Origin of the sequence: Pseudocitrobacter sp. RIT415 (genome assembly GCF_003057695.2) — a bacterium.
GTDB lineage: Bacteria > Pseudomonadota > Gammaproteobacteria > Enterobacterales > Enterobacteriaceae > Pseudocitrobacter > Pseudocitrobacter faecalis.
Genome location: NZ_QBJC02000016.1, coordinates 57,672 through 102,619 on the forward strand (window position 1 = coordinate 57,672; position 44,948 = coordinate 102,619).

General features: G+C 54.9%; 50 protein-coding genes (1 of these 50 only partly in view). 37 read left to right on the forward strand and 13 right to left on the reverse strand.

The genetic code is table 11. The features are described 5' to 3' along the window. The 8 genes from hofQ to trpS form a co-directional block, all read left to right on the forward strand. Window positions 1-762 carry the 3' portion of a DNA uptake porin HofQ gene (hofQ, locus tag DBY68_RS15840; RefSeq protein WP_108476602.1) on the forward strand. The gene continues 471 nt to the left of window position 1, outside the view, so 762 of the gene's 1,233 nt are visible here — the last part of the coding sequence; its start codon lies off the left edge, out of view; its stop codon occupies window positions 760-762. A 269-nt stretch (window positions 763-1,031) separates the two neighbouring features. Next, window positions 1,032-1,553 carry a shikimate kinase AroK gene (gene aroK, locus DBY68_RS15850; RefSeq protein ID WP_108476603.1) on the forward strand — a complete coding sequence of 174 codons (522 nt, stop codon included), beginning with the start codon at window positions 1,032-1,034 and terminating at the stop codon, window positions 1,551-1,553. Window positions 1,554-1,625: 72 nt separating this feature from the next. After that, window positions 1,626-2,714 carry a 3-dehydroquinate synthase gene (aroB, locus tag DBY68_RS15855; protein ID WP_108476604.1) on the forward strand — a complete coding sequence of 363 codons (1,089 nt, stop codon included), beginning with the start codon at window positions 1,626-1,628 and terminating at the stop codon, window positions 2,712-2,714. A 91-nt stretch (window positions 2,715-2,805) separates the two neighbouring features. Continuing rightward, window positions 2,806-4,128 carry a cell division protein DamX gene (gene damX, locus DBY68_RS15860; RefSeq protein ID WP_108476605.1) on the forward strand — a complete coding sequence of 441 codons (1,323 nt, stop codon included), beginning with the start codon at window positions 2,806-2,808 and terminating at the stop codon, window positions 4,126-4,128. A gap of 74 nt (window positions 4,129-4,202) precedes the next feature. Beyond that, window positions 4,203-5,033 (forward strand): adenine-specific DNA-methyltransferase, encoded by an 831-nt coding sequence (dam, locus tag DBY68_RS15865; RefSeq protein WP_108476606.1) that lies wholly within the window; start codon window positions 4,203-4,205, stop codon window positions 5,031-5,033. Window positions 5,034-5,049: 16 nt separating this feature from the next. Beyond that, window positions 5,050-5,727 carry a ribulose-phosphate 3-epimerase gene (gene rpe, locus DBY68_RS15870; RefSeq protein ID WP_108476607.1) on the forward strand — a complete coding sequence of 226 codons (678 nt, stop codon included), beginning with the start codon at window positions 5,050-5,052 and terminating at the stop codon, window positions 5,725-5,727. Continuing rightward, the gene (gene gph, locus DBY68_RS15875; RefSeq protein WP_108476608.1) at window positions 5,720-6,481 is read left to right on the forward strand and encodes a phosphoglycolate phosphatase; all 762 of its coding nucleotides are present in this window, start codon (window positions 5,720-5,722) and stop codon (window positions 6,479-6,481) included. The genes rpe and gph overlap by 8 nt, the downstream gene beginning before the upstream one ends. Further along, the gene (trpS, locus tag DBY68_RS15880) at window positions 6,474-7,484 is read left to right on the forward strand and encodes a tryptophan--tRNA ligase (RefSeq protein ID WP_108476609.1); all 1,011 of its coding nucleotides are present in this window, start codon (window positions 6,474-6,476) and stop codon (window positions 7,482-7,484) included. The genes gph and trpS overlap by 8 nt, the downstream gene beginning before the upstream one ends. Window positions 7,485-7,528: 44 nt before the next feature. On the opposite strand, the gene DBY68_RS15885 is transcribed toward trpS, so the two are convergent. The 4 genes from DBY68_RS15885 to nirB form a co-directional block, all read right to left on the reverse strand. Beyond that, complete coding sequence (locus DBY68_RS15885) at window positions 7,529-7,699, reverse strand: YhfL family protein (RefSeq protein ID WP_108476610.1); 171 nt, start codon at window positions 7,697-7,699, stop codon at window positions 7,529-7,531. 207 nt (window positions 7,700-7,906) lie between these two features. Then, on the reverse strand, window positions 7,907-9,280 hold the full coding sequence (gene cysG / locus DBY68_RS15890; RefSeq protein WP_108476611.1) for a siroheme synthase CysG: 1,374 nt from the start codon (window positions 9,278-9,280) through the stop codon (window positions 7,907-7,909). Window positions 9,281-9,411: 131 nt separating this feature from the next. Further along, window positions 9,412-9,738 (reverse strand): nitrite reductase small subunit NirD, encoded by a 327-nt coding sequence (gene nirD / locus DBY68_RS15895; protein WP_108476612.1) that lies wholly within the window; start codon window positions 9,736-9,738, stop codon window positions 9,412-9,414. Then, window positions 9,735-12,278 carry a nitrite reductase large subunit NirB gene (gene nirB, locus DBY68_RS15900; RefSeq protein ID WP_108476613.1) on the reverse strand — a complete coding sequence of 848 codons (2,544 nt, stop codon included), beginning with the start codon at window positions 12,276-12,278 and terminating at the stop codon, window positions 9,735-9,737. Before nirB ends, nirD begins: the two co-directional genes overlap by 4 nt. A gap of 238 nt (window positions 12,279-12,516) precedes the next feature. Between nirB and DBY68_RS15910 the strand changes: the two genes are divergently transcribed. Both DBY68_RS15910 and DBY68_RS23185 read left to right on the forward strand, forming a co-directional pair. Beyond that, window positions 12,517-13,800 carry a cytosine deaminase gene (locus tag DBY68_RS15910; RefSeq protein WP_108476614.1) on the forward strand — a complete coding sequence of 428 codons (1,284 nt, stop codon included), beginning with the start codon at window positions 12,517-12,519 and terminating at the stop codon, window positions 13,798-13,800. A 6-nt stretch (window positions 13,801-13,806) separates the two neighbouring features. After that, a complete protein-coding gene (locus DBY68_RS23185; protein WP_255415257.1) occupies window positions 13,807-13,935 on the forward strand; it encodes a hypothetical protein in 129 nt (42 codons plus the stop codon). Here DBY68_RS23185 and tsgA read toward each other — a convergent pair. Then, on the reverse strand, window positions 13,898-15,076 hold the full coding sequence (tsgA, locus tag DBY68_RS15915) for an MFS transporter TsgA (protein ID WP_108476615.1): 1,179 nt from the start codon (window positions 15,074-15,076) through the stop codon (window positions 13,898-13,900). The two genes, DBY68_RS23185 and tsgA, sit on opposite strands and share 38 nt — an antisense overlap. A 279-nt stretch (window positions 15,077-15,355) precedes the next feature. Between tsgA and ppiA the strand changes: the two genes are divergently transcribed. From ppiA to DBY68_RS15940, 5 genes are all read left to right on the forward strand, one after another. Then, window positions 15,356-15,928 (forward strand): peptidylprolyl isomerase A, encoded by a 573-nt coding sequence (gene ppiA / locus DBY68_RS15920; RefSeq protein ID WP_108476616.1) that lies wholly within the window; start codon window positions 15,356-15,358, stop codon window positions 15,926-15,928. Between the two features lie 104 nt (window positions 15,929-16,032). After that, the gene (locus tag DBY68_RS15925) at window positions 16,033-16,200 is read left to right on the forward strand and encodes a YhfG family protein (protein WP_108476617.1); all 168 of its coding nucleotides are present in this window, start codon (window positions 16,033-16,035) and stop codon (window positions 16,198-16,200) included. After that, window positions 16,190-16,783: a putative adenosine monophosphate-protein transferase Fic gene (locus DBY68_RS15930; RefSeq protein ID WP_108476618.1), complete on the forward strand. Its 594-nt coding sequence runs from the start codon at window positions 16,190-16,192 to the stop codon at window positions 16,781-16,783. Before DBY68_RS15925 ends, DBY68_RS15930 begins: the two co-directional genes overlap by 11 nt. Window positions 16,784-16,822: 39 nt before the next feature. Then, the gene (pabA, locus tag DBY68_RS15935) at window positions 16,823-17,386 is read left to right on the forward strand and encodes an aminodeoxychorismate synthase component 2 (RefSeq protein ID WP_108476619.1); all 564 of its coding nucleotides are present in this window, start codon (window positions 16,823-16,825) and stop codon (window positions 17,384-17,386) included. 88 nt (window positions 17,387-17,474) lie between these two features. Beyond that, window positions 17,475-18,692: an aspartate aminotransferase family protein gene (locus DBY68_RS15940; RefSeq protein ID WP_108476620.1), complete on the forward strand. Its 1,218-nt coding sequence runs from the start codon at window positions 17,475-17,477 to the stop codon at window positions 18,690-18,692. Here the strand turns inward: DBY68_RS15940 and DBY68_RS15945 are convergent. Both DBY68_RS15945 and crp read right to left on the reverse strand, forming a co-directional pair. Next, on the reverse strand, window positions 18,685-20,760 hold the full coding sequence (locus tag DBY68_RS15945; RefSeq protein ID WP_108476621.1) for a YccS/YhfK family putative transporter: 2,076 nt from the start codon (window positions 20,758-20,760) through the stop codon (window positions 18,685-18,687). The genes DBY68_RS15940 and DBY68_RS15945 overlap by 8 nt on opposite strands. A 48-nt stretch (window positions 20,761-20,808) precedes the next feature. Further along, complete coding sequence (gene crp, locus DBY68_RS15950) at window positions 20,809-21,441, reverse strand: cAMP-activated global transcriptional regulator CRP (protein ID WP_000242758.1); 633 nt, start codon at window positions 21,439-21,441, stop codon at window positions 20,809-20,811. A gap of 302 nt (window positions 21,442-21,743) precedes the next feature. Between crp and DBY68_RS15965 the strand changes: the two genes are divergently transcribed. Next, the gene (locus DBY68_RS15965; RefSeq protein ID WP_108476622.1) at window positions 21,744-22,148 is read left to right on the forward strand and encodes an OsmC family protein; all 405 of its coding nucleotides are present in this window, start codon (window positions 21,744-21,746) and stop codon (window positions 22,146-22,148) included. A 114-nt stretch (window positions 22,149-22,262) separates the two neighbouring features. Here DBY68_RS15965 and DBY68_RS15970 read toward each other — a convergent pair whose 3' ends face one another. Genes DBY68_RS15970 through DBY68_RS15980 form a run of 3 tightly spaced genes read right to left on the reverse strand, consistent with a single transcriptional unit; the run spans window position 22,263 to window position 24,396 of the window. Further along, window positions 22,263-23,132, reverse strand: coding sequence for a phosphoribulokinase (locus DBY68_RS15970; RefSeq protein ID WP_108476623.1), 870 nt, complete (start codon window positions 23,130-23,132; stop codon window positions 22,263-22,265). A 26-nt stretch (window positions 23,133-23,158) separates the two neighbouring features. Continuing rightward, window positions 23,159-23,377, reverse strand: coding sequence for a YheU family protein (locus tag DBY68_RS15975; protein ID WP_108476624.1), 219 nt, complete (start codon window positions 23,375-23,377; stop codon window positions 23,159-23,161). Next, on the reverse strand, window positions 23,374-24,396 hold the full coding sequence (locus tag DBY68_RS15980; protein WP_108476625.1) for a hydrolase: 1,023 nt from the start codon (window positions 24,394-24,396) through the stop codon (window positions 23,374-23,376). The genes DBY68_RS15975 and DBY68_RS15980 overlap by 4 nt, the downstream gene beginning before the upstream one ends. Window positions 24,397-24,645: 249 nt before the next feature. Between DBY68_RS15980 and mdcA the strand changes: the two genes are divergently transcribed. The 8 genes from mdcA (at window position 24,646) to mdcH (ending at window position 31,705) form a co-directional block, all read left to right on the forward strand. Next, the gene (mdcA, locus tag DBY68_RS15985) at window positions 24,646-26,301 is read left to right on the forward strand and encodes a malonate decarboxylase subunit alpha (RefSeq protein ID WP_108476626.1); all 1,656 of its coding nucleotides are present in this window, start codon (window positions 24,646-24,648) and stop codon (window positions 26,299-26,301) included. Further along, on the forward strand, window positions 26,301-27,167 hold the full coding sequence (locus tag DBY68_RS15990; RefSeq protein WP_108476627.1) for a triphosphoribosyl-dephospho-CoA synthase: 867 nt from the start codon (window positions 26,301-26,303) through the stop codon (window positions 27,165-27,167). Before mdcA ends, DBY68_RS15990 begins: the two co-directional genes overlap by 1 nt. A gap of 9 nt (window positions 27,168-27,176) precedes the next feature. Then, window positions 27,177-27,476: a malonate decarboxylase acyl carrier protein gene (gene mdcC / locus DBY68_RS15995; protein ID WP_015962716.1), complete on the forward strand. Its 300-nt coding sequence runs from the start codon at window positions 27,177-27,179 to the stop codon at window positions 27,474-27,476. Continuing rightward, complete coding sequence (locus tag DBY68_RS16000; RefSeq protein WP_108476628.1) at window positions 27,469-28,302, forward strand: biotin-independent malonate decarboxylase subunit beta; 834 nt, start codon at window positions 27,469-27,471, stop codon at window positions 28,300-28,302. Before mdcC ends, DBY68_RS16000 begins: the two co-directional genes overlap by 8 nt. Then, entirely contained in the window at window positions 28,302-29,102 is an 801-nt protein-coding gene (gene mdcE, locus DBY68_RS16005; protein ID WP_108476629.1) for a biotin-independent malonate decarboxylase subunit gamma, read from the forward strand. Before DBY68_RS16000 ends, mdcE begins: the two co-directional genes overlap by 1 nt. 120 nt (window positions 29,103-29,222) lie before the next feature. Next, window positions 29,223-30,182 carry an AEC family transporter gene (locus DBY68_RS16010; protein ID WP_108476630.1) on the forward strand — a complete coding sequence of 320 codons (960 nt, stop codon included), beginning with the start codon at window positions 29,223-29,225 and terminating at the stop codon, window positions 30,180-30,182. Window positions 30,183-30,185: 3 nt separating this feature from the next. Next, on the forward strand, window positions 30,186-30,803 hold the full coding sequence (locus DBY68_RS16015) for a malonate decarboxylase holo-ACP synthase (RefSeq protein WP_108476631.1): 618 nt from the start codon (window positions 30,186-30,188) through the stop codon (window positions 30,801-30,803). Next, on the forward strand, window positions 30,803-31,705 hold the full coding sequence (gene mdcH / locus DBY68_RS16020) for a malonate decarboxylase subunit epsilon (protein ID WP_108476632.1): 903 nt from the start codon (window positions 30,803-30,805) through the stop codon (window positions 31,703-31,705). Before DBY68_RS16015 ends, mdcH begins: the two co-directional genes overlap by 1 nt. Window positions 31,706-31,731: 26 nt before the next feature. Here the strand turns inward: mdcH and DBY68_RS16025 are convergent, their stop codons facing one another. Next, a complete protein-coding gene (locus tag DBY68_RS16025; protein WP_108476633.1) occupies window positions 31,732-32,682 on the reverse strand; it encodes a LysR family transcriptional regulator in 951 nt (316 codons plus the stop codon). Between the two features lie 12 nt (window positions 32,683-32,694). After that, complete coding sequence (locus DBY68_RS16030) at window positions 32,695-34,599, reverse strand: ABC transporter ATP-binding protein (RefSeq protein ID WP_108476634.1); 1,905 nt, start codon at window positions 34,597-34,599, stop codon at window positions 32,695-32,697. 159 nt (window positions 34,600-34,758) lie between these two features. On the opposite strand from DBY68_RS16030, the gene kefG reads away from it, so the two are divergent. The 4 genes from kefG to slyD all read left to right on the forward strand — a co-directional run bounded on the left by kefG (window position 34,759) and on the right by slyD (window position 38,005). Beyond that, on the forward strand, window positions 34,759-35,310 hold the full coding sequence (gene kefG / locus DBY68_RS16040) for a glutathione-regulated potassium-efflux system ancillary protein KefG (RefSeq protein WP_146745469.1): 552 nt from the start codon (window positions 34,759-34,761) through the stop codon (window positions 35,308-35,310). Further along, entirely contained in the window at window positions 35,310-37,115 is a 1,806-nt protein-coding gene (kefB, locus tag DBY68_RS16045) for a glutathione-regulated potassium-efflux system protein KefB (RefSeq protein ID WP_108476636.1), read from the forward strand. Before kefG ends, kefB begins: the two co-directional genes overlap by 1 nt. A gap of 10 nt (window positions 37,116-37,125) precedes the next feature. Beyond that, window positions 37,126-37,326, forward strand: coding sequence for a YheV family putative zinc ribbon protein (locus DBY68_RS16050; protein WP_108476637.1), 201 nt, complete (start codon window positions 37,126-37,128; stop codon window positions 37,324-37,326). A 94-nt stretch (window positions 37,327-37,420) separates the two neighbouring features. Continuing rightward, window positions 37,421-38,005 carry a peptidylprolyl isomerase gene (gene slyD / locus DBY68_RS16055; RefSeq protein ID WP_108476638.1) on the forward strand — a complete coding sequence of 195 codons (585 nt, stop codon included), beginning with the start codon at window positions 37,421-37,423 and terminating at the stop codon, window positions 38,003-38,005. A 78-nt stretch (window positions 38,006-38,083) separates the two neighbouring features. On the opposite strand, the gene DBY68_RS16060 is transcribed toward slyD, so the two are convergent. Beyond that, on the reverse strand, window positions 38,084-38,302 hold the full coding sequence (locus DBY68_RS16060) for a protein SlyX (RefSeq protein ID WP_108476639.1): 219 nt from the start codon (window positions 38,300-38,302) through the stop codon (window positions 38,084-38,086). A 233-nt stretch (window positions 38,303-38,535) separates the two neighbouring features. On the opposite strand from DBY68_RS16060, the gene fkpA reads away from it, so the two are divergent. From fkpA to DBY68_RS16105, 9 genes are all read left to right on the forward strand, one after another. After that, window positions 38,536-39,354: an FKBP-type peptidyl-prolyl cis-trans isomerase gene (gene fkpA / locus DBY68_RS16065; protein ID WP_108476640.1), complete on the forward strand. Its 819-nt coding sequence runs from the start codon at window positions 38,536-38,538 to the stop codon at window positions 39,352-39,354. 164 nt (window positions 39,355-39,518) lie between these two features. After that, entirely contained in the window at window positions 39,519-40,241 is a 723-nt protein-coding gene (locus DBY68_RS16070) for a transcriptional regulator (protein WP_015962730.1), read from the forward strand. Beyond that, the gene (gene tusD, locus DBY68_RS16075) at window positions 40,241-40,627 is read left to right on the forward strand and encodes a sulfurtransferase complex subunit TusD (RefSeq protein WP_108476641.1); all 387 of its coding nucleotides are present in this window, start codon (window positions 40,241-40,243) and stop codon (window positions 40,625-40,627) included. Before DBY68_RS16070 ends, tusD begins: the two co-directional genes overlap by 1 nt. Then, window positions 40,627-40,986 carry a sulfurtransferase complex subunit TusC gene (tusC, locus tag DBY68_RS16080; RefSeq protein WP_108476642.1) on the forward strand — a complete coding sequence of 120 codons (360 nt, stop codon included), beginning with the start codon at window positions 40,627-40,629 and terminating at the stop codon, window positions 40,984-40,986. The genes tusD and tusC overlap by 1 nt, the downstream gene beginning before the upstream one ends. A 7-nt stretch (window positions 40,987-40,993) precedes the next feature. Further along, entirely contained in the window at window positions 40,994-41,281 is a 288-nt protein-coding gene (gene tusB, locus DBY68_RS16085) for a sulfurtransferase complex subunit TusB (RefSeq protein ID WP_108476643.1), read from the forward strand. Between the two features lie 124 nt (window positions 41,282-41,405). Further along, a complete protein-coding gene (rpsL, locus tag DBY68_RS16090; RefSeq protein ID WP_000246815.1) occupies window positions 41,406-41,780 on the forward strand; it encodes a 30S ribosomal protein S12 in 375 nt (124 codons plus the stop codon). Window positions 41,781-41,875: 95 nt separating this feature from the next. Beyond that, entirely contained in the window at window positions 41,876-42,346 is a 471-nt protein-coding gene (gene rpsG / locus DBY68_RS16095; RefSeq protein WP_108476644.1) for a 30S ribosomal protein S7, read from the forward strand. A 96-nt stretch (window positions 42,347-42,442) separates the two neighbouring features. Then, window positions 42,443-44,557 (forward strand): elongation factor G, encoded by a 2,115-nt coding sequence (gene fusA / locus DBY68_RS16100; RefSeq protein WP_108476645.1) that lies wholly within the window; start codon window positions 42,443-42,445, stop codon window positions 44,555-44,557. A 70-nt stretch (window positions 44,558-44,627) separates the two neighbouring features. Continuing rightward, window positions 44,628-44,948 (forward strand): GTP-binding protein (locus DBY68_RS16105; RefSeq protein WP_000031694.1); only part of this gene is annotated, 321 nt, incomplete at its 3' end.

Below are 44,948 nucleotides of genomic sequence, written 5' to 3' on the forward strand. Positions count from 1 at the left end.
GATGAAAACCATCTGCCGCTGTTTGATAGCTGGGCCAGCGAAATGGATATTCCCGTGGGCCAGGTTGAGCTGGCGGCCCACATCGTGACTATTAATGAAAAGAGCCTGCGCGAGCTTGGCGTGAAGTGGACGCTGGCGGATGCAGCCAATCCGCCGGGATTGGGCAAAGTGACGACCCTCAGTAGCGATTTATCGGTAACGGATGCGACAACCCGCGCCGGGTTTAACATTGGCCGTATTAATGGTCGCCTGCTGGAGCTGGAACTTTCGGCACTGGAACAAAAGCAGCAACTGGAAATTATCGCCAGCCCGCGTTTACTGGCTTCGCACCTGCAACCTGCCAGCATCAAGCAGGGGAGCGAAATTCCCTATCAGGTTTCCAGCGGCGAAAGTGGCGCGACCTCGGTAGAATTTAAAGAGGCGGTGCTGGGGATGGAAGTGACCCCTACAGTGCTACAGAAAAACCGCGTTCGTCTGAAACTGCACATCAGTGAAAATATGCCGGGGCAGGTACTGCAGCAGGCCGATGGTGAAGTGCTGGCTATCGATAAGCAGGAAATTGAAACCCAGGTGGAAGTACAGAGCGGCGAGACGCTGGCGTTGGGCGGAATATTCTCGCAAAAAAACAAAACCGCGCGGGATGGTGTACCTTTATTGGGCGATATCCCGCTATTGGGCCAACTTTTCCGCCATGATGGCAAAGATAACGAGCGACGAGAGCTGGTGGTGTTTATCACGCCACGGATCATTTCCGCCCGCTAATCGCTGAAATTTCTTTACGAACTGGCGTCAGGTGTTTGACGTGAGACAGGATTTAGCATACAAGGAGTACCGATTTGAGCGTCGGCGCCTCTTTCCCGTCTCCTTTAAGACGGCAATTTATTCTGTTGCCAAACCAGCCGGAGTATTGAGATAATTTTCAGTCTGACTCTCGCAGTATCGCACAAGAGGTTTCAGTTCATGTCCGGCGACGCCAGAATGTTTGCGGCGCGGATTTATCATTAACGAATAGTCTTAGTAGTACCAAAAAAATGGCAGAGAAACGCAATATCTTTCTGGTTGGACCTATGGGTGCCGGCAAAAGCACTATTGGGCGCCAGTTAGCCCAACAGCTCAATATGGAATTTTACGATTCTGATCAAGAGATTGAGAAACGGACAGGCGCTGACGTGGGCTGGGTCTTTGATGTCGAAGGCGAAGAAGGTTTCCGTGACCGCGAAGAAAAGATCATCAACGAGCTGACCGAAAAACAGGGCATTGTTCTGGCGACAGGTGGTGGCTCTGTTAAATCTCGCGAAACGCGCAATCGTCTCTCCGCCCGCGGCGTGGTGGTTTATCTCGAAACAACCATCGAAAAACAGCTGGCACGTACGCAGCGCGATAAAAAACGTCCGCTGTTGCAGGTGGATGCACCGCAGCGCGATGTCTTCGTGGCGTTGGCCGATGAGCGCAACCCGTTGTATGAAGAGATTGCCGACATCACTATCCGTACTGACGATCAGAGTGCAAAAGTGGTCGCAAACCAGATCATCCATATGCTGGAAAGCAACTGATACTGGGCAGCGAACACCGCGTCAGCGTAAAGCGTTTAAGCGAATATAAGTAACCAAGGTGGACGTCGCGTTATGGAGAGGCTTACTGTAACCCTCGGGGAACGTAGTTACCCGATAACCATCGCGGCTGGTTTGTTTAACGATCCAGCTTCCTTCTTACCGCTCAAGTCTGGCTGCCAGGTTATGCTGGTCACCAACGAAACGTTGGCGCCGCTCTATCTTGATAACGTCCGCTCTGTGTTAGAACAGGCTGGCGTCAAGGTCGATAGCGTGATCCTTCCCGACGGCGAGAAGTATAAAAGCCTGGCCGTGATGGACACCGTCTTCACTGCACTTCTGCAAAAACCGCACGGTCGCGATACGACCCTGGTGGCCCTTGGCGGTGGCGTCATTGGCGATTTAACCGGGTTTGCGGCGGCGAGCTATCAGCGCGGCGTGCGCTTTATTCAGGTTCCTACCACGCTGCTTTCGCAGGTAGATTCCTCGGTTGGCGGCAAAACAGCCGTAAACCATCCCCTTGGCAAGAATATGATTGGCGCGTTCTGGCAACCGGCTTCCGTGGTGGTCGATTTGAACTGCCTGAAAACCCTGCCCGCGCGTGAACTCTCTTCCGGGCTCGCTGAAGTGATCAAATATGGCATCATCCTCGACGCGCCGTTCTTTGAGTGGCTGGAAGAGAATATTGATGCCCTGATGGCCCTTGATGAGAAAGCCATGGCGTACTGCATTCGTCGTTGCTGCGAATTAAAAGCAGAAGTTGTGGCTGCGGACGAGCGCGAAACGGGCTTACGTGCTTTACTCAATCTTGGACATACATTTGGACATGCGATTGAAGCCGAGATGGGGTACGGTAACTGGCTCCACGGTGAAGCGGTTGCCGCAGGCATGGTTATGGCGGCGCATACCTCTGAACGCTTAGGTCAGTTTAAGCCGGAAGAGACGCAACGTATTATTACGCTGCTCAAGCGCACAAACCTGCCGGTCACAGGCCCGCAGGAGATGTCGGCGGAAGCCTATCTGCCGCACATGATGCGCGACAAAAAAGTTTTAGCCGGTGAGATGCGACTCGTCCTCCCGCTGGCAATCGGTAAAAGTGAAGTGCGCGGCGGTGTGCCGCATGATGTGGTTCTTGGCGCTATCGCTGATACTCAGCGAGCGTAACAATAAGAAAGGTCAAGCCGCGTTCGCGCGGCGTTTTATCTTCAGGTGAAGTGCAATAGTTGTGGGCGTGAGCCTTTTAGTGGGGTGTTAAATGGATGAATTTAAACCAGAAGACGAGCTGAAACCCGATCCCAGCGATCGTCGTACTGGTCGCTCTCGTCAATCTTCCGATCGTGACAATGAGCCGCAGATCAATTTTGATGATGTGGAGCTGGAAGCGGATGAGCGCCGTCCGGCACGTAGCCGCAAGGCACGTGAAGATGTCGAGCCCGAAGATGAGCTGTATGACGACGAAGATGATGTCGAGGCGGAAGAGGTCGTCGAACGTCGTCCGCGTAAACGTAAATCCCCACCGCGTAAACCGGCTTCCCGCCAGTACATTATGATGGGCGTCGGGATTCTGGTGCTGCTGCTGCTGATCGTTGGCATCGGTTCGGCGCTGAAATCACCGTCTTCCTCTTCCAGCGACCAGAGCGCGTCGGCGGAAAAAAATATCGATCTCTCCGGTGATGCTGCCGATCAGGCAAATGGCACTCAGCCAGCGCCAGGCACCACCTCCGCAGAGCAGACCGCAGGGGCTAATCCGCAGCAGGACGTCTCTCTGCCGCCAATCTCTTCTACACCGACTCAGGGTCAGCCAGCCGCAACGGCTGAAGGCCAGCAGCGTGTGGAAGTACAGGGCGATCTGAACAACGCACTGACTCAGCAGCAGGGGCAGGTTGATAACGTGGTGGTTAACTCCACGCTGCCAACCGAACCGGCGACCGTGGCACCTGTCCGTCACGGCGCGGCTTCTCGTCCGGCGGCAACGGAAACCGCACCGCGTCAGCAGGCCGCGGCAACGCGTCCTGAACGTAAACAAGCTGTGATTGAACCGAAACCGCAGAGCAAACCGCAAAGCACCGCGGCAGCAAAACCGGCGCCGGTGACAACGCCTAAACCTGTTGCTCAGCCGCCGAAACACACCGAAACCGCAACCACGAGCACGCCGGCGAAAACGCCTGCCACCTCGACAGCTCCGGCGAAACCGGCTGCAACGGCAACCACGACGGCACCTGCGGCAACAACCGCTCCGGCTGCCACTGCGGCAACCAGCGCCCCGGCAGCCAGCAGCGCGGCGAAATCCTCAGGCGATGTGAACTCACTGAAATCTGCGCCTGGCGGCCATTACACGCTGCAGCTCAGTTCCTCTTCCAACTACGACAACCTGAATGGTTGGGCGAAGAAAGAGAATCTGAAAAACTACGTGGTTTATCAAACCACGCGTAACGGTCAGCCGTGGTATGTGCTGGTAACGGGTGTTTACGCCTCGAAAGATGATGCGAAACGCGCGGTCACCACGCTGCCTGCCGATGTACAGGCAAAAAATCCGTGGGCGAAACCGTTGCATCAGGTGCAATCTGACCTGAAGTAATGTGACGTGCTACAAGCGCAGGATGCTGTCGGAGCTTTCTCCACAGCCGGAGAGAGTGTAATTAGTTAGGCAGCATGAAGAAAAATCGCGCTTTTTTGAAATGGGCAGGGGGTAAGTACCCCCTGCTCGAAGATATTGACCGACACCTGCCCAAGGGCGAATGCCTGGTAGAGCCTTTCGTCGGTGCCGGGTCGGTATTTCTTAATACCGACTTTTCTCGTTATATCCTTGCTGATATCAACAGCGATCTTATCGATCTCTACAACATCGTAAAAACCCAGCCTGAAGACTACGTTGCTGAGGCGCGTAAGGTTTTCACGCCAGAAACGAATGATGCCGAACGCTACTACGCGTTTCGCACAGAATTCAACGCCAGCACGGATAAAATGCGCCGTGCGGTTCTCTTCTTGTATTTGAATCGCCATGGATACAATGGCCTGTGCCGTTACAATTTGCGCGGCGAGTTCAATGTGCCTTTTGGCCGATACAAAAAGCCTTACTTCCCGGAAGCCGAACTGTATCACTTCGCTGAAAAAGCGCAGAACGCAGAGTTTTATTGCGAGTCATATGAAGTGTGTATGGATCGCGCCCATCAGGCAAATAAAGCGGTTGTCTACTGCGATCCGCCCTATGCGCCACTCTCAGCGACGGCCAATTTTACCGCCTATCACACTAACAGCTTCAGCAGCGAACAGCAGAAACAGTTGGCCAATAAAGCCGAAGAGCTGGTGGCAAAGCGTATTCCGGTACTGATTTCAAACCATCGCACACCCGAGACGGTGGCGTGGTATAACAACGCAGTACAGCACGTCGTAAAAGTGCGACGCAGTATTAGCCGCAATGGCGGCACGCGTAATAAGGTGGATGAGCTGCTGGCGTTGTATCGCCCGGCAGATAAAAAATAGTTTTTAGGAGATGCGGATGAAACAGTTTTTGATTGCCCCTTCAATTCTGTCGGCTGATTTTGCCCGCCTGGGTGAAGACACCGCCAACGCACTGGCAGCCGGTGCGGATGTGGTTCATTTCGATGTTATGGATAACCACTATGTACCGAACCTGACCATCGGCCCGATGGTGCTGAAGGCCCTGCGCAAATACGGCATTACCGCGCCTATCGACGTTCACCTGATGGTGAAACCGGTTGACCGCATTGTTCCCGATTTCGCGGCGGCAGGCGCCAGCATTATTACCTTCCATCCTGAAGCGTCTGAGCACGTTGACCGCACGCTGCAACTGATTAAAGAGCACGGCTGTAAAGCGGGGCTGGTGTTTAACCCGGCGACGCCGCTGAGCTATCTCGATTATGTTATGGATAAGCTGGACGTGATCCTGCTGATGTCGGTAAACCCAGGCTTTGGCGGCCAGTCCTTTATTCCCCATACCCTCGATAAGCTGCGTGAAGTGCGTCGTCGTATTGATGAATCTGGCTACGACATCCGCCTGGAAGTGGACGGCGGCGTGAAGGTGAACAACATTGGCGAAATCGCCGCCGCCGGGGCAGATATGTTTGTTGCAGGCTCCGCGATTTTCGACCAGCCGGATTACAAAAAAGTGATTGATGAAATGCGCAGTGAACTGGCAAAGGTAAGTCATGGATAAATTGCATAACCTCCGCGGCGTCGCTTTCGATCTCGACGGCACGCTGGTGGATAGCGCGCCGGGGCTGACCGCGGCGGTAGATAGCGCGCTCTACGCGCTGGAGCTCCCGGTCGCTGGCGAAGAACGCGTGGTGACCTGGATTGGCAACGGTGCCGATGTTTTGATGGAGCGGGCGCTGGCCTGGTCTCGTCAGGAGCGTGCAACGCAACGTGCGGCGCAGGGAAAACCTTCCGTTGACCATGCGGATATCCCGCAGGATGAACAGTTGCGCGTGCTGCGTCGCCTGTTTGATCGCTACTACGCCGAGTTTGCCGAAGAGGGCAGTTTTCTCTTCCCGCATGTTGAACAAACGCTGGCGGCGCTGCATGAAAAAGGCCTGCCGCTGGCGCTGGTGACCAACAAGCCGACGCCGTTTGTCGCGCCACTGCTTGAGTCGCTCGGGATCGCGCGCTTCTTTAGCGTGGTGATTGGCGGCGATGATGTGCAGAACAAAAAGCCGCATCCGGAGCCGCTGTTGCTGGTGGCGAAGCGCCTCGAAATCGAACCGGCTGATCTGCTGTTTGTGGGCGATTCACGCAACGACATTCAGGCGGCACAGGCGGCGGGCTGCTGCTCTGTGGGGCTGACCTACGGCTACAACTATGGCGAATCCATCGCGCTCAGCTCGCCCGATTATATCTTCGACCAGTTTAATGAACTCTTGCCCGCGCTCGGGCTTCCGCACAGTGAAAATCAGGAATTAGAAAATGACTAAGCCCATCGTTTTTAGTGGCGCACAGCCGTCAGGTGAATTGACCATTGGCAACTACATGGGTGCGCTGCGTCAGTGGGTTAACATGCAGGATGACTACCATTGCATCTACTGCATCGTTGACCAGCACGCGATCACCGTGCGTCAGGATCCGCAGGCGCTGCGCAAAGCGACGTTAGATACCCTGGCGCTCTATCTGGCCTGCGGCATCGATCCGGAGAAAAGCACCATCTTCGTTCAGTCTCACGTGCCGGAGCACGCGCAACTGAGCTGGGTACTGAACTGCTATACCTATTTTGGCGAACTGAGCCGCATGACCCAGTTCAAAGATAAATCCGCACGTTATGCGGAAAACATTAATGCCGGTCTGTTCGACTACCCGGTGCTGATGGCGGCAGATATCCTGCTGTATCAAACCAACCAGGTACCGGTTGGGGAAGATCAGAAACAGCATCTGGAACTGAGCCGCGATATCGCCCAGCGTTTTAACGCCATTTACGGCGATATCTTTAAAGTGCCTGAGCCGTTCATTCCGAAATCCGGCGCGCGCGTAATGTCGCTGCTGGAGCCGACCAAGAAGATGTCCAAATCGGACGACAACCGTAATAACGTTATCGGCCTGCTGGAAGATCCGAAATCCGTCGTGAAAAAAATCAAACGCGCGATGACCGATTCGGAAGAGCCGCCGGTGGTGCGTTACGACGTCAAAGAAAAAGCGGGTGTTTCCAACCTGCTGGATATTCTCTCTGCCGTTACCGGCCAGAGCATTCCTGAGCTGGAAAAACACTTCGAAGGTAAAATGTATGGTCACCTGAAAGGCGAAGTGGCAGAAGCGGTTTCTGGCATGCTGACCGAGCTTCAGGAACGTTACCATCGTTTCCGTAACGATGAAGCGCTGCTCAACAAAATTATGCAAGAGGGTGCCGATAAAGCCAGTGCACGCGCGGGGCAAACCCTGAAAGCGGTGTATGAGGCGATTGGATTTGTCGGTAAGCCAGCGCTGTAAATCATTAAGCCGGGATATATCCCGGCTTTTTTATATTCTCTAAATTATTGCTCAGCAGCAGGGCCGCAACCGCCAATGATTTTAGAAACAGAAATTGCCGGATGCAGCAAATAATCGTAAGAGCAGTTTTTGCTTTTATTCTCGATGTGACCCGTACATGCAGTCAAAGTGGAGAGTGCCAGCACAACGGCTGCTGCTTTTAACATCTTCTTCATAAAATATCCCTGGTATTAATACAATTCAATAAATCCCTGTACTGAGCTATGGTAATTTCGGTCTCAGCGGCATTCATTTAACGGCATGAATTAAGAAATTAATAATTCGATTAACTTAAAGGGGTTTTAAGAATTAATAATACGTGCCTGGCTTAAAGACGGCTTGACAGTATATGGGCGCGGCAGATGTACCGCGCCCGAAAGGTATTAGTGATGTGAAAACCAGTTGAGTTTCTCGCGAAGCGCAACCACCTTGCCTACTATAATCAGCGCCGGGCTTGCCATTTGCTGCGCAAGAACACCCAGTTCTGCCAGCGTGCCGTCAACGACGCGCTGTGTAATCGCCGTACCGTTTTCCACAATGGCGACCGGCATTGACGCGGTCATGCCGTGCTCAATCAGTTTTTGCTGGATGGTTGCCGCCTGATTCAGGCCCATATAGAACACCAGCGTCTGTTTTTCTGCCGCCAGATTTTCCCAGTCCAGCTCACTGCCAGTCTTCAGGTGACCGGTGACCAGGCGCACGCTTTGCGCGTAATCGCGGTGAGTCAGTGGGATCCCGGAATACGCCGAGCAACCGGATGCCGCCGTAATACCCGGTACAACAGAGAAAGGAATACCGGCGTCGCACAGCGTTTCAAGCTCCTCTCCCCCACGCCCAAAGATAAACGGATCGCCACCTTTCAGCCGCACCACGCGTTTCCCTTTCTGCGCTTCACGCAGCAGGATTTGGTTGATCTCATCCTGCGGCACACAGTGATAACCCGCGCGTTTACCCACGAAGACGCGGTCGGCATCGCGGCGCACCAGATTCATAATGCCATCTGAGACCAGTCGGTCATAAACCACCACATCCGCCTGCTGGATTTGTTGTAGCCCTTTAAGCGTCAGCAAACCCGCATCGCCCGGCCCGGCGCCCACCAGCACGACCTCACCACGATGATCCAGCGGTTCGGTAAGCAGGTGTTCGGTGACCTGTTCAATGGCGATCTTATCCTGATTTGCCAGTGACTGGGCTAAACGGTCATGGCTGAACAGTTTTTCCCAGAAACGGCGGCGTTCCGCGATAGTGGCAAACTGTTTTTTCACCCGTGAACGTAGCTGGCCTGCGTAGTGTGCCACCTGTCCAAGATGCAGCGGCAGCAGCGATTCCAGTTTTTCGCGCAGCAGACGCGCCAGCACCGGGGACGTACCGCCGGAAGAGACCGCAACCATCAGCGGCGAGCGGTCAATAATTGACGGCATGATAAAACTTGCGGCTTTCGGCGCATCCACCACGTTGCAGAAGATGCGTCGTGCTTCGGCCGCTTCACTGACCTGCTGATTCACCACATCGTTATCCGTCGCGGCAATCGCCAGCCAGCAGGTATCAAGGAGCGACGGAGTAAACTCTCCCTCAACCAGGGTCAGCATGCCCGCGTCTTCCCATATTCTGAACTGAGGAACATACTCCAGCGCGTTGACCGTCAGACGGGCGCCAGCATCAAGCAGCAAGCGGGCCTTACGTTCAGCAACATCACCGCCGCCAACCAATAAACAGTCACGGTCGTGTAACTGGCAGAAGATAGGTAAGTGATCCACGGAGTAGCCTCTTAAATGGACAGAACAGGGTGAACAGGGCGGGTAGGATAACAGCAGAAGCCGTATGAAACATACGACTTTTCCTGCTGTTACCTCTAAGAGGTCATAGGAGGAACCTATGACCCGTAACGTCAGGCTTTGAGCTGCACCTGGCCGTCTTTGACACGAACTTCAAAATGGGCGACAGAGTGACTTTCATCTTCCATGCATAATCCATCGCTTAAGCGGAAACGCTGCTTTTTCAGCGGGCTGGCGACCCACAAATCGCCCTGATGTTCTGCAATCAGGCCGCGCGACAGTACGCTGGACTCAAAGAACGGATCGATGTTGCTGATAGCGAAAACCTGGTCGTCAGCATACGGGCGGAAAATCGCCACCTGCTGGTTGCCCAGTAGCGCGCAGACGCCGGTTGCCGGCAAAATTGCATCGATTTTGCAGATATTTACCCACTGGCTCATGCTTTTTCCTCCACCATAGTGACCGGGATGCGTTCGTACGGCGTTGCCGGGCGATGTTGTTCACGTTCAGGCACAACCTGCACGTTCGGGTCACGCTGCTCGCTGTTGATAAAGTGTTGGAAACGAACCTGCGCCGCCGGGTTGTTAACGGTTTCTGTCCACTCGCAGGCGAAGGCCGCACGCAGACGCGCAATTTCTGATTCCAGATGTTCGTTCAGACCCAGTTTGTCGTCGATGATCACGGCGCGCAGGTAGTCGATCCCGCCTTCCAGGTTATCCAGCCACGGCGCGGTACGCGTCAGCTTGTCGGCGGTACGGATGTAGAACATCATAAAGCGGTCAAGATATTTCACCAGCGTGTCGCGATCGAGGTCAGCCGCCAGCAGGTCAGCGTGACGCGGTTTCATCCCGCCGTTACCGCAGACGTACAGGTTCCAGCCTTTCTCGGTGGCGATGATGCCCACATCTTTACCCTGCGCTTCCGCACATTCGCGGGTACAGCCGGAGACGCCAAACTTCATTTTGTGCGGCGTGCGGATGCCTTTGTAGCGGTTTTCCAGTTCAACGCCGAAGCCCACGCTATCGCCCACACCATAGCGGCACCAGGTGCTGCCCACGCAGGTTTTGGCCATACGCAGCGCTTTCGCATACGCGTGGCCAGTTTCGAAGCCCGCTTCAATCAGTTGACGCCAGATTTCCGGCAGGTCGTCTTTCTGTGCACCGAACAGGCCGATACGCTGGGAACCGGTGATTTTGGTGTACAGGTTAAATTCACGCGCGATACGGCCTACAGCCAACAACCCTTCCGGCGTGATTTCACCGCCCGCGGAGCGTGGAATAACGGAGTAGGTACCGTCTTTCTGGATGTTTGCCAGGAAGTTATCGTTGGTATCCTGTAACGGCGTGTGTTCTGGTTTGAGGATGTACTCATTCCAGCAGGAGGCCAGCAGCGAACCGACAGTGGGTTTACACACTTCGCAGCCGTAGCCTTTACCGTATTTTTTCAGCAGTTCGTCGAAGGTTTTGATGCCTTCCACACGGATGAGGTGATACAGCTCCTGGCGGGTGAAGGCGAAATGTTCACACAGATTATTGTTGACTTCGATACCCTGTTTCGACAGCTCCGCGTTCAACACTTGCGTCACCAGCGGGATACAACCGCCGCAGCCGGTACCGGCTTTGGTTTCCGCTTTCAGCGCCGCAACGGTGTGACAGCCACGGTTAATCGCCGCAACAAGGTCGCCTTTGGTGACGTCGAAGCAGGAGCAGATTTGTGCGCTATCCGGCAGTTTATCAACGCCGATAGAGGGTTTCCCGCTGCCCGCGTGCGCAGGAAGAATCAAGGAGTCCGGGTTTTCCGGCAACTCAATCTTGTTCATCTCCAGTTGCAGCAGGTTGCCGTAGTCGCTGGTATCACCCACCAGTACCGCGCCAAGCAGGTATTTGTTGTCTTCGCTGACGATCAGGCGTTTATAGACTTCTTTGCTTTCGTCGAGGTAAACGTAGCTGCGCGCGCCCGGCGTGCGACCGTGCGCATCGCCGATGCCGCCGACGTCAACGCCCAGCAGCTTCAGTTTGGCGCTAAGGTCTGCACCCTGGAACGCATTCTGCGTACCGAGAATATGGTCAACGGCGACCTGCGCCATTTTGTAGCCAGGAGCAACCAGGCCGTAGACACGGTTGTTCCAGCTCGCACATTCGCCAATCGCATAGATATCCGGGTCGGAGGTCTGGCAGGTATCATTAATCACGATACCGCCGCGCTGCGCCACGGCAAGACCGCACTGGGTTGCCAGTTTGTCGCGTGGGCGAATACCGGTAGAGAAGACGATAAAGTCGACTTCTAAATCGCTACCGTCGGCAAAGCGCATGGTTTTACGCGCCTCTTTACCTTCCTGAACGATCTCTTTGGTATTTTTGCTGGTGTGCACGCGCACGCCCATGCTTTCAATCTTACGACGTAACTGCTCGCCGCCCATCTGATCAAGCTGTTCAGCCATCAGCATCGGTGCGAACTCGATGACGTGGGTTTCTACACCTAAACTTTTTAGTGCGCCGGCCGCTTCCAGGCCGAGCAACCCGCCGCCAACCACTGCGCCGCGCTTGCTGCGACGCGCGCAGGATTCAATCGCGTTGAGATCTTCGATGGTACGATAAACAAAGCAGTCCTGCGTTTCAGAGCCCTTGATTGGCGGTACCCACGGATATGAACCCGTCGCCATGATCAATTTGTCATAAAAAACGGTACGACCGGCGCTGGAGTGGATCACCTTTTCCTGACGGTTAATGGTAATGGCGCGTTCGCCAACCAGTACTTTAACGCCATGCTTCTCATAGTAACCTTCGCGCACCAGCGACAGCTCTTCCGCTGTATGATGAGAGAAGTAGGAAGAAAGGTGCACGCGGTCATAGGCTTTACGCGGTTCTTCACAGAAGACGGTGATGTCGTAAAGGCTGGCGTCGGACTTATCGAGAAGATCCTCGATGAAGCGGTGGCCGACCATGCCGTTACCGATAATTGCGAGTCTGACTTTGCTCATTATTGCCTCGATTTCTTTTCTATTACTGCCTACCTTAACGATTCAGCTATGGCGATTATTGATACAAATCAAATACACCTTTGCCTACCACTTAATGGGTATATCACTGATTTGTCAGTATTTTTATAAGTTGCGGAAAAGACACGCTTTTCCTGGTTGCTCTTTTTATGTACAAAACAGGGGTAGGTAAACATTTCGTGCTGATGAAAAAAACAGCGACTACTACGGGGAGAAAGGAATGACAACGGTACCGCTTCGCTTAATCCAGAATGCGCGTTTGCCAGACCAGGAAGGGCGATGGCAAATCACGATAGAAAATGGCCGGTTTGGTGCCATTACTCCTATGGAGGAGGGGCTGGCGGACGATCCGCAGGTTCTCGACGCGGAGGGCGGTTTAGCGCTACCGCCATTTATTGAGCCGCATATTCATCTCGACACCACGCAAACGGCGGGTGAGCCAAACTGGAATCAGTCTGGCACGTTGTTTGAAGGTATTGAACGCTGGGCCGAGCGCAAAGCGCTGCTGAGTCATGATGATGTGAAAGCCCGGGCGTGGAAAACCCTGAAGTGGCAGATGGCGAATGGCATTCAGTATGTGCGCACCCACGTGGATGTCTCCGATCCATCGCTCACGGCATTGAAAGCCATGCTTGAGGTGAAGCAGGAAGTTGCGCCGTGGGTTGACCTGCAAATTGTGGCCTTCCCGCAGGAAGGGATTATGTCTTATCCCAACGGCGAAGCGTTGCTGGAAGAGGCATTAAAGCTCGGCGCGGATGTGGTTGGCGCGATCCCACACTTTGAATTTACTCGCGAGTATGGCGTGGAATCACTGCATATCGCATTTCGTCTGGCGCAAAAATATGACCGCCCGCTGGATATCCATTGTGACGAAATCGACGACGAGCAGTCGCGCTTTGTTGAAACCGTGGCGGCGCTGGCGCTGAAAGAGGGCATTGGCGCGCGGGTGACGGCGAGCCATACCACGGCGATGCATTCCTATAACGGTGCCTATACCTCCCGACTGTTCCGCTTGCTGAAGATGTCAGGTATTAACTTTGTCGCCAACCCGCTGGTGAATATTCATCTGCAAGGCCGCTTTGATGACTATCCCAAACGTCGCGGCATTACCCGCGTAAAAGAGATGCTGGCAGCTGAGATTAATGTCTGCTTCGGGCATGATGATGTTTTTGATCCGTGGTATCCGCTCGGCACCGGGAATATGTTGCAGGTGCTGCATATGGGGCTGCATGTGTGTCAGTTGATGGGGTATCAGCAAATCCATGATGGGCTGAAGCTGATTACGCACCATAGCGCGCGGACGTTTGGCGTGACGGATTACGGCATCGCCGCGGGGAATAGGGCTAACCTGATTATTTTGCCAGCGGAGAATGGCTTTGAGGCGGTGCGTCGTCAGGTGCCGGTTCGCTGGTCGATTCGGGAAGGAAAGGTGATTGCCGAAACGCAGCCAGCACAGACCTGGGTTCGGGGAGAGAGCGTGAGTTTCACGCGAAATGCCGGATGATAAGAAATGCCGGATGGCGCTGGCGCTTATCCGGCCTACAACGCGACACACCTTGTAGGCCCGGTGAGCGCCAGCGCCACCGGGCACAACAATCACCTTAGTGAGACGCCGCGCCGTGCTGGCGGTGGCGGCTAACGAAGCCGAGGATCGCACACATCACGAAGACTACGGCATAAAGCGCGTTAGCGGTAATCAGTGCAGCCTGCGGGCCGCTGTGGGCCACAATCGGGCCGGTCACCACGAAGGTCAGCATGGTGCCGATAGTGCCGCAGGTCAGCACGAAGTTAACCAGCTTCGGCGAGGCCACTTTGGTTTGCAGCGAACCCAGGGTAATGATTGAGGTGTAAATCGCGCTGGAGAAGAAGCCCAGCGTCAGAATAAACCATGCCAGATGCTGCGGTTCGCCGTGGATGAAGAAGTACATCAGCACGGTCGCCAGGCCCGCCAGCACGGTCAGAATACGTTGCAGGTCAAAGAAGCGCAGAATGAAGCTGAATGCCCACATCCCGAACATATAAGACATCCAGAAATCACTGACCAGTTTACCCGCGTCGTTCAGGCTCATGCCCAGGCCTTTGGCATATTCCGGCACCCAGGAGATGAAGCCGAGCTGGCCGAGGATATAACACAGTGCGGCAATCGACAGGAACAATACGCCGATACCCCATTTTTCTTTCACCACTGGCTGTGCATCCGGCGCGGCTTTCTTGCCGAGAACCGGGAAGTCGCAGCCGAAGGTCAGAATAAAGATTGCCACGTAGACCAGACCAATACAGGCATATACCCAGTACCACTCGATACTGCGCGCCAGCAGAACCGCGGCGACCATCGGGAAGATCATTCCGGCCATGCTAAAGAAGGAGTCGGTGAACAGCAGACGCGCGCCACGCTGGCGGCCTTCATACATGTGGGTAATCAGGAACGTCCCGATGGACATGGTGATCCCGCTAACCAGCCCAAGTACGAACATCGCAGCAGAGAACAGCGCCAGGCTGTGCGTGGTCATCAGACCGGCAACCGCCAGCACCATCAGCACAAAGCCGAAGCGAAGCTGCGTTTTCAGCGGCACAATTTCCATCAGCCACGCGTTCAGGAAGATTGAAATCAGGATCCCGGCGTTCAGGAAGGTGAAGGTGTTACTCATGCTGGAAACGGGCAGATTAAAGTAATCGGCGATATTTCCCATCACCATCCCGGTGACAATCACCAACGCACCGGTAAGGGCGTAGGAGAAGAAGCTGATCCATGTGAGCTTGATACGGTTGCTGTTAGTCATGACTGGCCTGTGTGAATAGAAACGTAAAACGCGTTGACACCCCGCCGGGTGCGCAGATTTTATTCATTTAAGTGATGCATTCCTAGTTTTATTGCACTGATGTTATTTATTGCATTAACTAACGTGACCTGTATCACATTAAAAATACGTCGATCTCCGCGCCGCGCTGGTTACATCTGTTTCAACTAAGTAAACTTAAGTAAAAGTCTGGCCTGGGGTGCAAACCCTCTTTAGAATCAAGCCACTTGCCTTTGTTACTGCACCCGTTAAGGAATTCTCATGCTCAAATCAACTCTGGCGGCCATGACGGCTGTTTTTGCACTCTCCGCGATCTCCCCGGCTGCCCTGGCTGCGACTGGCGATCCGCATGTGCTGCTGACGACCTCCGCAGGGAATATTGAGCTGGAGCTGAATATCCAGAAAGCGCCGGTTTCCGTGGAAAACTTCGTGAACTACGTTAACAGCGGTTTCTATAACAACACGACCTTCCACCGTGTGATCCCCGGGTTTATGGTGCAGGGCGGTGGTTTTAACGAGCAGATGCAGCAGAAACAGCCGAACCCGCCCATCAAGAACGAAGCGGACAATGGCCTGCGTAACACCCGCGGAACCATCGCAATGGCGCGTACTGCAGATAAAGATAGCGCAACCAGCCAGTTCTTCATCAACGTGGCGGATAATGCCTTCCTTGATCACGGCCAGCGTGATTTTGGTTACGCGGTATTTGGTAAGGTTGTCAAAGGGATGGATGTCGCCGATAAGATTTCACAGGTGCAGACTCACAATGTCGGGCCGTACCAGAATGTGCCGTCTAAACCGGTTGTTATCCTCTCCGCGAAAGTCCTGCCGTAAATTCTTCTTCGCGCGGGCATATCGTCCGCGCGTTCTTGCCTTCCTGCATAACATTCATTTGCTGCTTATACTTGTGGCAAACGGGAACGATTCAGGGAGGCTGCATGAAAAAACTCACCGACAAGCAAAAAGCTCAGCTCTGGGAAAAAACACGCAACGAGAATTTTCAGGCCAGTCGCCGCCTGGAAGGTGTTGATATCCCGTTAGTCACCCTTAGCGCTGAAGACGCGCTGACACGTATTGAAGAACTGAGGGGGCACTATGAGCGATAAATTCGGTAACGACCGCGACCCCTATCTGTTCCCCGGTTTAAACGTGATGCGTAATAAACTGGGCATTCACGAAGCCACTCGTCTTGAACAGGCCGCGTGGGAACTCACCTCTCTGCGTGCCGCCACCCTCGAACTGGGCCCGCAGGTGCGCGGGCTTCCCTGGCTGTGCGCCATTCATTATCAGCTCTATCAGGATATATTTGACTGGGCGGGGAAGTATCGGGAAATCAATATCTATCACGGCGACACGCCGTTCTGCCATTTCACGCGCATCGAGAAAGAGGGCAATGCGCTGATGCAGGAACTGGAAGATGAGGATTGGTTAGCGGGGCTGGAAAAGGAGGCGTTTATTGAACGCCTGACCTGGTATTACTGCGAAATCAACGTGCTGCATCCGTTTCGCATTGGCAGTGGTCTGGCGCAGCGTATTTTCTTCGAACAATTGGCGATTCACGCGGGCTACGCGCTGGACTGGCGGGATATTGAACCGCTGCGCTGGAATGATGCAAATCAGCAGGGAGCGATGGGCGATTTGAAGCCGCTGCTGGCGTTGTTTACGAAAGTGGTGAGAGTAGCTGCCTGACCCGGTAGAATGCTCCGGTTTGCTGTAACCGGAGCCGCCATGATCCTGCTAATTGATAACTACGATTCCTTTACCTGGAACCTTTACCAGTATTTTTGCGAGCTGGGTGCTGAAGTGTTGGTGAAGCGCAACGATGACATCACCCTCGCGCAAATCGATGTACTCAACCCGGCGAAAATCGTGATCTCTCCCGGCCCCTGCACGCCGGATGAGGCGGGGATTTCACTGGCTGTCATTCGCCATTACGCCGGGAAAACACCGCTGCTGGGCGTGTGCCTGGGGCATCAGGCGATTGCGCAGGCGTTTGGCGCGCGCATTGTGCGGGCGCAAAAGGTCATGCACGGCAAAACCTCGCCCATCACGCATAACGGGCAGGGCGTTTTTCAGGGGCTGAATAACCCTTTGACCGTCACCCGCTACCATTCCCTGCTGATCGAGCCGGCTACGCTACCGGAAAACTTCCAGGTGACCGCGCGCAGTGAAAGCGGCGAGATCATGGGCATTCGCCATCGCCAGTGGGATCTCGAGGGCGTGCAGTTCCACCCGGAAAGTATTCTCAGCGAACAAGGGCATGCGCTGCTGGCAAACTTCCTTAATCGCTAATTTAGTCATTGCTATCAAGTGATTTTTTATGCATATTTTGTGATTATAATTTCATAATCATTGCTGCATAATCACAGAAGGGCATGACATGACAACCAAACAACCTGCAATTACCCGCGCGACATTCGATCAGGTGATCCTGCCAATTTATGCACCGGCGGAGTTTATCCCGGTAAAAGGCAAAGGTAGCCGCGTGTGGGATCAGCAGGGGAAAGAGTACGTCGATTTCGCGGGCGGGATTGCGGTAACGGCGCTGGGGCATTGCCATCCGGCGCTGGTTGAGGCGCTGAAATCGCAGGGCGAAACCTTGTGGCACACCAGTAACGTGTTCACCAACGAACCGGCGCTACGTCTGGGTCAGAAGCTGGTGGACGCTACCTTTGCCGAGCGCGTGGTGTTCATGAACTCCGGTACAGAAGCCAACGAAACCGCGTTTAAACTGGCGCGTTACTACGCCTCCACGCGTCATAGCCCGTACAAAAGCAAAATTATTGCTTTCCACAACGCTTTCCATGGTCGCTCGCTGTTTACGGTTTCCGTCGGCGGTCAGCCAAAATATTCCGATGGCTTTGGCCCGAAACCGGCGGATATCGTCCACGTACCGTTTAACGATTTGCACGCGGTTGAAGCGGTGATTGACGACCATACTTGCGCTATTGTGGTGGAACCTGTTCAGGGTGAAGGTGGCGTGCTGGCCGCTACGCCGGAATTTTTACAGGGGCTGCGGGATCTGTGCGATAAGCATCAGGCGCTGTTAGTGTTTGATGAAGTGCAGAGCGGCATGGGGCGTACTGGTTCGCTGTTCGCGTACATGCACTATGGCGTGACGCCGGATATCCTCACCAGCGCGAAAGCATTGGGCGGCGGTTTCCCGATTAGCGCCATGCTCACCACCGAAGAGATTGCCAGCGCATTCCACGTCGGCTCCCACGGCTCGACCTACGGTGGTAACCCACTGGCGTGCGCCGTGGCAGGGGCGGCATTCGATATTATCAATACGCCTGACGTACTCGATGGCGTTCATACCAAACGCGAACGTTTCGTGAAGCATTTGCAGGATATCGACGCGAAGTATGATGTCTTCAGCGATATTCGCGGAATGGGCCTGCTGATTGGCGCGGAGTTGAAAGAACCGTATAAAGGCCGCGCGCGTGAATTCCTTTATGCGGCCGCTGATGCCGGTGTCATGGTGCTGAACGCCGGGCCGGACGTGATGCGTTTCGCGCCGTCGCTGGTGGTGGAAGAGAAAGATATCGACGAGGGTATGACGCGCTTTGCACAGGCGGTGGCGAAAGTCGTCAGTTGATATGCCGGTTTAGCCAGATACCGTGCCGTGGCCGCTGACGCCATGCCACCGACGAAATGGTGTGCATGGTGTTGAGGTGGCCCAGAACACGCTGGAGATGCTGTTCCATGGTGCTGAGTGGCCCGTGGGACAGCGTATCCGGTGACTCCATGATGTTCACATCCCCGCTACTGCCCGATTCATCATACTCCAGCCGCTGCTGACAGCGTTGCAGGGCGACTTCACACGATTCCAGATAACGCTGCATCAGCTCCGGTGAGAGCGTATCGTGCTCACGCGCCAGCGTGGTCATGGCGTTGATATGTTCAACGATGAACTGGCTGTGCGTCACCCAAAGTTTCATATCTTCCAGATAGTGCGTATTAAAGCCCGGCTCCTGCATTGCCTGATTGAGTGAGTTAAACAGGGCGTTATGCGCCTGATTGACGCGCATACGTTGATACGCCAGTTTTTCGGCAGGAGGGTCGTCACTCAAAATTAACTGTATTGCTTCCTGATCCGCTTCCAGCGCGGAGTGTGCATTTTTGCGCAGCAGGCCGCTTTGCCACTGCGGCCACAGCCACAGCATGCCGCCAAAAGCAATCAGGCAGCCGATGATGGTGTCGGCGAAACGCGCCACGATAAACTGCTCGCCGTTGAGCGTCAGCAATTGCAGGGTGTACACCGCCGTAATGGTGAAACCGACCGTCGCCCAGCCGTAGCTTTTACGAATAATCAGATAGCTTATCAGGGTGATCACCAGCATTGCGGTCAGCGCAAACCCTTCCGGGAAATGGTAGTGCAACGTTACGGCGGCTATCACCAGCCCCGCCAGTGTGCCTGCCGCTCGGTGGAAGATACGCACGCGTGTCGCGCCGTAGCCATTTTGTGTCACCAACAGCACGGTCATTAAAATCCAGTAGGGTTTTGGCAGATGCAGCGCCGCCCCCATCAGACTGGCGATGCTCAACATGACGCTTAGACGTGCGGCATTCCGCAGCGCGGGCGATTTCAGCGACAGATAGCTTTTCAGCGCGGGGAACAGGGGCAGTCGGCGTTCTTTGTCAGCCATCAGGTTTCGCGGATAAAGGGGACGCTGCGCGCGCAACACTTTGGCGATGCGGCTGAAGTGCCAGGCGCAGAACTGCCCGACCGGGTTATCCGGATGCTGACGGGCAATTTTCTCCAGCGCGCCAATTTGTTTATCCATGTTGAAGCGCGTCGGGAAGCGGTGATAGAGAATATCATCGGCCATGACCCGCAGGCGTGCGGCGACGGTCTGCGCGTTCCAGCGAATCACCGCTTCGGCGTGGCTACGCTCAACCAGCTTTTGCACCTCTTCCGGCTGATGCAGGCTCACTGATATGTGCTCCTGCAAATCCAGCCCCATCTGGAAGGCGCGCAGCAGACGCTTGTAATCATTGTGTTGATTGGCTGCCAGCATATGCATTTGCTGGTAACACTGGGAAATCAGATCGACCACTTTCTGCTGACGGTTAAGCAACGGCGGCAGGGCGGTATTGGGATCGGTATGTTGCGTCAGCAAGCTATATTTGGCTTCGCAGTACTCGGCCAGTTGGCGATAGAGCAGACTCAACGACTCGCGCAGCGGTTGTTCACGCCACAACCAGAACCAAAACCAGTTAAACAGCCCGTACCACAACGTGCCGAGCGCGTAGATAAGTAGCGGCTCCCAGATGGGCATATTGCCCGCCAGGCTCAGGGTAAAAATGGCGGCTATCAGTGAGGCCGGAAGTAATCGCCCGTGCAGCGCGCTGATTTCGGCGGTAACGCCCAGCACCATCGCCAGCCCGGTGAGGATAAACGGTAGCGGGATATCATCGGCCAGCAGCAGTTGCACAATCAGGCTGCAACCAGCGAACAGCGACCCACCGATAATCAGGCGTTTGAAGAAGCGTTTATGAGGAGTATCCAGCCCGGCGATGTTGCAGCAGGCAGGCACCAAAGAAAACAGTAAACCGTGTTGAAGTTGGCCGAGGATCAGGCCGACGGCGACCGGCAAACATAACACCAGCGTTTGCCGCAGTGCATAGTTGACTTCCGGGTGGTAAATCAGCCTGCGCCACATAAGAGACAAAAACGGCGTATTGTGCGAACAATACGCCGTCAGACGAGATTAACGCGTGCCGTAAACGACGATCGTTTTACCGTGTGCAGAGATCAGGTTCTGATCTTCCAGCATCTTCAGGATGCGGCCCACTGTTTCGCGGGAGCAGCCGACGATCTGACCGATTTCCTGACGGGTGATTTTGATCTGCATACCGTCCGGGTGGGTCATGGCATCCGGCTGTTTCGCCAGATTCAGCAGCGTCTGCGCGATACGACCGGTTACGTCGAGGAACGCCAGGTTACCGACTTTCTCAGAGGTCACCTGCAGACGGCGCGCCATCTGAGAGGAGAGACGCATCAGGATATCCGGGTTAACCTGGATAAGCTGACGGAATTTTTTGTAGGAGATTTCAGCCACTTCACAGGCGGTTTTCGCCCGAACCCAGGCGCTACGTTCCTGACCTTCTTCAAACAGGCCCAGTTCGCCGATGAAATCGCCCTGGTTGAGGTAGGAAAGGATCATCTCTTTGCCTTCCTCATCCTTGATGAGTACTGCCACGGAGCCTTTAACGATGTAATACAGCGTTTCCGCTTTTTCACCCTGGTGAATCAGCGTGCTCTTCGATGGGTACTTATGAATGTGGCAATGAGACAAGAACCATTCGAGTGTCGGGTCTGTTTGCGGTTTGCCAAGCACCATGCGCGGTTATCCTCTGTTATAAGCTATCGCCAGCGGCATAAATCAGGCCGCCACTGGTTGAAATAATATCCTTCCCTCTACCTGGGAAGTTGGCCGTCAAAGATTGTCGCGACCAGTAAGTGATGTCCTCTGCATACATGCAGTACGTTTATGTATCTCTGTAGCATCCCGACTGTTTTAGCATAGCTTTCGCCGTGTGTCTCCTGGTGTCTCGCTTCAGCATGACCCAGGTCTACTTCCGTTGCGAGATTTGTTATGTGCGCGTAATCTGACAATAAATTTGCAACTCTGGAGTGACAATTATGCAAGCGCGTGTGAAATGGGTGGAAGGGTTAACCTTCCTGGGTGAGTCGGCTTCCGGGCACCAGATTTTGATGGATGGCAACTCAGGTGATAAAGCGCCAAGCCCCATGGAAGTCGTGCTGATGGCGGCGGGTGGCTGTAGCGCCATCGACGTGGTGTCTATTTTGCAAAAGGGTCGCTATGACGTGACCGATTGTGAAGTCAAATTGACGTCTGAACGCCGTGAAGAAGCGCCGCGTCTGTTCACGCATATTAATCTGCACTTCATAGTGACCGGCAAAGAGCTGAAAGATGCGGCGGTGTCCCGTGCCGTAGATTTGTCGGCTGAGAAATATTGTTCAGTGGCGCTGATGCTGGGCAAAGCGGTGAACATTACCCATTCTTATGAGGTGGTGGAGGGGTAAGTTGACGGCCCCCCTCACCCCGGCCCTCTCCCAGAGGGAGAGGGAGAAAACCGCACAATCGGTCCCCTCTCCCTCTGGGAGAGGGTTAGGGTGAGGGGCCCCAGCCCGCACCCTTCACCCAATCTTCTTCCCTTCCATCAATCGCTGCACCAGCGGCGTCATGATCAATTCCATCGCCAGCCCCATCTTGCCGCCGGGTACGACCAGCGTATTCATATGCGAGATGAACGATCCCTGCAACATCGCCAGCAGCCAGGGGAAATCGATATTGTCGAGATTGCGGAAGTGGATCACCACAAAGCTCTCATCCAGCGACGGAATGCCTTTGGCGGCGAACGGGTCAGAGGTGTCGACCGTCGGCACGCGCTGGAAGTTGAGATGCGTGCGTGAGAACTGCGGCGTGATGAAGTTGATGTAATCTTCCATTGAGCGCACGACGGAATCCATCACCGCTTCGCGGGAGTGACCGCGCTCGCTGGTGTCGCGGATCATCTTCTGGATCCACTCCAGGTTAACGATTGGCACTACGCCGACCAGTAAATCCACATGTTTCGCCACATCGTGATGCGGTGTCACTACGCCACCGTGTAGCCCTTCATAAAACAGCACGTCGGTCGGCTCAGGCAGAGGTTGCCACGGGGTGAAGGTTCCCGGCACCTGATTCCACGGCACCGCTTCATCGTAGGTATGCAGATATTTTCGCGACTGTCCGGTGCCGCTGTGCCCGTACTCGCGGAACGTCTGTTCCAGCAGGCTGAAGTCGTTGGCATCCGGGCCGAAGTAGCTGATATGGCGCCCCATATCGCGCGCCTTACGGATGGCTAAGTCCATTTCCGGACGCGTGTAGCGGTGAAAACTGTCGCCTTCCACCTCTGCGGCGTGAAGCTTAAGCTGGGCGAAAATTTTGCGGAACGCGAGGCTGGTGGTGGTGGTTCCCGCCCCGCTGGAACCCGTGACGGCGATAACCGGATGTTTGGCAGACATAGCGAACAACTCCCGAGTCGGTAAGATTAACCGCGAAACTGGCTGCGGGGCATGATGTTGACGGTTTCATGAAGTTCCGACCACACCAGAACCGCTTCGCCGCGTTGTAGTTGCTGTTTTACGTCGGCGACCTTTTGCGCAAGTGAACGTTCATATTCACCATAATCGGTGCCTTCACGCAACACAAAGCTTTCAATCAGGTTATCGAGCGTTTCAGGGTCGATATCTTGCCAGGGAATGATCATCTTTCACCTCCAAGCCACGGCATCAGCCAGTCAGGAATACGTCTCTCCAGCCACATTTGCGGTCGCCGGAAGGTACCGCCGATAAAGCCAACGTGGCCGCCATGTTCCGTTAACTGGTATTCGACGCAGGCAGGAAGTGTGTCAGCGTCAGGGATAACGTGGTGATCCATAAACGGATCATCCTTCGCGTGAATAATCAGCGTCGGAATCGCTATCTGATTGAGCAACGGCATGGCGCTACATTGACGATAATAGTCGATAGCGTCGGCGAAACCGTGAATTTTGGCGGTGATCAGGTCATCAAATTCACGAATTTTGCGCACGCGCTTAAGCTGGCGTAAATCGACCGGCAGCGTGCCGGGATACGCCGCCAGTTTGCGCGACGCGTTGCCTTTTAGCAGGTTGAGCAAATAGCGCTGATACACCCGCGAAAAGCCTTTTTCCATATGGTAACTACAGGCTTCCAGCACGAACGGCGCGGAGACGATCACCGCTGCATCCAGCGGTACCGCGTGGCCTTCTTTCGCCAGCAGACAGGCGAGCATATTGCCGCCGAGTGAATACCCGACCGCCGCCGTGGGCGCCTCACCCAGTTCCTGCTTCAGCCAGTTTAAAAACCAGGTGCCATCTTCTGTTTCACCGGAGTGATAAATACGGTTAAGGCGATTCGGTTCGCCACTGCAGCCGCGAAAATGCATCACCACGCCGAGCCAGCCGCGTTCTTTCGCCGCCTGAATCAGGCCGTGCGCATAGGGGCTGTGCAGGCTGCCTTCCAGACCGTGGAACACCACCAGACGCGGTTTGTGCTTCGCCTGCATCGGGTCTTCGCTCCAGGCAATATCCAGAAAGTCGCCGTCAGGTAAATCGAGGCGCTGCCAGTGCGGCGTAAAGTGTAGCCGACGGCGGATAAGCCTCGGCAGCATAGTTTGCAGATGTGGGTTGCTGATGCCAGGCATCGGACGAAAGGATGAGGAGTCGTCCTGCGGGACATCAAACTCTGCGGGAGTAATTTGGGCCATAACGTTGCGATGTTCTCTTTTAATCTGCTGACTACTATACCGTCACTTTTTGATTGTGTTTAAAAAAATGGGCGGTGGTAGCCTCTTTTACTCCTTTTAGGGTTGACCTGCGTCACAAATTTTTCATGTGATTATTACTCTCAAGCTAATGATTCCTTCCTAAGCTTAATTGATGACTTTCTCACCAGGGTTCAGACTCTTCTCAGTGTTAAGCAAATCAAAATGATTCGCTGAATCAGGAGGTTAATAATGTTATCTGGGCAAACACCCGCACGGGTATGGAACACGCGACGCACCGAGAAACAGCGCCGCCTGGCGTCTGTACCGGTGCAGGGCAAGGTGCTACCGACGGCAGACCTTGTCGCAATGCTGGAAAAACTGATCGCGCCGGGCGACAGAGTGGTATTAGAAGGGAATAACCAAAAACAGGCAGATTTCCTGTCTCGTTCCCTTGCTGAAGTCAACCCGCAGATTGTTCACGACCTGCATATGATCATGCCAAGCGTCGGTCGTAGTGAACACCTCGACATCTTCGAGAAAGGTATCGCTCACAAGCTGGACTTCTCTTTCTCCGGTACGCAAAGCCTGCGTATTTCGCAGCTGCTGGAAGATGGCCTGCTGGAAATCGGTGCAATTCACACCTACATCGAACTCTACTCTCGCCTCTATGTTGACCTGGCCCCGAACGTGGCGCTGATTGCTGGTTTTAAAGCCGACAGCAAAGGCAACCTTTACACCGGCGCCAGCACCGAAGATACGCCAGCGCTGGTTGAAGCGGCCGCCTTCCATGACGGTATCGTCATCGCACAGGTGAACGAACTGGTGGACGACGAATGCGACCTGCCGCGTGTGGATATTCCCGGTTCGTGGATTGATTTCGTGGTCGTTGCGGACAAACCGTTCTTTATCGAACCGCTGTTTACTCGTGACCCGCGTCTGATTAAACAAGAACACATCCTGATGGCGATGATGGCGATTAAAGGCATCTACGCAGAGCATCAGGTGCAGTCACTCAACCACGGTATCGGTTTTAACACCGCCGCGATTGAACTGCTGCTGCCAACCTACGGCGAACAGCTCGGCCTGAAAGGCAAAATCTGTAAACACTGGACGCTTAACCCGCATCCGACGCTGATCCCGGCGATTGAGAGCGGTTGGGTGGAAAGTGTGCACTGCTTCGGTGGTGAACTGGGGATGGAAGAGTACATCCGCGCCCGTCCTGACGTGTTCTTTACCGGTGCCGATGGTTCAATGCGTTCTAACCGCGCGTTCTGCCAGTTAGCTGGTCAGTACGCGGTGGATATGTTTATCGGTTCAACGTTACAGGTTGATGGTCTCGCCAACTCCTCGACTGTCACCCGTGGTCGTCTCTCCGGTTTCGGCGGCGCGCCAAACATGGGCCATGACCCGCACGGTCGTCGTCATGCAACGCCTGCCTGGCTGAACATGATCACCGAACCAGACCCAATGCAGCGCGGTAAAAAACTCGTCGTTCAGATGGTGGAAACCTTCCAGGCGGGTGTGAAACCGACCTTCGTCGAAACGCTGGATGCCGTTGAAGTGGCGAAATCCTCCGGGATGCCGCTGGCGCCGGTCATGATTTACGGCGATGACGTGACCCACGTGCTGACCGAAGAAGGTATCGCTTACCTCTACCGTGCGGAAAGCCTGGAAGAGCGTCGCGCGATGGTCGCCGCCGTTGCCGGTATTACCGATATTGGCCTGGGCGTTGATGCCAAACGTGTTGCTGAGCTGCGTAAGAGCGGCAAAGTGGTTTACCCGGAAGATATGGGCATTCGCCGTACCGACGCCACCCGTTCCCTGCTGGCTGCCAGCAGCGTGTCCGACCTGGTGGAATGGTCCGGTGGTTTGTACAACCCACCTGCGAAATTCCGGAGCTGGTAATGAAACTTCTGCCACAGATTCAGGTTGAAGGCGGTGCCGAATGGCTGGCGCGAACCGCCACGCAATGTCTTGTCGACGAAGCACGTTTAAGCCCGAAACCCGGTCTGGTGGACAGCCGGGGCAGCGGGGCGCATCACGACCTGACGCTGGCGCTGATGGAGCGTTCCGCCCACAGCCTGACCCCAACGTTTCATGCCCTGGCGCAGCAAAGCTGGCAGCGTCCGGCGGATGTTGCGCTCAGACAAACCATTGGGCGACTGGGACGCGAGGGCGAGCAACAGATGATGGCCGCCACCCAGGGTGTAAATACTCACCGTGGCGCAATTTGGGCGCTGGGCCTGCTGGTTAGCGCGGTGGCGATGCTCGGCGGTGCTGGTACGGCGAAAGCCATTAGCACCACGGCGGCAAAACTGGCGATGTTGCCGGATGCTGTCGCGCCGAAAGTGTTCAGCAAAGGGCTTCGTGCCACCCACCGCTATCGAGTGCCAGGCGCGAGGGAAGAAGCACAACAGGCTTTCCCGCATGTCATGCAGCGCGCTCTACCGCAGCTTCGCTTAAGCCGCCTGAACGGCAGCAGCGAAACGCACGCCAGGCTGGATGCGCTGATGGCGATCATGACCTCGCTCAGCGACACCTGCGTGCTCTCGCGTAGCGGAATGCACGGCCTGGAAACCATGCAAAACGGCGCGCGTGCTGTCCTGCTGGCTGGCGGCACCGCGCAGCCGGAAGGGCGCAAGGCGCTGGCAAAGCTGGATGCACAAATGCTGGCGCTCAACGCTTCACCGGGCGGCGCTGCCGACCTGCTGGCCGCCACGCTGTTTCTCGACCGTATTGACGCGTCTTCCGCGCCTTATTTACCGAATTAAGAGGATGTTATGGAACACATTACGATCTCTTTGCCTGCCAGCCGCACACTAAGCGGCAAAGCACTGGCAGGCGTTGTGGGCTCCGGGGATATGGAGGTGTTATTCACCGCCGACCAGGAGAAAACCCTGACAATTGATATCACCACCTCGGTGGACAACAGCCGCGCCCGTTGGGAAGCGCTGTTCAACCGCCTGAGCCTTGTGAGCGAACTGCCATCCGGCAAGCTGGTTGTCCACGATTTTGGTGCAACACCGGGCGTGGCTCGTATTCGTATCGAACAGGTCTTTGAGGAGGTGAGCTATGCGTGATGACCGCAGTTTTATCGAATTAAAAGCACGTCAGCGTGCGCACGCGCTGCTGGATGACGGCAGCTATCGCGAACTGCTGGACCCGTTCGAAGGCATTGTTTCACCGTGGCTTGGGCCGCAGGGCATCGTGCCGCAGGCCGATGACGGCATGGTTGTCGCCAAAGGCACCATCAACGGTCAACCGGCCGTGGTTGTGGCGATTGAAGGCGCGTTCCAGGGCGGCAGCATGGGCGAAGTCTCCGGTGCCAAAATGGCGGCGGCGCTTGAACTGGCGGCGGAAGATAACCGTAACGGTATCCCAACACAGGCCGTACTTTGCCTTGAAACCGGTGGTGTGCGTTTACAGGAAGCTAACCTCGGCCTGGCGGCAATTGCCGATATCCATGCCGCGATTGTTGACCTGCGCCGTTATACCCCGGTGATCGGGATTGTCGCCGGTACCGTAGGTTGCTTCGGCGGGATGTCTATCGCTGCCGCGCTGTGCAGCTATCTGATTGTCACCCGCGAAGCACGTCTGGGCCTGAACGGTCCGCAGGTTATCGAACAGGAAGCCGGGATTGCTGAATATGATTCCCGCGACCGTCCGTTTATCTGGAGCATGACCGGTGGCGAAGTGCGTTATGAAAGCGGGCTGGTCGATGCGCTGGTGGGCGACGGCGTTAACGCGGTGAAAGCGGCGATGAACGACGCGATTGCTAAAGGCGTACCGGCGAAACATCGCACCGATAATTACGACTGGTATCTGAATCGCCTGACGAATTTCGACACCCGCAAACAGGCTGATGCTGAACAGATTAAAGCGCTTTTTGCCCGGGAGGTGAAATGATGAGTAACTCAGTAAGCCGTGGGGCATTGTGGCTGGAAAAACTGGCCCCGAACGCACAACGCGTACAAGGTCTTTGCCCGTCAGTCCAGGCGGCGGATGGCGAAATTAATGGGGAAGCAGTACGTTTTGTGGCAGTTGTTCCCGATGCTAATAACCACTTCCCACGCGCGGCAAAAGGCGAAGTGGGCCTGCTTGAAGGCTGGACGCTGGCGAAAGTGGTCAGCGAAACGGTCGCCGCGGATGCAGACAAAGCCATTAAACGCCCAATCATCGCGGTGATTGATGTCCCGAGTCAGGCCTATGGCCGTCGTGAAGAAGCGTTCGGTATTCACCAGGCGCTGGCCGGTGCTGCAGGGGCGTATGCCAATGCGCGTCTGGCCGGTCACCCGGTGGTTGGTTTGATTGTCGGTAAAGCGATGTCTGGTGCGTTTCTGGCGCACGGCTATCAGGCTAATCAACTGATTGCCTTCAACGATTCCGGCGTGTTGATTCACGCGATGGGGAAAGAGTCTGCCGCGCGTATCACCCTGCGTACCGTTGACGCGCTGGAAAAACTGGCGGCGACCATTCCGCCGATGGCGTATGACATCAGCAACTACGCCACGCTGGGCCTGCTGGCGAAACTGCTGGATATCAGCAACCCGGATGCCCCAACCGATAACGATCTGACGCAGGTGAACAACACGCTGCAACAGGCCATCAAAGACGCTCGTCAGGACACCTCGCTGAAAAATCGCCTGGGTGCTGACAACCGCCGCAGTTCGGCGCTCGTTCGTGAACGTATGCGCGCCAGCTGGTAAGTAAAAAGAGACCTGCCAGAGTCAACCCCGTGGGCACAGCCGCTGCGCCCACCGGGAGTCTGCACTCTGAAAATAATAACCATCGCGTCAGTGACTTTTCTTTTTAACTACAGGTGATTTATGACTTACGTAATTATTCATGCCCTTGCACCGATTTTCGTGATCATGCTACTGGGATTCTGGGCAGGTAAGGCCAAAATGGTCGATAACAAGAATGTTTCCCTGCTTAATATTTTTGTCATGGATTTCGCACTGCCTGCCGCGCTGTTCAGCGCCACCGTACAAACTCCGTGGGCCGGGATTGTCGCTCAGTCGCCGCTGATTGTGGTACTGACCCTGGCGATGTGGATTATCTACGCGGCTATCTACTTCATGGCCGTGAAAGTCTTCAATAAATCGCCGCAGGATGCTGCCGTGCTGACGCTGACCGTCGCACTGCCGAACTATGCCGCGCTTGGCCTGCCGATTCTGGGCAGTGTGCTGGGTGAAACCCCGGCGACCTCGCTTTCTGTGGCGGTCTCTATCGCCTGTGGTTCCGTACTGATGACGCCGTTCTGCCTGCTGATTCTGGAACGTGAAAAAGCGCGTGCCGAAGGCGGTAACAGCGGTAATACCCTTTCAATGCTTCCGGTGTTGATGTGGCGCTCGCTGAAAAAACCGATCGTCATGGGCCCGTTGCTGGGGGTGATCCTCTCCGCGATTGGCATCAAAATGCCGGAAATGCTGTTGGCGGCGATTAAACCGCTGGGCCTGTCGGCAACTGCGGCAGCGCTGTTCCTGACCGGGGTGATCCTCTCTGCGCGTAAACTGCAAATTAACACCATGGTCATTAGTGCGACTATCGCCAAACTGCTGATTCAGCCGTTCATCGCATGGGGTATCGTGCTGGCGTTTGGCCTGCATGGTTCTGTCGCCATCACTGCTATTCTGATGATTGCGCTCTCTGCCGGTTTCTTCGGCGTGGTATTCGGTAACCGATTTGGCGTGCAATCGCCGGATGCGGAAGCGGTGCTGCTGCTGAGCTCGGTTCTGTGTATCCTGTCGCTGCCGCTGTTTATCTCGCTGACTTCAGGAATCTAAGTTATGACCACGACATTACGCCCGCACGACCTTATCTGGCTTAATTCCCGCGATGCGCTGGAATCCGTAACAGAGGCGTGGGTAGACGGTATCTGGCATACCGGTCTGCCGGTGGTGGTGCGGCGTGATGTTGATGCGCAGGGGCGCATCCCGGTTGGGGTGCGCGGAATGCGTCGAGACCAGCGTGCCGCAGGGTGGGTTAAACGTGAGTCTGTCGTTCGCGTATGCACGCCTGAATCGCTGGTCAATCCCCTCGAATTACTCCGTTCTCCGTTTGTTTCACAGCCTCCCGTACAACTGGCGTTAATGCTGGCTCAACAACGCTGGCCGTGGACGTGGGGCGTCACCGGCAGTACCGGTTATGCGCTGGCAACGGGGATACCGGTTATCCATGCCGCCAGCGATCTGGATCTGTTGATCCGCGCGCCTGAGCCGTTAACACGCGACGCGCTACAGCGCTGGCAGCAGCAACTGACGGGCGCGCTGTGCCGCGCTGACACCCAGGTGGAAACGCCGGAAGGCGCGTTTGCGCTGGCGGAGTGGCTGCGCGATGGCAAAGCGCTGCTGAAAACCAGCCAGGGGCCGCGACTGGTTCGCTCCCCCTGGAGCAGGGAGGAATAATGAAAATTCTGTTTACCTTTCCCGGCCAGGGCACGCAGCATCCCGGCATGTTGCAACACCTGCCCGGTGATGAACTGGCGCAAGCCCGTGAAGTGCTGGGCGATGAGGCGCTGACGCTGGATACGCCCGATGCGCTGAAACATACCCGCGCGGTACAGCTGTCGCTGCTGATTGCGGGCGTTGCCTGGGCACGTGAGCTGGAGCGGCGTGATGTTGCGCCGGATATCGTCAGCGGTTTGTCGATTGGCGCGTATCCTGCCGCCGTGGTAGCGGGGGCGTTGGATTTCCGTGATGCGCTGACGCTGGTGGCGCTGCGTGGTGATTTGATGGAGCAGGCGTACCCTCACGGTTACGGGTTAACGGCGATTATGGGGTTAACCCTGAGCCAGGTTGAGCCGTTGCTGGAGGGGACGGGAACGTACATCGCCAATCTCAATGCCGAAACCCAGACGGTGATTGCCGGGCCGGATGAAGGCATGGCCATCGTTGCAAAACGCGCGATGGCGAAGGGTGCGACGAAAGCGCCGAGACTGGCGGTGAGCGTACCGTCGCACTGTGAACTGCTGGCGCAACCGGCGCAGAAGCTGGTGCAGGCATTTAACGGCGTGATGCTTAAGCGTCCGCGTTATGCGTATCTGAGTGGCAGTACCGGACGTGTGTTGTGGCAGCCGGAACGCATCGCTGATGATTTAGCAATGAACATGGCGCGCACAGTGCGCTGGCAGGAGGCGGTCATTTCCGCTAATGAACGCGAAGCGCGGCTGGCGATTGAGATGCCGCCGGGCGGTATTTTGACCTGCTTAACGCGTCAGGCCGCGTGGGAAGGCGAGTCGATTTCGCTGGAGCGTAGCGGCGTGGATGTGGCAGTGCATCTGGCACAGCGGTTGCGCCAGGCCGGATAATGCCTGATGCGCTGCGCTTATCAGGCCTACGGGGCCGTGTGGCCGTGTGGGATTTCTTCCAGGCTCCGCGCGTACATACGTCCTTCAGCGGCGAGGGCGCGGAGGTTTGGATCCTGCTCGCGGTTGCGGCTGAACACGATCGCGATGAGCTGCTGCATCTGGTACGGCTGCGACAACTTCAGTAACTGTACTGAACTCTCATACACCTTCTTCATCCGCCCCGGCATCAGGGTAAAACCGACCCCCGCCTGCACTAAACTCAACATCGAGAAAATATCATTCACCCTTGTCACGATCTCCGGTTCAAACCCGGCGATATGAAACGCTTCCTGAAAACCGGCGTAGGTGGCAAACCCTTCCGCCAGCGAGACAAACTTCTGGTCACGATAATCACGCAGATCGGCGAGTGAGTCGGTATTCAGCGAGGCTGAGGCAGGCGCGGCGAGAAAAATATCATCGTGGAACAGCGGCAGCACTTCCATGTTGTTGCGGTCGATATCGCTCTCAGAGATAGAGATGATGATTGCATCCAGCGTGCCGTCTTCCAGCATATGCAGCAAGGTGTCGTTAGAGCCCATTGTGAGGTCAAGCTCCAGATCCGGACGCCGCAGTTTCATCCCCATGATCAGGCGCGGCACGGTTTCCAGCGTAAGCGAATAGAGCGTGCCGACGCGCAGACGCCCCTGGCCGACACCCGCCGTTTTACGCGCCTCTTCCAGACCGCGCGCCATCAACTGGGTCACTTCCTGGCAATACTCCAGCAGCGTCCAGGCCGCCGGAAGTGCGACGAGATTGCGGCCTTTATGGATGAACAACGGACAACGAACATTCTCTTCCAGCGTGTGCAGCGCGCGATGCACGCTTACGCCGCTGAGTTCCAGCGCTTCAGCAGTCCGCGCGATATTGCCCTTCTCCATAAAGGTCATGAAGATGGCCAGCTTGCGGAATGTGATGTCGTTGGTCGTGACCGGGTTCATGGTGTGTCGCCTTTATTCGCTCTGAAGCATCGCTTCCAGTTGTTCCTGCGCGTCCAGCCAGGCCATCTCTGCGTCTTCCAGCCCTGCTTTTGCCTGCGCCTGCTGTTGCAGACATTCGGTCAGTTCAGCTTTGCGGCTCTGATCGTAAAGGTCGCTGTCGCCCAGTTTTTCTTCAGCGCTGGCAAGCTGCGCGTTGAGTTTCTCCATCTCTTTTTCCAGGCGGGCGATCTCCTTGCGCAGTGGCTGCGTAAGCGTACGCAGCTCGGCTTCGCGACGTTTCTGATCTTTACGTGCCTGGGCGCTGTTGACGTTATCTTTCGGTGCGTCCTCTGCCTGCGCTTCTTGTTTTTGCGAATCGCTCAGCCACTTCTGATAATCCTCCAGGTCGCCGTCGAACGGTTCGACTTTGCCATCGTGCACCAGATAGAGATCATCGGTGGTCGAGCGCAGCAGGTGACGGTCGTGCGAGACAACGACCAGTGCGCCTTCAAACTCAATCAATGCTTCAGTCAACGCCTGGCGCATATCGAGGTCAAGGTGGTTGGTTGGTTCATCGAGCAGCAGCAGGTTCGGGCGCTGCCAGACGATTAACGCCAGCACCAGGCGCGCTTTTTCGCCGCCGGAGAAACGCCCGGTTGGCTCGCTCACTTTGTCGCCCTGGAAGCCGAAACCGCCGAGGTAGTCACGCAGCTTCTGCTCTAACTCCTGCGGCGCTAAGCGCGCGAGATGTTGAATTGGGGATTCATCGGCACGCAGGAACTCCAGTTGATGCTGAGCAAAGTAGCCAAGCTTAATGCCTTTCGCCAGACCAATCTCGCCGCTTATTGGGGCAAGTTCCCCCGCCAGCATTTTAATCAGCGTCGATTTACCCGCGCCGTTACGCCCAAGCAGGCCAATGCGTGAGCCGGGTACCAGATTCAGTTTAATAGAGTCGAGAATAATGCGCTCGCCGTAGCCCGCGCTGACTTTCTCCATTTTAAGAAGCGGGCTTGGCAGGCTTTCCGGCGCGCGGAAACTAAAGTGGAAGGGGTTATCGACATGTGCCGGGGCGATAAGCTCCATACGTTCCAGCATTTTTACGCGGCTTTGTGCCTGTTTCGCTTTGCTGGCTTTGGCTTTAAAGCGGTCGATGAAGCTTTGCAGATGCGCGACGCGCTGCTGCTGGCTTTCATAGGTGGCCTGCTGCTGGGCAAGACGCGTAGCACGCTGACGCTCAAAGGAGCTGTAGTTGCCGGTGTACTCGAACATCGACTGCTGTTCGATATGAATAATTTTGTCGACGATCGGATCGAGGAAGTCGCGGTCATGGGAAATCAGGATCAGCGTGCCCTGATAGCTCTTCAGCCATTTCTCCAGCCAGATAACGGCGTCAAGATCGAGGTGGTTCGTCGGTTCATCGAGCAGCAGTAAATCGGAGCGGCAAATCAGCGCCTGCGCCAGGTTTAAACGCATACGCCAACCGCCCGAAAAGTCGCTGACCGGGTTGTTCAACTGCTCATTACTGAAGCCCAGACCATGCAGCAGACTGGACGCACGTGAGCGGATGGTCCACGCGTCGATGGCGTCCAGCTTTCCGTGTACGGTGGCGATGGCGTGGCCATCGTTGCGCTCGTTGGCGGCATTCAGTTGCGCTTCAAGCTGACGATATTCGCGATCGCCGTCAATAACATACTCCAGCGCGGGCTCCGCAAGGGCAGGCGTTTCCTGATTCACCCAGGCCAGTTGCCAGTTGCCGGGGAAGGTAAAGCTACCGCCATCGGCGCTTAACTCGTTCTTCAATAACGCCAGCAGCGTGGATTTGCCGCAGCCGTTTTTCCCCACCAGGCCGACTTTTTGCCCTGGGTTGATGGTGGCCGTTGCGTTGTCCAGCAGGACGCGCACGCCGCGTCGAATTTGTAACGAGGAGAAAACAATCATAAGGCGCCGTATGTTCTGGGTATGTTAAATTGTCATTGTGATAATGTAATGTGGTGAGCGAATCGCCACACCGGGCCGCAATGGTAGCCCAAAATGATGACGATACACAAAATCATTCCTGCTGCGCGTGCGCCCGGAAATGATAAACGGAGGGGAATGATGTCGCAGACGCCGAAAGTATTGCTGCTGTATGCCCATCCGGAATCACAGGACTCGGTAGCGAACCGGGTTTTGCTCAAACCTGCCACGCAGCTGAGCAATGTGACCGTGCATGACTTGTACGCAAACTATCCTGATTTTTTTATTGATATCCCGCGTGAACAGGCGCTACTGCGCGAGCACGAGGTGATTGTGTTCCAGCATCCGCTTTATACCTACAGTTGCCCGGCGCTGCTTAAAGAGTGGCTCGACCGGGTGCTCAGCCGCGGCTTTGCCAGCGGGGTGGGGGGCAACCAACTGGCGGGAAAGTACTGGCGTAGCGTCATTACTACAGGTGAACCGGAAAGCGCCTACCGTTATGACGCGCTGAACCGCTACCCGATGAGCGATATTTTACGTCCCTTTGAACTGACCGCGGCGATGTGTCGCATGCACTGGATGAATCCGATGATCATCTACTGGGCTCGCCGTCAATCGCCGGAAGCGCTGGCGAGCCATGCGAGAGCCTATGGCGAGTGGCTCGCCTCACCGATTGCACCAGGAGGCCGCTGATGGAAGGTTCGGATCTGTTACTGGCCGGTGTGCTGTTTCTGTTTGCCGCGGTGGTGGCGGTGCCGCTCGCTGCCCGTTTGGGCATTGGCGCAGTACTGGGCTACCTGCTGGCGGGGATTGCTATCGGCCCGTGGGGGCTGGGTTTTATCAGCGACGTCGATGAAATTCTTCATTTTTCGGAGTTAGGTGTCGTCTTCCTGATGTTTATTATCGGGCTTGAACTGAACCCGGCCAAGCTCTGGCAACTCCGGCGACCTATCTTCGGTATTGGTGCGGCACAAGTCATGTTGAGTGCATTTATCCTCGGCGGCCTGTTGCTGCTGACAGATTTCTCCTGGCAAGCGGCGGTGATTGGCGGGCTGGGCCTGGCGATGTCGTCAACGGCGATGGCGTTGCAACTGATGCGTGAGAAGGGGATGAACCGTAGTGAATCGGGGCAACTCGGTTTTTCGGTGCTGCTGTTTCAGGATTTAGCGGTGATCCCCGCGCTGGCGCTGGTACCGCTGCTGGCGGGATCGGGCGATGACCATTTTGACTGGATGTCCATCGGCATGAAGGTGCTGGTGTTTGGTGGCGTACTGATTGGTGGACGCTATCTGTTGCGTCCGGTGTTCCGCTTTATTGCGGCGTCGGGCGTGCGTGAAGTGTTTACGGCGGCGACGCTTCTGTTGGTGTTGGGCTCCGCACTGTTTATGGATGCGCTGGGGCTGTCGATGGCTCTCGGAACGTTTATCGCCGGGGTGCTGCTGGCGGAAAGTGAATATCGCCATGAACTGGAAACAGCAATCGAGCCCTTTAAGGGGCTGCTGCTGGGGCTGTTCTTTATTTCTGTGGGCATGGCGCTCAATCTTGGCGTGCTCTACACCCACATTCTGTGGGTGGTCGGCAGTGTGGTGGTGCTGGTGGCAGTGAAAACGCTGGTGCTGTATGTGCTGGCGCGACTGCATGGACTGCGTAGCTCCGAGCGGATGCAGTTCGCTGGCGTACTCAGCCAGGGTGGCGAGTTCGCGTTTGTGCTTTTTTCCGCCGCATCGAGCGTGAAGCTGTTTAAAGGCGACCAGATGGCGCTGCTGCTGGTGACCGTAACCCTGTCAATGATGACCACACCACTGCTGATGAAAACAATCGACCGTGTGCTGTCGCGCCGCTTCAACGGCCCGGAAGAAGAAGAGGAAGCGCCGTGGGTGGAAGACGATAAGCCGCAGGTGATTGTGGTTGGCTTTGGCCGTTTTGGTCAGGTGATTGGTCGTTTGCTGATGGCGAACAAGCTGCGCATCACCGTGCTGGAGCGCGATATCAGTGCGGTAAACCTGATGCGAAAATATGGCTATAAGGTCTACTACGGCGACGCGACGCAGGTTGAGTTACTGCGTTCTGCCGGTGCGGAGCAGGCGCAGTCGATAGTCATCACCTGTAACGACCCGGAGGACACCATGAAGCTGGTGGAAATCTGCCAGCAGCATTTTCCTCACCTCAATATTATGGCGCGTGCCCGGGGACGTGTGGAAGCGCACGAACTGCTGCAGGCGGGCGTGTTACAGTTTTCCCGTGAGACCTTTTCCAGCGCGCTGGAACTGGGGCGTAAGGCGCTCATCTCGACGGGAATGCATCCGCATCAGGCACAGCGGGCGCAACTGCACTTCCGTCGCCTCGATATGCGGATGCTGCGTGAACTGATGCCGGTGCATAGCGATACACAGCAGATTTCGCGCGTACGGGAAGCCCGGCGTGAACTGGAAGAAATCTTCCAGCGAGAGATGCAACAAGAGCGACGCCAACTGGATGGCTGGGACGAATTTGAATAAAAGGTGAAGTATGGCGGTACGTAAACGGTTTATCGCGGGCGCGAAATGCCCGGCGTGTCAGGCGCAGGATTCCATGGCCATGTGGCGCGAAAATAATGTTGATATTGTTGAATGTGTTAAGTGCGGTCATCAGATGCGGGAAGCGGATAAAGAAGCGCGCGAGCACGTTCGCAAAGATGAGCAAGTGATTGGCATTTTTCATCCCGACTAGCGTTATCGCTCGCCTTTTTTTAAGCTAAGGGGTACACGGGTGCAGAATTCCGCTACAATCTGCGCCACTATTCTTCCCTTGCTCAGGAGATATCATGAAAGTAGCAAAAGACCTGGTGGTCAGCCTGGCCTATCAGGTACGTACAGAAGACGGTGTGTTGGTTGATGAGTCTCCGGTAAGTGCGCCGCTGGACTATCTGCATGGTCACGGTTCCCTGATCTCTGGCCTGGAAACAGCGCTGGAAGGTCACGAAGTTGGCGATAAATTCGATGTGGCTGTCGGCGCGAACGACGCTTACGGTCAGTATGACGAAAACCTGGTGCAGCGCGTTCCTAAAGACGTGTTCATGGGCGTTGACGAACTGCAGGTTGGCATGCGCTTCCTGGCAGAAACTGACCAGGGCCCGGTTCCGGTTGAAATCACTGAAGTTGAAGACGATCACGTTGTGGTTGATGGTAACCACATGCTGGCGGGTCAGAATCTGAAATTTAACGTGGAAGTTGTGGCTATCCGTGAAGCTACCGAAGAAGAACTGGCTCATGGCCACGTTCACGGTGCGAACGGTCACGACCACGATCACGATCATGGCCACGATGGTTGCTGCGGCGGCCACGGTCACGACCATGGTCACGAACACGGTAAAGGCGGTTGTGGTAACGGCGGTTGCGGTTGCCATTAATTTAGCCTTCGCCGGACAAGGGGCTTGCACCGCTATCCGGCAACAAAAAAGCGGGAATAATCCCGCTTTTTTTACGTCTTAATAGTGAGGCGGTGGCGTCTCTTCTGACTGAGACGCGATGTGCGATGGCTGACTGGCCTTCAGTTTTTCCGTCAGTAACCGCAGATGTTCACGTAGCTTCGACATTTCCAGCTCATGCTGGGTGACCGTCTGGTTAAGATCTTCAATGGTGATCTCCTGAAACGCCAGGCGGCTTTCAAGTTCTTCCATCCGCGCTTCAATACTCATTTCTTGCATCATTAACCTCTTCGCTGTTAGTTCCGGCGTACTTCCCGGTGCCGCGGATTCTACTTAACTTTCGGCGCCCACGCAGCATTCCTTCGTCAAGGGGGAAACTAATTTAAACAAAAATAGTCTGAAAAGTGTCGAGAATCAGGAGCGTTCGTATGTAGATTTGTTCTGCAAGGCTATATAGTACGCTTCTCACTTAGTAAATCTTGGGGCGAGAGGCCCCGGCCCTGGAGAGATGGATGAAATCACTGTTTAAAGTAACGCTTCTGGCAACCACGATGGCCGTTGCACTGAATGCGCCGCTGGCGTTTGCCGCTGACTCCGCGAAAACTGCAGCAGCCGCAGAAAGCAAATCCGCTTTCAAAAACGACGACCAGAAATCCGCCTATGCACTGGGTGCATCGTTGGGTCGTTACATGGAAAACTCCCTGAAAGAACAGGAAAAACTGGGCATCAAACTGGATAAAGATCAGCTGATCGCCGGTGTTCAGGATGCGTTTGCTGATAAGAGCAAACTGTCCGATCAGGAAATCGAGCAAACACTGCAGGCTTTCGAAGCGCGCGTGAAGTCTTCCGCTCAGGCGAAGATGGAAAAAGACGCCGCGGATAACGAAGCGAAAGGTAAAGAGTACCGCGCGAAATTTGCTAAAGAAAAAGACGTGAAAACCTCGTCTACTGGTCTGCTCTACAAAGTAGAGAAAGCGGGTACCGGTAGCGCGCCGACCGATAGCGACACCGTGGTGGTCAACTACAAAGGTACGCTTATCGACGGTAAAGAGTTCGATAACTCTTATACCCGTGGCGAACCGCTCTCCTTCCGTCTTGATGGCGTGATCCCTGGCTGGACTGAAGGCCTGAAAAACATCAAGAAAGGTGGCAAAATCAAACTGGTTATCCCACCGGATCTGGCTTACGGTAAAACCGGCGTTCCGGGGATCCCGGCTAACTCCACCCTGGTCTTCGACGTTGAACTGTTAGACGTTAAGCCAGCACCAAAAGCGGACGCGAAAGCTGACGCTGCGCCAGCTGAGAAAGCGGCAACCGCAGATAAAAAATAAGAGTCTGACCGCCGCCGCCCACTGGGCGGCGGCTTTTTATTACCTGCCTGATATAATTAATGCTGGAAAGCGCCTGATGCGCGTATTACTTTAGATCCCCCTATTAGTGATGAGCCTGCCCTGACAACATAACGACAGGCTCCTGAAAAGGAGTGCTTTTTTACATGTCCAGGTCGCTTTTAACCAACGAAACCAGTGAACTTGATTTACTGGATCAACGTCCTTTCGATAAAACCGATTTCGAGATCCTGAAGTCCTACGAAGCGGTCGTGGACGGGTTAGCGATGCTCATTGGTTCCCATTGTGAAATTGTGCTGCATTCTTTGCAGGACCTGAAGTGCTCGGCCATTCGAATCGCTAACGGTGAACATACCGGGCGGAAAATCGGCTCGCCGATTACCGACCTGGCCCTGCGCATGCTGCACGATATGACCGGCGCAGATAGCAGTGTTTCCAAATGCTATTTTACTCGTGCCAAAAGTGGTGTGCTGATGAAGTCCGTAACTATCGCGATTCGCAACCGCGAACAACGCGTTATCGGGCTGCTGTGCATCAACATGAATCTTGATGTGCCTTTCTCCCAAATCATGAATACCTTTATTCCGCCGGAAACGCCGGAAGTGAACTCGCAGGTTAACTTTGCCTCTTCGGTTGAAGACCTGGTGACCCAAACGCTGGAGTTCACGATTGAAGAGGTGAATGCCGATCGCAACGTTTCCAATAACGCTAAAAATCGCCAGATCGTGCTTAACCTTTACGAGAAAGGAATCTTTGATATCAAGGATGCGATTAATCAGGTGGCCGACCGCCTGAACATCTCCAAACACACGGTGTATCTCTACATCCGCCAGTTCAAGAGCGGCGACTTTGTGGGGCAAGATAAGTAATGCGTTTTGCCATCATGGTGACCGGCCCGGCTTACGGAACGCAACATGCCAGCAGTGCGCTGCAGTTCGCGCAGGCGGTGCTGAGCGAAGGTCACGAGCTTGCCTGCGTGTTCTTTTATCGCGAGGGCGTCTACAACGCCAATCAGCTTACAGCACCTGCCAGCGATGAGTTTGACGTGGTGCGTGGCTGGCAGAGGCTGCATGATGAACAGGGTGTCGAGCTGCATATTTGCGTGGCGGCGGCATTACGACGCGGTGTGACGGACGAAACCGAAGCGAAAAATCTGTCGCTGCCAGGTTTTAATCTTCAGCCGGGCTTCTCTCTGAGCGGGCTGGGGGCGCTGGCGCAAGCTTCGCTGACCTGCGATCGCATGGTGCAGTTCTGATGAAACGTGTCGCTTTTATTTTTTCGACGGCGCCGCACGGGAGCGCATCCGGCCGTGAAGGGCTTGATGCCTTGCTGGCCGCCTCCGCATTAAGCGAAGACCTCGGTGTATTTTTCATGGGCGACGGGGTGTTTCAACTACTGAACGAGCAAAAGCCGTCAGCGGTGCTGGCGCGCGATTACATCGCGACCTTTAAGCTGATGTCGCTCTACGATATTGAGAATGTCTGGATGTGCGCGGCGTCGCTGCGGGAGCGCGGCTTAGGTGCATCCACGACCTTTGTCACCGATGTCGAGTTGCTGGAGCCTGATGCGCTCCGTCAGCAGCTTGATGGCTATGATGTGATTCTCCGCTTCTGAGGCGTCTATGCTGCATACCTTAAGTATTTCTCCCTGGCATACGGACATGAACGCGCTGATGCGCGTGCTGAAAGAGGGGGATGATTTGCTGCTTCGTGCTGATGGCGTGGTGGCTGCAATTGAAGGCAGCCGCTTTCTTGATATCCTCCGTTCCGCCCCCATATCCCTTCACGTGCTGCAAGAAGATGTTGAAGCGCGTGGGCTATGTGGTCAAATTTCGAACAGTGTCGTCAGGGTTAGCTATACTGACTTCGTCAGGCTGGCGGTAAAACATGCGTCTCAGATGGCCTGGTAGATGCCAGGTTGTTGTATATTTCTTGACACCTTTTCGACACCGCCCTAAAATTCTGCGTCCTCATATTATATGAGGCGATTTATTACGTGTTTACGAAGCAAAAGCTAAAACCAGGAGCTATTTAATGGCAACAGTTAACCAGCTGGTTCGCAAACCACGTGCTCGCAAAGTTGCAAAAAGCAACGTGCCTGCACTGGAAGCCTGCCCGCAGAAACGTGGCGTATGTACTCGTGTATATACTACCACTCCTAAAAAACCGAACTCCGCACTGCGTAAAGTTTGCCGTGTTCGTCTGACTAACGGTTTTGAAGTGACCTCCTACATCGGTGGTGAAGGTCATAACCTGCAGGAGCACTCCGTGATCCTGATCCGTGGTGGTCGTGTAAAAGACCTTCCGGGTGTTCGTTACCACACCGTTCGTGGTGCGCTTGACTGCTCCGGCGTTAAAGACCGTAAGCAAGCTCGCTCCAAGTATGGCGTGAAGCGTCCTAAGGCTTAATGGTTCTCCGTTAAGTAAGGCCAAACGTTTTAAATTAATGTCAAACTAAACTCTTTGAGTTTTGGACAATCCTGAATTAACAACGGAGTATTTCCATGCCACGTCGTCGCGTCATTGGTCAGCGTAAAATCCTGCCGGATCCTAAGTTCGGATCAGAACTGCTGGCTAAATTTGTAAATATCCTGATGGTAGATGGTAAAAAATCTACTGCAGAAACTATCGTATACAGCGCGCTGGAGACCCTGGCTCAGCGTTCTGGTAAAAATGAACTGGAAGCTTTCGAAGTAGCTCTCGAAAACGTGCGCCCGACTGTCGAAGTTAAGTCTCGCCGCGTTGGTGGTTCTACTTATCAGGTACCAGTTGAAGTCCGTCCGGTCCGTCGTAATGCTCTGGCAATGCGTTGGATCGTTGAAGCTGCTCGTAAACGCGGTGATAAATCCATGGCTCTGCGCCTGGCGAACGAACTCACTGATGCTGCAGAGAACAAAGGTACTGCAGTTAAGAAACGTGAAGACGTTCACCGTATGGCCGAAGCCAACAAGGCGTTCGCACACTACCGTTGGTAATCCCTTCGGAGTATTAGTCACCAGGCGGGCGCTTCAGCGAAGCAGCCCGCTTTGGGTTACTTAACTGAACGCCTAAAAAGATAAACGAGGAATCAAATGGCTCGTACAACACCCATCGCACGCTACCGTAACATCGGTATCAGTGCGCACATCGACGCCGGTAAAACCACCACTACCGAACGTATTCTGTTCTACACCGGTGTAAACCATAAAATCGGTGAAGTTCATGACGGCGCCGCTACCATGGACTGGATGGAGCAGGAGCAGGAACGTGGTATTACCATCACTTCCGCAGCGACTACTGCATTCTGGTCTGGTATGGCTAAGCAGTATGAACCGCATCGCGTAAACATCATCGACACCCCGGGGCACGTTGACTTCACAATCGAAGTAGAACGTTCCATGCGTGTTCTTGATGGTGCGGTAATGGTTTACTGCGCAGTCGGTGGTGTTCAGCCACAGTCTGAAACCGTATGGCGTCAGGCTAACAAATATAAAGTTCCGCGCATCGCGTTCGTTAACAAAATGGACCGTATGGGCGCTAACTTCCTGAAAGTTGTTGGTCAGATCAAAACCCGTCTGGGCGCGAACCCGGTTCCGCTGCAGCTGGCAATTGGTGCTGAAGAACATTTCACCGGTGTTGTTGACCTGGTGAAAATGAAAGCCATCAACTGGAACGATGCAGACCAGGGCGTTACCTTCGAATACGAAGATATCCCTGCTGACATGGTTGAACTGGCCAACGAATGGCACCAGAACCTGCTGGAATCCGCTGCTGAAGCTTCTGAAGAGCTGATGGAGAAATACCTGGGTGGTGAAGAACTGACTGAAGAAGAGATCAAAACTGCTCTGCGTCAGCGTGTTCTGAACAACGAAATCATCCTGGTAACCTGTGGTTCTGCGTTCAAGAACAAAGGTGTTCAGGCGATGCTGGATGCGGTAATTGATTACCTGCCATCCCCAATCGATGTTCCGGCGATCAACGGTATCCTGGACGACGGTAAAGACACGCCGGCTGAGCGTCACGCAAGTGATGACGAGCCGTTCGCTGCTCTGGCGTTCAAAATCGCTACCGACCCGTTCGTAGGTAACCTGACCTTCTTCCGTGTGTACTCCGGTGTGGTTAACTCTGGTGATACCGTACTGAACTCCGTGAAAGCTGCACGTGAGCGTTTCGGTCGTATCGTTCAGATGCACGCTAACAAACGTGAAGAGATCAAAGAAGTTCGCGCGGGCGATATCGCTGCTGCAATCGGTCTGAAAGACGTAACCACTGGTGACACGCTGTGTGATCAAGATGCGCCGATCATTCTGGAACGTATGGAATTCCCTGAGCCGGTAATCTCCATCGCAGTAGAACCGAAAACCAAAGCTGACCAGGAAAAAATGGGTCTGGCTCTGGGTCGTCTGGCTAAAGAAGACCCGTCATTCCGCGTATGGACTGACGAAGAATCTAACCAGACCATCATCGCTGGTATGGGTGAGCTGCACCTCGACATCATCGTTGACCGTATGAAACGTGAATTCAACGTTGAAGCGAACGTCGGTAAACCTCAGGTTGCTTACCGCGAAGCGATTCGCGCGAAAGTTACCGATATCGAAGGTAAACACGCGAAACAGTCTGGTGGTCGCGGTCAGTATGGTCACGTCGTTATCGACATGTACCCGCTGGAGCCGGGCTCTAACCCGAAAGGTTACGAGTTCATCAACGACATCAAAGGTGGTGTAATTCCTGGCGAATACATCCCGGCCGTTGATAAAGGCATCCAGGAGCAGCTGAAGTCTGGTCCGCTGGCTGGTTATCCGGTTGTAGACATGGGTATTCGTCTGCACTTCGGTTCTTACCACGACGTTGACTCCTCTGAACTGGCGTTTAAACTGGCTGCTTCTATTGCCTTTAAAGAAGGCTTTAAGAAAGCAAAACCTGTTCTGCTTGAGCCTATCATGAAGGTTGAAGTAGAAACTCCGGAAGAGAACACTGGTGATGTTATCGGTGACTTGAGCCGTCGTCGCGGTATGCTGCGCGGTCAGGAATCTGAAGTAACTGGCGTTAAGATCCACGCTGAAGTTCCGCTGTCTGAAATGTTCGGATATGCAACTCAGCTGCGTTCTCTGACCAAAGGTCGTGCATCATACACCATGGAATTCCTGAAGTATGATGATGCGCCGAACAACGTTGCTCAGGCCGTAATCGAAGCCCGTGGTAAATAATCCCCGGGGTTAAAACCTAAGTCCCGTGCTCTCTCCTGAAGGGGAGAGCACTATAGTAAGGAATATAGCCGTGTCTAAAGAAAAATTTGAACGTACAAAACCGCACGTCAACGTTGGTACTATCGGCCACGTCGACCACGGTAAAACTACTCTGACCGCTGCAATCACCACCGTACTGGCTAAAACCTACGGCGGTGCTGCTCGTGCTTTCGACCAGATCGATAACGCACCGGAAGAAAAAGCTCGTGGTATCACCATCAACACTTCTCACGTTGAATATGACACCCCGACTCGCCACTACGCGCACGTAGACTGCCCGGGCCACGCCGACTATGTTAAAAACATGATCACCGGTGCTGCGCAGATGGACGGCGCGATCCTGGTTGTTGCT

Excerpts from the sequence above, each read along its gene's own strand:
- aroK (WP_108476603.1), top strand. The coding sequence starts at position 1,032 with ATGGCAGAGAAACGCAATATCTTTCTGGTTGGACCTATGGGTGCCGGC.
- aroB (WP_108476604.1), top strand. The coding sequence starts at position 1,626 with ATGGAGAGGCTTACTGTAACCCTCGGGGAACGTAGTTACCCGATAACC.
- damX (WP_108476605.1), top strand. The coding sequence starts at position 2,806 with ATGGATGAATTTAAACCAGAAGACGAGCTGAAACCCGATCCCAGCGAT.
- dam (WP_108476606.1), top strand. The coding sequence starts at position 4,203 with ATGAAGAAAAATCGCGCTTTTTTGAAATGGGCAGGGGGTAAGTACCCC.
- rpe (WP_108476607.1), top strand. The coding sequence starts at position 5,050 with ATGAAACAGTTTTTGATTGCCCCTTCAATTCTGTCGGCTGATTTTGCC.
- gph (WP_108476608.1), top strand. The coding sequence starts at position 5,720 with ATGGATAAATTGCATAACCTCCGCGGCGTCGCTTTCGATCTCGACGGC.
- trpS (WP_108476609.1), top strand. The coding sequence starts at position 6,474 with ATGACTAAGCCCATCGTTTTTAGTGGCGCACAGCCGTCAGGTGAATTG.
- DBY68_RS15885 (WP_108476610.1), bottom strand. The coding sequence starts at position 7,699 with ATGAAGAAGATGTTAAAAGCAGCAGCCGTTGTGCTGGCACTCTCCACT.
- nirD (WP_108476612.1), bottom strand. The coding sequence starts at position 9,738 with ATGAGCCAGTGGGTAAATATCTGCAAAATCGATGCAATTTTGCCGGCA.
- nirB (WP_108476613.1), bottom strand. The coding sequence starts at position 12,278 with ATGAGCAAAGTCAGACTCGCAATTATCGGTAACGGCATGGTCGGCCAC.
- DBY68_RS15910 (WP_108476614.1), top strand. The coding sequence starts at position 12,517 with ATGACAACGGTACCGCTTCGCTTAATCCAGAATGCGCGTTTGCCAGAC.
- DBY68_RS23185 (WP_255415257.1), top strand. The coding sequence starts at position 13,807 with ATGCCGGATGGCGCTGGCGCTTATCCGGCCTACAACGCGACACACCTT.
- tsgA (WP_108476615.1), bottom strand. The coding sequence starts at position 15,076 with ATGACTAACAGCAACCGTATCAAGCTCACATGGATCAGCTTCTTCTCC.
- ppiA (WP_108476616.1), top strand. The coding sequence starts at position 15,356 with ATGCTCAAATCAACTCTGGCGGCCATGACGGCTGTTTTTGCACTCTCC.
- DBY68_RS15925 (WP_108476617.1), top strand. The coding sequence starts at position 16,033 with ATGAAAAAACTCACCGACAAGCAAAAAGCTCAGCTCTGGGAAAAAACA.
- DBY68_RS15930 (WP_108476618.1), top strand. The coding sequence starts at position 16,190 with ATGAGCGATAAATTCGGTAACGACCGCGACCCCTATCTGTTCCCCGGT.
- pabA (WP_108476619.1), top strand. The coding sequence starts at position 16,823 with ATGATCCTGCTAATTGATAACTACGATTCCTTTACCTGGAACCTTTAC.
- DBY68_RS15940 (WP_108476620.1), top strand. The coding sequence starts at position 17,475 with ATGACAACCAAACAACCTGCAATTACCCGCGCGACATTCGATCAGGTG.
- DBY68_RS15945 (WP_108476621.1), bottom strand. The coding sequence starts at position 20,760 with ATGTGGCGCAGGCTGATTTACCACCCGGAAGTCAACTATGCACTGCGG.
- crp (WP_000242758.1), bottom strand. The coding sequence starts at position 21,441 with ATGGTGCTTGGCAAACCGCAAACAGACCCGACACTCGAATGGTTCTTG.
- DBY68_RS15965 (WP_108476622.1), top strand. The coding sequence starts at position 21,744 with ATGCAAGCGCGTGTGAAATGGGTGGAAGGGTTAACCTTCCTGGGTGAG.
- DBY68_RS15970 (WP_108476623.1), bottom strand. The coding sequence starts at position 23,132 with ATGTCTGCCAAACATCCGGTTATCGCCGTCACGGGTTCCAGCGGGGCG.
- DBY68_RS15975 (WP_108476624.1), bottom strand. The coding sequence starts at position 23,377 with ATGATCATTCCCTGGCAAGATATCGACCCTGAAACGCTCGATAACCTG.
- DBY68_RS15980 (WP_108476625.1), bottom strand. The coding sequence starts at position 24,396 with ATGGCCCAAATTACTCCCGCAGAGTTTGATGTCCCGCAGGACGACTCC.
- mdcA (WP_108476626.1), top strand. The coding sequence starts at position 24,646 with ATGTTATCTGGGCAAACACCCGCACGGGTATGGAACACGCGACGCACC.
- DBY68_RS15990 (WP_108476627.1), top strand. The coding sequence starts at position 26,301 with ATGAAACTTCTGCCACAGATTCAGGTTGAAGGCGGTGCCGAATGGCTG.
- mdcC (WP_015962716.1), top strand. The coding sequence starts at position 27,177 with ATGGAACACATTACGATCTCTTTGCCTGCCAGCCGCACACTAAGCGGC.
- DBY68_RS16000 (WP_108476628.1), top strand. The coding sequence starts at position 27,469 with ATGCGTGATGACCGCAGTTTTATCGAATTAAAAGCACGTCAGCGTGCG.
- mdcE (WP_108476629.1), top strand. The coding sequence starts at position 28,302 with ATGAGTAACTCAGTAAGCCGTGGGGCATTGTGGCTGGAAAAACTGGCC.
- DBY68_RS16010 (WP_108476630.1), top strand. The coding sequence starts at position 29,223 with ATGACTTACGTAATTATTCATGCCCTTGCACCGATTTTCGTGATCATG.
- DBY68_RS16015 (WP_108476631.1), top strand. The coding sequence starts at position 30,186 with ATGACCACGACATTACGCCCGCACGACCTTATCTGGCTTAATTCCCGC.
- mdcH (WP_108476632.1), top strand. The coding sequence starts at position 30,803 with ATGAAAATTCTGTTTACCTTTCCCGGCCAGGGCACGCAGCATCCCGGC.
- DBY68_RS16025 (WP_108476633.1), bottom strand. The coding sequence starts at position 32,682 with ATGAACCCGGTCACGACCAACGACATCACATTCCGCAAGCTGGCCATC.
- DBY68_RS16030 (WP_108476634.1), bottom strand. The coding sequence starts at position 34,599 with ATGATTGTTTTCTCCTCGTTACAAATTCGACGCGGCGTGCGCGTCCTG.
- kefG (WP_146745469.1), top strand. The coding sequence starts at position 34,759 with ATGTCGCAGACGCCGAAAGTATTGCTGCTGTATGCCCATCCGGAATCA.
- kefB (WP_108476636.1), top strand. The coding sequence starts at position 35,310 with ATGGAAGGTTCGGATCTGTTACTGGCCGGTGTGCTGTTTCTGTTTGCC.
- DBY68_RS16050 (WP_108476637.1), top strand. The coding sequence starts at position 37,126 with ATGGCGGTACGTAAACGGTTTATCGCGGGCGCGAAATGCCCGGCGTGT.
- slyD (WP_108476638.1), top strand. The coding sequence starts at position 37,421 with ATGAAAGTAGCAAAAGACCTGGTGGTCAGCCTGGCCTATCAGGTACGT.
- DBY68_RS16060 (WP_108476639.1), bottom strand. The coding sequence starts at position 38,302 with ATGCAAGAAATGAGTATTGAAGCGCGGATGGAAGAACTTGAAAGCCGC.
- fkpA (WP_108476640.1), top strand. The coding sequence starts at position 38,536 with ATGAAATCACTGTTTAAAGTAACGCTTCTGGCAACCACGATGGCCGTT.
- DBY68_RS16070 (WP_015962730.1), top strand. The coding sequence starts at position 39,519 with ATGTCCAGGTCGCTTTTAACCAACGAAACCAGTGAACTTGATTTACTG.
- tusD (WP_108476641.1), top strand. The coding sequence starts at position 40,241 with ATGCGTTTTGCCATCATGGTGACCGGCCCGGCTTACGGAACGCAACAT.
- tusC (WP_108476642.1), top strand. The coding sequence starts at position 40,627 with ATGAAACGTGTCGCTTTTATTTTTTCGACGGCGCCGCACGGGAGCGCA.
- tusB (WP_108476643.1), top strand. The coding sequence starts at position 40,994 with ATGCTGCATACCTTAAGTATTTCTCCCTGGCATACGGACATGAACGCG.
- rpsL (WP_000246815.1), top strand. The coding sequence starts at position 41,406 with ATGGCAACAGTTAACCAGCTGGTTCGCAAACCACGTGCTCGCAAAGTT.
- rpsG (WP_108476644.1), top strand. The coding sequence starts at position 41,876 with ATGCCACGTCGTCGCGTCATTGGTCAGCGTAAAATCCTGCCGGATCCT.
- fusA (WP_108476645.1), top strand. The coding sequence starts at position 42,443 with ATGGCTCGTACAACACCCATCGCACGCTACCGTAACATCGGTATCAGT.